This is a genomic window from Streptomyces sp. ME02-8801-2C (genome assembly GCF_033793965.1).
GTDB lineage: Bacteria > Actinomycetota > Actinomycetes > Streptomycetales > Streptomycetaceae > Streptomyces.
Genome location: NZ_JARAXP010000003.1, coordinates 378,726 through 435,994 on the forward strand (window position 1 = coordinate 378,726; position 57,269 = coordinate 435,994).

The window sequence follows — 57,269 nt, forward strand, 5'->3', positions numbered from 1 at the left end:
AGTAGCGGTACAGCGCGGAGGAGACCATGCCCAGTTCGCGGGCGACGGCCCGCAGCGAGAGTTTCGCGGCGCCTTCAGCCACTAGTTGTCTGCGCGCCTCGTCCTTGATCGACGAGGTGACTTCGATCCGGGCGCGGGCGCGGGCTCCTTGTGCGGTGGTCATGGATTTGAGTGTGCCACGCGTTCAGAGCAGTGCACACAAACGAGAGCATGGAACTAAAAAGAGAGCAGTGCTCTTGATTTAGAGCACCGATCTCCTGCACACTTCCCTCAAGCGAGAGCAAAGCGCGCTCGCCGGCCAGAACTCCAGGAGGACACCATGACGACGTCGTCAGCCCACTACATGAGGCCCAAGGCGTTCGAACAGGCCATGAACGGACTGGTCGGCTGGCTCGCACGTCACGGCGTGAGCCTCATGGGCACCGCCGAACTCTCCGTCCTCGGTCGCAAGAGCGGCGAATGGCGCCAGGTGCCCGTCAACCCGCTTCCGTACCCGGGCGGCCCGTACCTCGTGTCGGCGCGCGGCCACTCCGAATGGGTGCGGAACATGCGCGCCGCCGGCGGCGGCCGGCTGAAAGTCGGCCGCCGGGTACAGGAGTTCACCGCCGTCGAGCTCACCGACGCGGAGAAGCCGGTCGTGCTGCGCACCTACCTCAAGAAGTGGGGCTGGGAGGTGGGGCGCTTCTTCGGCGACGTCGACGTCAACTCCACCGACGAGGAACTCCTCGCCGCCGCGCCCAAGCACCCCGTCTTCCGGATCACCGTCACGTCGTGAACGCCCCGCGGGACCTGCCCGCCGTGCCTCAGGGCCTGTCGAGCGCAGTCAGGGCGCGCCCGGCCAGCGGATGGGTACGCACCAGCTCGCCCAGTGAGGTGGAGCCGCGGGTGATGTCCCGGAAGGCGTTCCACGCGGGGCGGAAGCCGGTCAGGGCGGCGTGAAAGACGCCGGGGCGCCGCTCGAACGCCTTCAGCATGCTCCGGCCGACAGCCATCTCCACGCCCAGCCCCGCCTTGATGGCGAACGCGTAGTTCAGGGCCTGGCGTCGCGTGTCCACAGCGTCGTGGGCCTCCGCGATCCGGACCGCCCACTCCCCCGCGAGCCGCCCCGAGCGCAGCGCGAACGAGATGCCCTCCCGGGTCCAGGGCTCCAGCAGGCCCGCCGCGTCACCGCAGACAAGTACCCGGCCACGGGAGAGCGGCGAGTCGTCGGCCCGGCAGCGGGTCAGATGGCCGGAGGAGATGCTCGGCTCGAAGCCGGCCAGCCCCAACCGGGCGACGAAGTCCTCGAGATACCGCTTGGTGGCCGCGCCCTCTCCGCGCGCGGAGATCACACCGACCGTCAGCGTGTCCCCCTTGGGGAACACCCAGCCGTAACTGCCGGGCATCGGGCCCCAGTCGATGAGCACCCGCCCCTGCCAGTCCTCGGCGACGGTCGGCGGCACCGGGATCTCGGCCTCCAGCCCCAGATCCACCTGGTCGAGTTTCACTCCGACGTGTGCTCCTATGCGGCTGGCGCTGCCGTCCGCGCCCACCACCGCGCGGGCCAGCACCGTCTCACCGCCCTGCGTGACGACGGCGACCGTCCGCCGGTCCGGCACCGCCGAGCCGTGCTGCTCGACCCGGGACACCGCGACGCCCGTACGCAGCTCGGCGCCCGCCTTCTGGGCGTGCTCGACGAGTTGCTGGTCGAACTCGGGCCGGTTGATCAGCCCGAACAGCATCTGCTTGGAGCGGCGGGTGCGGGTGAAACGGCCGTTGTTGGAGAAGGTGACCGCGTGCACCTTGTCCTGGAAGGGGAGTTCGAAGCCGGGCGGCAGGGAGTCCCGGGAGGGGCCGATGATTCCGCCGCCGCACGTCTTGTAGCGCGGCAGTTCCGCCTTCTCCAGCAACAGCACGCTGCGGCCGGCGACCGCCGCCGCGTACGCGGCCGAAGCCCCCGCCGGTCCCGCACCCACCACGACGACGTCCCACACCTGCGCCACGTCGTCCGACGAAGAGTTCTCGCTGCTCACGATGGTCTGCTGCTCCTGGTCCATCCGTCTGCCGCACCTGTTCCTCCGCATCCTACGGCGGGCGTCGCCACAGTCCGCTGTGGGAGGATCACAGGACTTCTCTCGTACAACGTCGCACCCACAAGGAGCGTGCCCATGTCCTCGAATCCGGTCGCCGAGACCGTCGCCTCCCTGATGCCGAGGGCACGGGCGGAACTCACCGAACTGGTGGCGTTCAAGTCGGTGGCGGACTTCGAGCAGTTCCCGAAGAGCGAGAGCGAGGCCGCCGCGAACTGGGTCGCGGATGCGCTGCGCGCCGACGGCTTCCAGGACGTGGCCCTGCTCGACACCCCGGACGGCACCCAGTCGGTGTACGGCTTCCTGCCCGGCCCCGAGGGCGCGAAGACCGTCCTCCTCTACGCCCACTACGACGTACAGCCGCCGCTCGACGAGGCCGGCTGGGTCAGCCCGCCGTTCGAGCTGACCGAGCGCGACGGCCGCTGGTACGGGCGTGGCGCCGCCGACTGCAAGGGCGGGCTCATCATGCACCTGCTCGCGCTGCGCGCCCTCAGGGCGAACGGCGGGGTTCCGGTCAACGTGAAGGTGATCGCCGAGGGTTCGGAGGAAATGGGCACGGGCGGTCTGGAGCGGTACGCCGAGGAACACCCCGAACTGCTCGCCGCCGACGCGATCGTGATCGGCGACGCGGGCAACTTCCGTGTCGGTCTGCCGACGGTCACCTCGACGCTGCGCGGGATGACCATGCTGCGGGTCAAGGTCGACACCCTGGAGGGCAACCTCCACTCGGGCCAGTTCGGCGGGGCCGCGCCGGACGCCCTGGGCGCGCTGATCCGCGTACTCGACTCACTGCGCGCCGAGGACGGTTCGACGACGGTCGACGGGCTCACGGACGACGCGGTGTGGGACGGCCTCCAGTACGACGAGGAGCAGTTCCGTACGGACGCCAAGGTGCTCGACGGGGTGGAGCTGATCGGTTCCGGCCCGGTCGCCGACCGGATCTGGGCGCGCCCTGCGGTCACCGTCCTCGGCATCGACTGCCCGCCGGTGGTCGGCGCGACCCCGTCCGTTCAGGCGAGCGCCCGCGCCCTGGTCAGCCTGCGGGTGCCGCCGGGCGTGGACGCGGCGGCGGCGACCAAGCTCCTGGAGGCGCATCTGACGGCGCACACGCCGTGGGGTGCGCGGGTGAGCATGGAGCAGATCGGCCAGGGCCAGCCGTTCCGCGCCGACACCGCGAGCCCGGCGTACGAGGCGATGGCAGAGGCCATGGCGGTCGCGTATCCGGGCCAGGAGATGCAGTACGCGGGCCAGGGCGGCTCGATCCCCCTGTGCAACACGCTCGCGTCGCTCTACCCGCAAGCCGAGATCCTGCTGATCGGCCTGAGTGAGCCGGAGGCCCAGATCCACGCGGTGAACGAGAGCGTGTCCCCGGAGGAACTGGAGAGCCTGTCGGTGACAGAGGCCCTGTTCCTCCGGAACTACGCCGCGTCCTGAGTCCGCCGGGAGGCCTGCCCTACTCCACCTCGGCCTGTCCCACCGCCACCCCCGCCTCCAGATAGAGCGCGGCGCCCCGCTCGCGCGCCCGCAGCGCCCCGCGCAGGCGCTCGTAGCGGACGGGCGGCAACAGGCCGGCGGCCTCCTCCTCGGTGACGAAGCGCCAGTCGCGCAGTTCGGGGCCGGGCAGCAGAAGCTGCCCGGCGACGGCGCTGTCGAGCCGCCCCCCGTCGAAGAGGAGGCGCAGCCCGCCGTGGCCGGGCGGCGCGGGCGACTCCCAGTCGATGACGAGGAGCCGGGGTACGTCGGTGAGGTGGATGCCCGTCTCCTCGGCGACCTCCCGCATGCCCGCGCGCGCGGGTGCCTCGCCCCGCTCGACGACTCCGCCGGGGAACTCCCAGCCCGCCTTGTAGGTGGGGTCGACGAGCAGGACCCGGTCCTGTTCGTCGAAGAGCAGAACCCCGGAGGCCACGGTCTCGCCGGTGGGTTCCGGGGTCTGCACGATGTCGCACACGGGCGCGGTCCCGCTGCTGACGGCTTCGGCGATCCGTACCGCCGTCTCGTACGGGGTGAGGGCGCTGGTGTCGACCGGGTGCGCGTCGGCGGTGAGCCAGGAGGCGAGCGCCGTCCGGTAGGGCTCGATCTGGTCGTACGACCACTGCCGTACGCGTATTTCCGCGTCCGGGAGGTCCGGTGGGACCTCCCGGGTGGCTATTCGCTCGCGCAGGATCGTTTCCGCCGGGGCGAGGAGCACATGCCGGACCGTGATCCGGCGGGCGGCGAGACCGCCGAAGATCTCGTCGCGGTACTCCTGGCGGAGGAGTGTCATGGGCACCACGAGGGTGCCGCCGAGCTCCGCGAGCAGGGCGGCGGCGGTGTCCACCACGAGCCGCCGCCAGATCGGCAGATCCTGGAAGTCACCGACCTCCGCGAGGCGCTTGGGCGGCAGCAGTTGTGCGAGTGCCCCGCCGATGACCTCGGGGTCGAAGAGCGTGCTGTTCGGGATCAGTTCGATCAGTTCGCGTGCGGTGGTGGTCTTACCCGCACCGAACGCGCCGTTGACCCAGACGATCACGTTTCCCCCTCTTCTGTTGGACCCCTGAGGCTTGCCCGCTCCACCCTGCCACGGAAACCAGATCCAGTTGAGGCCGCCGACACAGTGGCGCCGGTGCCCCGCCACACGGGACACCGGCGCCACTCGGACCACTTTCGGCTCGTCAGCCGTTCGTGCTTCCGCCTCCCAGCGCGTTCTCGTCCACGGCCAGGCTGTCGCTGGCGACGGTGTGGTCGAGGGTGCTGAGCGTGTCGTCCACGCTCAGATCGCCCAGGGCGTCGGCCCCGAGACCGTGGGAGGGGGTGATCGCCGCGACGACGAACCCGGTGGCGAGGGAGGCGATGGCGAGCATGCTGCGCTTCTTCATGCCCGGTTCAACTGCCGAACGGGGCCGGGGGTCACGGTGTTCGCGCACCGTGTCACATTCCCGGCTCCTGTGCCGTCCTCCTTTTCGAAGACACCGTCCACCGACCACAGGAGAGATCTCGATGTCGTCGACAGCCGGCACTACGGACAACGCAGCGACCCTCGACCGCCTCCACTCCGCCGTGAACAGCGGCGACCTGGACATCGTCTCGAAGGCCATCGACGAGCTCGTCGCACCGGACGTGCTCTTCCACGCGCCGGTACCGATGGGCGCCACGGGCGCCGAGGCCATGAAACGGGTGTGGGAGGTGCTGCTGCGCGCGTTCCCCGACATCCGCGTCACCGTCGAGGAGACGATCGCGGAGGGCGACAAGGTCGTCTCCAGGAACACCGTGACCGGTACCCACCGAGGTGAGTACCAGGGTCTGGCGCCCACCGGCAGGACCGTCACCTACGGCGAGATCTTCATCTGCCGGTTCGCCGAGGGGCGGATCACCGAGATCCGGGGAGTCGTCGACGTCCTCACGCAACTGCGCCAGCTCGGCGCCCTGCCCGCTCCGTCCTGACGCACCCAGGCACGGCAGGCCGGAGCCTCCTGGCGAGGCCGGGTCCCCCACCCGACCCCTTCCAAGAGGTCCTGCCGTGCACGTCACTTCACCGGATTTCGCCCCGGCGCGGTGACCACCCGGTCCCCGCAGGGCCTCACACGCTCGCCTGAGCCGGGTCGTCCGCCCTGCGGGTCAGCGCCGCCGCTGCCGCGCCGACCAGGCCCGCGTCCGTGCCCATCTGCGCCGGTACGACCTCCAGGCGGTGGACGAACGACAGGGTCGCGTAGGTCTTCAAGGCCGCGCGCAGGGGCGTGAACAGGATGTCGCCGGCCTTGCCCACGCCGCCGCCGATCACGGCGACGTCGATCTCCACGAGGGTCGCGGTGGCGGCGATGCCCGCCGCCAGCGCCTGGGCCGCGCGCTCGAAGGAGGCGACAGCGACCGGGTCGCCGGACCGCGCCGCCTCCGCGACGGCGGCCGCCGAGGTGTCGCCACCGGGGCCCGGCTGCCAGCCGTTCGCCAGTGCCCGGCGCGCGATGTTGGGGCCGCTGGCGATGCGCTCCACGCAGCCGCGGGAGCCGCAGGCACAGGGGTCGCCGTCGAGTTCGACGCTGATGTGCCCGATGTGGCCCGCGTTGCCGGTGGGGCCCGGGTGCAGTCGCCCGTTGAGGACCAGACCTCCGCCGACACCGGTCGAGACGACCATGCACAGCGCGTTGTCGTGACCGCGGGCGGCGCCCTGCCAGTGTTCGGCCGCGGTGATGGCCACGCCGTCCCCGATCAGTTCGACGGGCAGGCCACCGGTCACGGCGCGGACCCGCTCGACGAGCGGATAGGCGCGCCAGCCGGGCACGTTCACCGGGCTCACCGTACCCGCGGAGGCGTCCACCGGCCCCGCGCTGCCGATGCCGACGGCTGTCGCCCGTCGCCACAGCGACGACCCGGTCAGCTCTGCGAGGACCTCCTCCACGGCCCGCATGACGGTTTCCCCGTCCTCACGAGCGGGCGTAGGGCGCTGTGCGCGCTGCAGGATCCGGCCGTGGCCGTCCACCAGCGCTCCGGCGATCTTGGTTCCGCCGATGTCGAGCGCGGCCACGAGGTCGGTGTGCATCAGTGTCGGATCTCCCTGTCAACCTGGCGAAATGCGGGGGCAGACCGGTCTGATGGTGGGGGCGCAGGCCGGAGTTGGTGATGGACAGTGTCCCCCGCATCTGACAACGTTGTCCAGGCTCTATGCTCGATGCCACATCCTCATACACAACAAGGGACGACGCATCCCCCGGACGCACCACACGGTCCGGAGCCTCGCAGTGGATCGGTCCTGGGCCTCGGAGTGGGTCGGTCCGGAGCCCCGGCGGATCCGTCCGGAGGCTCAGGCGTATCGCTCCGGAGGCTCAGGCGGATCGCCGTGGACCGCCGTCATCCCGTCGACGACAGGACAGGACTGCGCATCGTGGCCGACACCGCCCGCCGCCCGGAGAACCGCTACGGCAATCGTCCGACCATGAAGGACGTGGCCGCGCGTGCCGGGGTCGGTCTGAAGACGGTCTCGCGTGTCGTCAACAGCGAACCCGGGGTCACCCCGGAGACCGAGCGGCGCGTCCAGGAGGCCATCGACGCGCTGGGTTTCCGCCGCAACGACAGCGCGCGGGTGCTGCGCAAGGGCAGTACGGCGTCCATCGGCCTCGTTCTGGAGGACCTCGCCGACCCGTTCTACGGCCCCCTGAGCCGGGCGGTCGAGGAGATCGCCCGGGCGCACGGTGCGCTGCTGATCAACGGGTCGAGCGCCGAGGACCCGGACCGCGAGCAGGAGCTGGTGCTGGCGCTGTGCGCACGACGCGTGGACGGGCTGGTGATCATTCCGGCCGGTGACGACCACCGCTATCTGGAGCCCGAGTTGAAGGCGGGCGTCGCCACCGTGTTCGTGGACCGGCCGGCCGGGCGGATCGACGCCGATGTCGTCCTGTCGGACAGTTTCGGCGGCGCACGCGACGGTGTGGCCCATCTGATCGCGCACGGACACCGCCGGATCGGTTTCATCGGCGACATGCCCCGCATCCACACCGCCGCCGAGCGGCTTCGCGGCTACCGCGCGGCGATGGAGGACGCCGGCATACCGGTCGAGGACGAGTGGATGTCGCTCGGCGTCACCGACCCGGAGCGGGTGCGGCACGCGGCCGAGGAGATGCTCGCCGGGCCGTCCCCGGTCACGGCGATCTTCGCGGGCAACAACCGGGTTACGGTGACGGTCGTCCGGGTCCTCGCCGAGCACCGCCGTGCCGTCGCCCTCGTGGGCTTCGACGACTTCGAACTCGCCGACCTGCTCCGGCCGGGCGTCACCGTCGTCGCCCAGGACTCGGCCCAGCTCGGCCGTACGGCCGCCGAACGCCTCTTCCGCCAGCTGGACGGCACTCTGCTCACGCCGGAGCGCATCGAACTCCCGACCCGTCTGATCACCCGGGGGTCGGGAGAACTGCCCCCGGCGGACTGACCGGCGGATGCCCACACTCGAGTCCCTCGGCCTCGCCGGGGCCCCGCGCGAGCACCCGCTCACCTACCCGGGCGCATGGCCGAGCGAGTCCGGGATCCTGGACGGCGACCGGTTCCTCCCTCTCCCCGTCGGCCCGCCGCCAGGCCTCTCCAGCGTTTTTCCCGACCGGGTGCCCGTCCTCGCCGTCGGCTCCAACGCGTGCCCGGGTCAACTGCGGCACAAGATGGCGGAGTTCGACATCCGCGAGCCGCTCCCGATGACCCGGTCCCCGGTCACCGGGCTCGAGGTCGGCGTCTCGGCCCATGTGAGCCGACTGGGATATGTGTCCGCCTCGCCCTTCAACGCCCCGGGCAACATACGGGAGTTGTTCGTCACCTGGCTCGACGCGGACCAGTTGGCCGTCGTCGACGCCAGCGAGGGCGTGCCGGTGCCGACGGGCCCGTACGACCGTGCCTGGCTCCCCTCCCCCGAGGTGGACGTCGAGTTGGAGTCCGGCGAGCGGCTTTCGGGCGTGTACGCGTACGTCAATCGGCGGGGGGTGCTGCACGACGGGGCGGAAGTCCGCGCCGGCACCCGGGAGAACGCCGACTGCTCACCGAACTCCTCGACGAATCAACGGGGTTGAGAGACCTGTTCGGCGACACACCGGAGGAGTTCTGCGCCCGGTCCCGTTTCGACGGGGAGCGGTGCGACCGGGGCACCCTGCTGTTCGCGGAGGAGGGGCTGGTGGTCCCGTCCGGCCTGGAGCCGTATGTACGGGCTCAGCACAGCGGGAGTCCGGGCACCGGGCTGTCGTTGTCGCCGCCCTTGAGATAGACGTCGCTGACATAGACACCGGCGTTGCCGCTGTCGTCGTCGGTCTTCGCCCACCAGACGTTCGTCCACTGGCCGTAGGTCTCGCGTCGGCCCAGGTTCTGCTGACAGTAGAAGTAGTTGATACCGGCGTTGAGGACACCGGCCTCGGCACCGGACGCGGTGTAGGACTTCGCGGTGCGCCAGACCGAGCAGTTGTACTTGCCGTCACCTTTCGACTCGCACGCGGAGGCGGGGCTGGGGGTCGGGGTGGCGACGGGGGCGGGGGTCGCGTCCGCCCCCGTACCGCTCCCGCCGGTTGTGCCGGTCGCGCCCGTTCCGGCGGTCGGTGCGGTACCGGCACCGCCGGAGGTGCCGCCGGAGGTGCCACCGCCCGTCGTGCCGCTTCCCGAGGTCTGTGCCGGGGTCGGAGCGGCGCCGGAGTCGCGGTTCGTCGGCGGGGACTCGGTCTTCGCGGTGCCCTTACCGGCACGCGTGGGCTCGGCGGAGGGGTCCTCACCGGCCTTGCCATTGCCCTCGGAGGGCTCGGCGGCGCTGCTGCCGTCCGACGCCGAGGGTCGGCGGTTCGCCTGGCTCTCGACCTCGTCGCCGAGCAGCACCAGGGTGACTCCGGCGGCGGCGAGAACCACGGTGACGGCTGCGGCGGCGAGCAACGCGTGTCTCTTGTGCCGGGGTTGGGCGGAGGCGGGCACCGAGACGTAGAACGCGGTCGGCCCCGCGAGATGGCCGGGTTCCGCGCCGGGGGCGGGCAGTGGGCCGGCGGGGCCGAAGCCCGGCGTCCCGGATGTCACCGGCTCGGGCGGGCCGAAGCCGAGGGGCGCCTGCGGCGCGGTTTCAGAGGGGGGCGACGCGGGCTGCGGGGCTCCGGAGGGAGGCGATGCAGGCTGCGGAACTCCAGAGGCGGGCGGCGCCGAATGCGTGGCTCCGGAGGCAGACGACGTCTGCTCGGCAACTCCGGAAACGCGCAACGCCTGCCCGGCGACCCCCGAAGCTGGCGGCACAGGCTGCGCGGCATCGATAGCGGGTCGTGTCGACTGTGCGGCTCCGGAGGGGGACGACGTCTGCTCGGCGCCCCCGGTAGCAGACAACGCAGGCTGCACGGCCCCGGAAGCGGGCGGCGTCGGCTGCGCGGCTCGGGCGGAGGGCGACGCCTGATCGGCGGCTTCGGAGGCGAGCGGCGCCAGACCGGCGGCTCCAGAAGCGGGCGGCCCCCCGGCGCGCCCGGGCCTCGGCGGGGGCGGCGCGTTCACCGGGGGCGGGGTCGTTTCGGGCTCAGTCGCCTCACTCTCCGCTGCCTCGGGCACGTTGACGCCGGCCCTCCCGGACAACCGCAGCCCCGTCGTGGGCGTGTCAGTGGCGCCGCTCGGGGGCAACGCCGGAGCACCGCTCGTGGGCGTGCCCGGAACACCGCTCGGAGGCGTGCTCGGAGCGCCGCCCGGAGGGGTGCTCGTGGCGTCGCCCGGAGGGGTGCTCGTGGCCGACGCCACTGCCTCGAGCAGGCTCCGCGCCGTTTCCGCGGCCGGGCGGTCTTCCGGTCCCTTGGCCATCAGTTGCCGTAGGACCGGGCCCAAGGCGCCGGCCTTGCGGGGCTCCGGGAGGGGTTCCGCCACGATCGCGGTGAGGGTGGACCAGGTCGACGTCCGGCGGAAGGGTGAGGTGCCCTCGACCGCCGCGTACAGCGTGGCGCCCAGGGCCCAGATGTCCGAGGCGGGGCCGGGAGCGTTGCCCTGGGCCCGCTCGGGGGCCAAATAGTCCAGGGAGCCCACCAGTTCGCCGCTGCGGGTGAGGTTCGTGGCCGAGCCGTCGCCGGGGTCCTCCATCGTGGCGATGCCGAAGTCGGTGAGAACGACCCGGCCGGAGGTCTCCAGCAGGATGTTGCCCGGCTTCACGTCCCGGTGCAGCACGCCGACCCGGTGCGCGGCGGCCAGCGCGTCCATGACCTGGGCGCCGATCCCGGCGACCTCGCGCGGGTCCAGGGTGCCGCGTTCGCTCAGCACGTCGTCCAGGGAGCGGCCGTCGACCAGTTCCATGACGATCAGGGGGCGCCCGTCGATCTCCGCGACATCATGGACGGCGACCACTCCGCGGTGGCGGATCCGGGCCGCGGCGCGGGCCTCGCGCTGCATCCGCAGCCGCAGGGCGGCCAGTTCGGGTGCGGCGGCGTCCGTGAAGGTGCGCAGTTCCTTGACCGCGACCTCACGGCCGAGGACCTCGTCGACCGCACGCCAGACGACTCCCATGCCGCCGCGCCCGAGCCGGTCGACGACCCGGTAGCGGCCGGCCAGCAGACGGCCGGCCCCGGTCGTCCCGTCCGCCGCCCGCTCCTCCGGCTGTCCGGCCGTCTGTCCGTGCTCCGGCGAAGACACCACTGCCCCGTTCGTGTGACCCACTCATGCGTTCGTACAGATTACGTCGGTGTCAGGTGCCCTTCAGCACAGGCCGCCGAGCCGTGGGTATCCGCCGTGCGGGGCAATCGGAGGGGGCCGGTCTCCCCCGGCTCACATGCAACTGCCGGGGGGGCCACGGCGTCCAGACGTCCCGGATCGTGGCGTTCTAGCGTGTCGTCGGAGCGTGTCCAGGCCGGGCGAAGCCCTCCAGGTCGGATCGGGTGAGGCCGTTCGTCGCCCGGGTCACCTCCGCCGTGTCGAGGGCGCCGCAGTCCAGGCCGCGCAGCAGATAGCCGCTGAGGGCCTTGGCGGTGGCGGGCTCGTCCATGACGTCGCCGCCGGTGCGGTTGGCGTAGCGGGACAGACGGGCCGCGGCCTGTTCGTAGCCCTCGCGGTAGAAGGCGAAGACGGCCGCGTACCGGGTCGGGATGTGCCGGGGGTGCATGTCCCAGCCCTGGTAGTAGGCGCGGGCGAGGGCGCGGCGGGTGAGGCCGTAGTGCAGAAGCCAGGCCGCGTGGACGTGCTCGGTCGGGCCGACGGGCAGGACGTTGGTGGAGCCGTCCGAGACGCGTACGCCCGTTCCCGCCGCCGCGACCTGCATGATCGCCTTGGCGTGGTCGGCGGCCGGGTGGTCGCTGGCCTGGTGGGCGGCGGAGACGCCCAGGCAGGCGCTGTAGTCGAAGGTGCCGTAGTGCAGGCCGGTGGCGCGGCCCTCGGCGGCCTGGATCATCCGGGCGACCGTGGCCGTGCCGTCGGTGGCGAGGATGGCCTGGCTGGTCTCGATCTGGATCTCGAAGCCGAGTCGGCCGGGCGCGAGCCCGCGCGCCTGCTCGAACTCCTCCACGAGCCTGACCATCGCGGTGACCTGCTCGGCGTACGTCACCTTGGGCAGGGTGAGGACCAGCCCGTCGGGGAGTCCGCCGGCCTCCATCAGACCGGTGAGGAAAATGTCGAGGGTGCGGATGCCCCGGTCGCGCACCGGCGCCTCCATGCACTTCATCCGGATGCCCATGTAGGGGGCGGCCGTGCCCTTCGCGTACGCCTCGGCGATCAGACGTGCCGCGCGGGCCGCCGTCTCGTCCTCCTCGGCGTCCGGGCGGGGGCCGTAGCCGTCCTCGAAGTCGACGCGCAGGTCCTCGATCGGTTCGCGCTCCAGTTTGGCGCGGACGCGGTCGTGGACGGGTTCGGCGAGGTCGTCGGAGAGGCCGAGGACCGCGGCGAAGGAGGCGGCGTCCGGGGCGTGTTCGTCGAGGGCGGCGAGGGCCTGGTCGCCCCAGGAGCGGACGGTGTCGGCCGCGAAGACGTCCCCGGGGACGTACACCGTGTGGACGGGCTGGCGGGTGCCGGGGTCTCCGGGGTAGCGGCGCGCCAGCTCCGCGTCGACCGGGGCGAGGGAGGCGCTGATCCCCTCGCTGACGGTGCCCGCGAGGCTCGTCGTCACGTTTTCCTGCCGGCCCTGCACCATCGAGATCCCTCCATATTCCGCAGTGCGGAATCATTGATCCGCATAACGAAGCTAGCCGTCGATCTTCGCCCGGGTCAACACCGTCTCGCGGTGTGATTCCCGATCCTCTTCCCTGGTCACTGCTGATCCGGGCGCCCTCTTCCGTATTCAGTGGGCAAGGATCATTCTGACTCCGAAGGGGAGGGGATCGCGTGCCGAGAGAGATCGGAGTGACGCGTCGTCACGGACTCAAGTCCGTTGCGGCCGCCGCCATCGCCATGCCGCTGCTGACCACGGCGGGTTCGTCGATACCGGCGGTCGCCGGCGAGCACGCGGACCCGTTGAACGTCATGACGTTCAACGTGCGTTTCGCGACCGTGATCGACAAGACGCCGCGCTGGTCCGTGCGTCGCCCGGTGATGCGGGAGCTGTTGCGTCGCGAGCGCCCCCACGTCATCGGGACCCAGGAAGGGCTCTACCAGCAGGTGCGCGCGATCGAGAAGGACCTGGGCGAGCACTACGACTGGATCGGCACCGGCCGGGGCGGTGGCAGCAAGGACGAGTTCATGGCGGTCTTCTACGACACCCGGAGACTGGAACCGCTCGAGTTCGATCACTTCTGGCTGTCCGACACCCCGTACACCATCGCCTCCAACACCTGGCACGCGGACTGGCTGCGGATGGTGACCTGGGTGAGGTTCGCCGATCTCGCCGACGGGAGGCGGGAGTTCTACGTCCTCAACACCCATCTGGACAACGTCAGCCAGTACGCCCGGGAGCGTTCCGCGAAGCTGATCGGCAAGACGATCGCCGGGTGGGACGCTTCGAAGCCGGTCATCGTGACCGGCGACTTCAACTCGGCCGCCCACGACAACCAGGTGTACGACCTGATGCTGGGGAACGGGCTCGTGGACACCTGGGACACGGCGGCCTCGCGCAGCCCGGCGTACGGGACGCTCAACGCCTACCGCCCACCCGTACTGGGCGGCCGGCGCATCGACTGGATCCTGACCTCACCCGGGGTGACCACGCACCGGGCGGCGGTCAACACCTTCTCCGTCGACGGGATGTACGCGAGCGACCATCTGCCGGTGCAGGCCTCGCTGACCCTGGGATGAGCTGAGGCCCCCGTGACCGGTCGTACGGTCGCGGGGGCCTCGACGGCTCAGGAGGCTGCTCAGCCCTTGCGGGCGTTGATCTCCTCGGTGAGCTGCGGGACGACGTCGAAGAGGTCGCCGACCACGCCGTAGTCGACGAGGTCGAAGATCGGGGCCTCGGCGTCCTTGTTGACGGCGACGATGGTCTTCGAGGTCTGCATGCCGGCGCGGTGCTGGATGGCGCCGGAGATGCCGTTGGCGATGTACAGCTGGGGCGAGACGGACTTGCCGGTCTGGCCGACCTGGTTGGTGTGCGGGTACCAGCCGGCGTCCACCGCGGCGCGGGAGGCGCCGACGGCCGCGCCGAGGGAGTCGGCGAGCGCCTCGATGAGGGGGAAGTTCTCGGCGCCGTTGACGCCACGGCCGCCGGAGACGACGATCGCGGCCTCGGTCAGCTCCGGACGGCCGGTCGACTCGCGCGGGGTGCGCCCGGTGACCTTGGTGCCCGTGGCCTGCGCGGAGAAGGTGACCTCCAGTGCCTCGACGGCACCGGCGGCCGGGGCGGCCTCGACGGCGGCCGAGTTCGGCTTGACCGTGATGACCGGGGTGCCCTTGGCGACACGGGACTTGGTGGTGAAGGACGCGGCGAACGCGGACTGCGTGGCGACCGGGCCCTCGTCACCGGCCTCGAGGTCGACGGCGTCGGTGATGATGCCGGAGCCGATGCGCAGCGCGAGGCGGGCGGCGATCTCCTTGCCCTCGGCGGAGGAGGGGACGAGCACGGCGGCCGGGGACACGGCCTCGTAGGCGGCCTGGAGGGCGTCGACCTTCGGGACGACGAGGTAGTCGGCGTACTCGGCGGCCTCGTGGGTGAGGACCTTGACGGCGCCGTGCTCGGCGAGGACGGCGGCGGTGTCGGCGGCACCGGTACCCAGCGCCACCGCGACCGGCGAACCGATGCGGCGGGCGAGCGTCAGCAGCTCCAGGGTGGGCTTGCGGACGGCACCGTCCACGTGATCGACGTAGACGAGAACTTCAGCCATGGGACTTCTACTCTCCTGCTTGCGGAAGATGAGGGGCGGTCGGCGAGTCGGGGCTCACGGGGATGAGCTCCGGACGGGGCCTAGATGAACTTCTGGCCCGCGAGGAACTCGGCGAGCTGCTTGCCGCCCTCGCCCTCGTCCTTGACGATCGTGCCGGCCGTGCGCGCCGGGCGCTGGGTCGCGGAGTCGACCACCGAGTAGGCGCCCTCCAGACCGACTTCCTCGGCCTCCAGGTCGAGGTCGGACAGGTCCCAGGCCTCCACCGGCTTCTTCTTGGCGGCCATGATGCCCTTGAAGGACGGGTAACGCGCCTCACCCGACTGGTCGGTGACCGACACGACGGCCGGGAGGGAGGCCTCCAGCTGCTCGGAGGCGGAGTCGCCGTCACGGCGGCCCTTGACGACACCGTCCTCGACGGAGACCTCGGAGAGCAGGGTGACCTGCGGAACACCCAGACGCTCGGCGAGCAGCGCCGGTACGACACCCATGGTGCCGTCGGTGGAGGCCATGCCGGAGATGACCAGGTCGAAGCCTGCCTTCTCGATGGCCTTGGCCAGCACGAGGGAGGTGCCGATGGCGTCGGTGCCGTGCAGGTCGTCGTCCTCGACGTGGATCGCCTTGTCGGCGCCCATCGAAAGGGCCTTGCGGAGCGCGTCCTTGGCATCCTCGGGGCCGACGGTCAGGACCGTGATCTCCGCGTCGTCGGCCTCGTCGGCGATCTGCAGCGCCTGCTCGACGGCGTACTCGTCGAGCTCCGAGAGCAGACCGTCCACGTCGTCACGGTCGACGGTCAGGTCATCGGCGAAGTGCCGGTCGCCAGTGGCGTCGGGCACGTACTTCACAGTGACAACGATCCTCAAGCTCACGCCGGCTCTCCTACTGCATCGTCTGTTCCGGGCTGCCTTCCTGCAGGCAGCATAGGCGCCTCAAAGCGGCAGATCCCGATGGGGGCGACCCACGCTCCGAACTAAATATTACTCGCCAGTACACCCACTCTGCGTCCACTGAGCAAGCGCTTTGACGTGTGACCTTCGCGACGCAGCGTAACCGGAACCGGGCGCGCCTGCTCCGTCGCCAAAATCACACCGCAACCATGGGGCGGTCGGTCACTGACGGTCAGTCCCGAAGCCCGTTGAACCGGCCCTGGTGATAGAGCAGCGGACGTCCGGAGCCTGCGGGATCGCCCGCCACGACCTCGGCCAGCACGACCCGGTGATCCCCGGCCGGTACGCGCGCCAGAGGCCGGCACACCAGCCAGGCCAGGACGCCGTCGAGAACGGGCACCCCGTGGGGACCCTCGCGCCAGGCCGTGGGCGCGCCGAACCGGTCGGCGCCGCTGCGGGCGAAGGTCGCGGCGAGCTCGTGCTGGTGCTCGCCGAGTATGTGCACGCCGACATGGTCGGCCCCGGCGACAGCGGGCCAACTGGAGGCGCCGGTGCTGATGCCGAAGGAGACGATCGGGGGTTCCGCGGAGACCGAGGCGAGGGAGGTCGCGGTGAAGCCGACGGGACCGGCGCTCCCCCGGGCGGTGATCACGGCGACACCGGCGGCGTGCTGCCGGAAGACCGAACGCAGCAGGTCGGGAGAGGCGGGAACGATGGACAGGGGGGAACCGAGGGCGGGCGTGGCCGTCATGGACTTGTCCTTCTGCGGGAGGCGGTGAGCTGGGCGGTGGCTGCTCAACGGCCCGGACAGCGCGCGCTCGCGGTGCGCACGAGGTCCACGTGGACGCGCGCGTGGAGAAGGAGTTCCGGAGGCATAAGGTCAGGCTGACGATAGTTGGCGTGCGCAGTCAAGTGGCTTCCGACATCTGGGAGATGCGTCACCGAACGCATCATCAGCGGAAGTACCGGAAACCCGGGCGCCCTCAAACGGCCTCCCCCAGCGCCGCGACGACCTCTTCCTTGCGCGGCTGCCCGGTCGCCCGCCGCACGATCCGCCCGTCGGCGTCGAGCACCAGGACGGTGGGCGTCTTGAGGATGTCGAGCCTGCGTACGAGGTCCAGGTGCTCCTCGGCGTCGATCTCGACGTGGGTGACGCCGGGGACGACACCGGCCACCTCCCCGAGGACGCGGCGGGTGGCCCGGCAGGGCGCGCAGAACGCGCTGGAGAACTGGACGAGCGTCGCCCGCTCGCCGAGGGCCCGGCCCAACTCGGCGGCGCCGAGCCGCTTTCCGTCGTCGCGCACGCGCACGCGTACTCTCCCGCTCCGCCGCCGATGCAGCACTCCGAACGCGCTCGCCGCCACGAGCACCGCCGCGCAGATCACGATTCCGGTCATCCCCGACTCCAGCGTTCATCAGACTGCAAAGATTCCCGACTGCTCAGAAAGGTTTCCGCTGCGGAATGATCGCTTCATGGACATTGATGTGAGGGGGCCACGCTTCGGGGCGGCCGTGACGACCGTCGTTCTCGCGGTCGTACTGATCACCGGGAGTGCCTGGCTGCTGGCCTGGCAGACGCTGGCGTTCGCGCTGGGCGCGGCGGGCGGGGTCGGACGCTCCCCGTACGGCTGGCTGTTCCGCAAGGTTGTTCGCCCCCGGCTCGGGCCGCCGACGGAGTTCGAGGCACCCGAGCCGCCGCGGTTCGCACAGGCGGTCGGACTCGGCTTCGCGGTCGCGGGGCTCGCCGGTTACGTACTGGGCGTGGAGTGGCTGGGGCTCGCGGCGACCGGGGCGGCGCTTGCCGCCGCTTTCCTGAACGCGGCCTTCGGATACTGCCTCGGGTGTGAGATGTACCTGGTCGTACGACGGGTGACGGTACGTACGGAGTAAAGGCTGCTTAAAAGCGGGAGGTCGATCCGGGGGTGACGTGACGATTATCTCGCGCCTGGCAGGCACGAGGGCTGGCCACTTGTCCGTTCTTGGGGCACGATCTGCGCATCGCTGTAAAACCTACGGCTGCGTAACTTCCCCGCCGGGAACCGCCTTCCCAGGCAGAGCAGAGAGAAGGGTCATCCCCGTCCATGGCTGAGCTTGTCTACCGTCCCGCCATCGGTCTCGCCCGGACATTGTTCAAGGCCTGGGACCTGAAGATCGACTTGAAGGGGACGGAGAACATCCCGCGCTCGGGTGGGGCGGTGCTGGTGAGCAACCACATCGGCTACCTGGACTTCATCTTCGACGGTCTCGCGGCGCTCCCGCAGAAGCGGCTGGTGCGCTTCATGGCGAAGGAGTCGGTGTTCCGGCACAAGGTCTCCGGTCCCCTGATGCGCAACATGAAGCACATCCCCGTGGACCGCAAGAACGGTGAGCAGGCGTACGCGCACGCGCTGGACTCGCTCCGCTCCGGCGAGATCGTCGGGGTCTTCCCCGAGGCCACGATCTCGCAGTCGTTCACGCTGAAGAGCTTCAAGTCCGGCGCCGCGCGCATGGCCCAGGAGGCGGGCGTCCCCCTGATCCCGATGGCCGTGTGGGGTACGCAGCGGCTGTGGACCAAGGGCCACCCGCGCAACTTCAAGCGCAGCCACATCCCGATCACGATCCGGGTGGGCGAGGCGATCGAGGCTTCGCGCGACAAGTACGCGGGGGCCATCACGCGGCAACTGCGTGAGCGTGTGAACGAGTTGCTCGAGGCGGCCCAGCGGGCGTACCCCGTTCACCCCTCGGGGCCGGACGACACATGGTGGATGCCGGCGCACCTGGGGGGCACGGCGCCCACCCCGGAGGAGGTCCGGGAAACCGAGGCCCGCTGAGCGCCCCTCAGGGGCGCGGGGAACCGCGCGACCAGCCCCCACCGGGCTCGCGGCGAAAGACTACTGAACACCCCGGACAGTGATCCGTGCTCCGGGGCTGAACTTCTCCAGGAGCTCCGCAAGTTCAGCTCCGGCCGCCTCCGCCTCGGCTCCCGTCATCGGGGGCAAGCACTCCAACAAGAAAATCGCGGACGCGGTCTCCTCCGTAAGCCTCGTGCGCGGGCCCTGGCGCCAGTTCCAGCGGCGGCAGGTCACGCCCGCCTCGTCGCACCACACCACCTCACCGGCGTCGGGGTGCTCGACGACCTCCTCGCCGCCAGCCACAGTCACGAAGTCCTCGGTGCCGGTGGCGCGCACGAGCCGCATCCCGCCGCGGATGTGGTCGAGGTCCTCGCCGCCGACCGGGACCAGGTGCGCCACGCTGATCGCGTTGTAGAGGTCGACCAGGACGTTGATCCGGGGCAGGCCGGCATCCGTCAGCGCGCGCTTGGCTAGCGCCTCGGCCGAGTTGCGGGTGCGCGACGGCTTGGAGCCGAACGCCGTGTACGTGTCCCTCCAGGCGACCATGTGCGGGTCCTCGTGCGGGGCCCGGCCGTCCAGACGTACGGCGAGCCGGCGGGCCGCGTCGTCGAGGAGCGCCGAACTCGGGTCGGTGCTGGGCCCGTTGACAAGTCCGTGCGCCTCGATCGCGACATGGGTGAAGCCGGGCGCGAGCGCGCGCACCTCGTCGGACACGGTCAGGGTGAGAGTCATCGCCTGCCTCAGAGTGCGGTGGGGAGCGTCTTCCAGAGATACGGCCTGTCGGGCGCGGCCTTCAGCACGCCCAGCACAACCGGATGAGGTTCAGCATACAGTACTGAATAGTCCACCTCATTGGACTTCGGGTCCGGGATCCACGCCAGCCGCTCACCGTCGAGGGAGAACTGCGCGTCCACGCCGGCCTTGTTGCCCCTCGGGTCCTGCCGATGCCAGGCACCGTTGAACCGCACGGCGACCAGACCGTGCACGGCGTGACCGCTCCCGTCGTCGTGCGCGAGCCGTTGGTAGCACAGCGCCGTGGGGATGTCCTCGGCGCGCAGGAGCGCGGCCAGGGCGTGCGCCTTGGCGTAGCAGATGCCGGTGCGCTGCTCCAGGACGGTCGAGGCCCGCCAGGTGACCCTCAGGTCACCGCTGTCCGCGGAGTGCGGGATGGTGTCGCGCACGAATTCGTACGCCGCCCGCGCATAGGCATACGAGTCGGCCACACCCTTGGCCAGCCGCGCGGCAGTCTCGCGCACCAGCGGGTGATGATGGTCGACGACCCCGTCAGCGGCCAGATATGCGGACAGGTCAGAGGTGTTCTGGATCAGCTCCATGAGACCGGAGCATAGGAAAGCGATCACCGATCAGTCAATTACTTTTCAGGTAACCGCATATCTATGCACAGAGGGAGAGGCGCGTCAGCGAGCCATTTCCTCCTTCAGCGCCGCCAGGAAGGCGTCCACGTCGTCCTCGGTGGTGTCGAACGCGCACATCCAGCGGACGTCGCCCGCTGGCTCGTCCCAGAAGTAGAAGCGGAAGCGCTTCTGCAGGCGTTCGCTCACGTCGTGCGGCAGGCGGGCGAACACCGCGTTCGCCTGGACGGGGTAGAGGATCTCCACCCCGTGGACGGCCCGTACGCCCTCCGCCAGCCGCTGCGCCATCGCGTTGGAGTGGCGGGCGTTGCGCAGCCACAGGTCCTTGGCGAGCAGCGCCTCCAGTTGCACCGAGACGAAGCGCATCTTTGAGGCGAGCTGCATGGACAGCTTGCGCAGGTGCTTCATATGGCTCACGGCGTCCTGGTTGATCACCACGACCGCCTCACCGAACAGCGCGCCGTTCTTCGTCCCGCCGAGGGAGAGGACGTCGACGCCGACCGCGTTGGTGAACGTCCGCATAGGGACGTCGAGCGAGGCCGCCGCGTTGGCTATACGGGAGCCGTCCAGGTGGACCTTCATGCCGTGGGCGTGGGCGTGGTCGCAGATCGCGCGGATCTCGTCCGGGGTGTAGAGGGTGCCCAGTTCCGTGCTCTGGGTGATGGAGACGACCTGCGGCATCGCACGGTGCTCGTCGTCCCAGCCGTACGCCTGTCGGTCGATCAGGTCGGGGGTCAGCTTGCCGTCCGGTGTGGCCACCGTGAGGAGCTTGAGTCCGCCCATGCGTTCGGGGGCGCCGCCCTCGTCGACGTTGATGTGCGCGCTCTCGGCGCAGATCACGGCGCCCCAGCGGTCGGTGACCGCCTGGAGCGCCACGACGTTGGCCCCGGTGCCGTTGAAGACGGGGAACGCCTCCGCCGTGGCACCGAAGTGGCTGCGGATGATCCGCTGGAGGTTCTCCGTGTAGTCGTCCTCGCCGTACGCGACCTGGTGCCCGCCGTTGGCCAGGGACAGGGCGGCGAGCACCTCGGGGTGGGCCCCCGCGTAGTTGTCGCTGGCGAAGCCTCGGCTCTCCGGGTCGTGATGACGGTGAGCCTGCGTAAAGGAGGCCTTCGGAGGGTTCACGGCTTCTCGGTCAGCCACAGACGTTTCCCGTTCACTTCGGCGGCGGGCCGCTCCCAGACGCCTGCGATGGCCTCGGCCAGCTCCTTGACGTCGGTGAAGCCCGCGAACTTCGCGTTGGGTCGCTCGGCGCGCATCGCCTCGTGCACCAACGCCTTCACGACCAGGATCGCAGCAGCCGACGTCGGCCCCTCGGCGCCCTCCGACGCCCCGGCCTTGCGGAAGAAGTCGGCCATGGCCAGCGTCCACGCCTCGGCGGCGGCCTTGGCGGCGGCGTACGCGGCGTTGCCCGCGGTGGGGTTGCTCGCGCCGGCGGCGCTGGTCAGGACGTACCGGCCGCGGTCGCTGCGCTGGAGGGCCTCGTGGAAGGCGAGGGAGGTGTGCTGCACGGTGCGGATGAGCAGGAGTTCCAGCAGGTCCCAGTCGTCGAGGACGGTCTTGGTGAACGTCTCGCTGCCGCGCCAGCCGCCGACGAGATGGACCAGGCCGTCGACGCGCCCGAAGTCCTTCTCGATGCGGGTGGCCCACTCCCGGGTCGACTTCAGGTCGAGGAGGTCCACGGTGTCGCCGACGACGGTGGCGCCGCCGTGCGCGTAGCTCGCCGCGTCCACGGCCTCCGCGAGCCGCTCGGGGTCGTTGTCCGAGCCGACGACGGTGGCGCCGGCCTCGGCGAGCCTGAGCAGCGTCGCCCGGCCGGCCGGTCCGCCGGCGCCGGCGACCGCGATCACCGCACCGCTGAGAGCCCCATTCCCCATGTCCATCGCCTCCTGAGCAGTGTTTTCGGTGGCGCGGTCGCTCATGCGGCGACCCGCTCGGCGCTCTCCGCGGTGATTCCCCTGGTGGAGGCGATCACGTTCTTCAGCTTCTTGGAGAGGGCCTCATAGAACATGCTCAGCGGAAACTCGTCCGGAAGCACGTCGTCGACGAGTTTGCGCGGCGGCTGGCTCAGGTCGAGGGCGTCGGGGCCCTTGGCCCAGCGGGAGCCAGGGTGCGGGGCGAGATGGGTGGAGACCAGCTCGTACGCCTTGAACCAGTGGACGAGCTTGGGCCGGTCGATGCCCTCGCGGTAGAGGGTCTCGATCTCGGCGCAGAGCTGGTTGGTGACCTGCGGGGCGCGCTGCCAGTCGATGTGCAGCTTGTTGTCGGTCCAGCGGATCACGTCGTGCTGGTGCAGGTACGCGAAGAGGAGCTGGCCGCCGAGCCCGTCGTAGTTGCGGACGCGTTCGCCGGTGACGGGGAAGCGGAACATCCGGTCGAACAGCACCGCGAACTGCACGTCACGGGCTTGTGCGATGCCCTCCGCCTCCAGCTTCACGGCCTCCTTGAAGGCGGTGAGGTCGCAGCGCAGCTCCTCCAGGCCGTACATCCAGAACGGCTGGCGCTGCTTGATCATGAACGGGTCGAAGGGCAGGTCGCCGTGGCTGTGGGTGCGGTCGTGGACCATGTCCCACAGGACGAAGGCCTCCTCGCAGCGCTTCTGGTCGTGGACCATCGCGGCGACGTCCTCGGGCAGTTCGAGGCCGAGGATGTCGACGGCGGCGTCGGTGACCCGGCGGAAGCGGGCGGCCTCGCGGTCGCAGAAGATACCGCCCCAGCTGAACCGTTCCGGTGCCTCGCGCACGGCGATGGTCTCCGGGAAGAGAACGGCCGAGTTGGTGTCGTACCCGGCTGTGAAGTCCTCGAAGGTGATGCCGCAGAACAGCGGGTTGTCGTAGCGGGTGCGCTCCAGCTCGGCCAGCCAGTCGGGCCACACCATGCGCAGGACGACCGCCTCGAGGTTGCGGTCCGGGTTGCCGTTCTGCGTGTACATCGGGAAGACGACCAGGTGCTGGAGGCCGTCCGCGCGGTTCGCGGCGGGCTGGAAGGCCAGCAGCGAGTCGAGGAAGTCCGGCACCCGGAAACCGCTGTCGGACCAGCGGCGCAGGTCCTTGGCGAGGGCCTGGTGGTAGCCGGTGTCGTGCGGCAGCAGCGGGGAGAGTTCCGCGACGGCGTCCACGATCCGGCGCACGGCGAGATCGACGTCCGCGGGGTCCGGGGCGTCCTCCCGGTCGAAGTCGATCGATCCGTCCTTGGCCTGCCATGGCCGGATCTGCTCCACGGCATCCTTGAGCACAGGCCATGCCGGGTGCTCCACCACCCTGCCGAGCGCGAAAAGCCGCTCGTCCGAAACCGCCTGCTCAAGAATTTCCGTCATGTCCCATCCTCCACGGGAGAACCTCTCGTATGACCACCGTATGGGTACGAGGTTCCCGACCACAAGGCGGGACAGGAGAAATCGTCCTGCCCACCTCCATGGTCACCGAATTTTTTCCTGCCGGAAACCACAGGGACAGTGACTTCCACTACCCGGCCGTGGCCGGTTCACACCCCTTGCCGGACCGCCACTTCCGGCCAGCCCTTCTGGCGCGTCCGTATGGGTCCGACGCGGGGACCGGCGGTTAGGCTGCGGCAGCCGAGCCGCCGTCGACGGAAGCGAGTTGACCTTGAACTTCCTGACCATCGGGCACCGAGGAATCATGGGCGTGGAACCCGAGAACACCCTGCGTTCGTTCGTCGCCGCCGACCGGGCGGGCCTCGACATGATCGAACTCGATCTGCGCCTCAGCAAGGACGGCGCCCTTGTCGTCATGCACGACGCCGACGTGGACCGCACCACGGACGGCACCGGACCCGTCGCCGAGATGACCCTCGCCGAACTGCGCGCCCTCGACGCGGGCCGCGACGAGCGCGTCCCGGTCTTCGAGGAGGTCCTCGACGCAGTCGGCGCGCCGCTCCAGGCCGAGATCAAGGACACGGCGGCGGCGCGGGCGCTGGCCGAGGTCATGGAGCGCCGGGAGCTGGCCGGGCGCGTCGAGGTGTCCTCGTTCCACCCGGACGCGCTCTGCGAGATCACCCGCCTGGTGCCAGGGGCACGCACCGCGCTCATCGCGAGCCTCTACGGCCCCGACGTGGTGGTCAGCGCCACCCGGGCCGGCGCCTCGACCGTCTGCCTCAACATCCGCCGCCTCACCCTGGAGATCGTCGAACGGGCGAGAAAGGCCGACCTGCGGATCATCGGCTGGGTGGTGAACACCCAGGACCAGCTGCGCCTCGTACGCGCCCTGCAACTGGACGGCGCGACCACCGACCACCCGCAGATCAAGCACACGGGCCGCTTCACCGCGTAGCGGGGCCGCCGCAGCTCACACCAGTTGGCACGGCAGTTGTCACACCAGTTCCTTGACCAGCAGCTCGAACCGCAGATCGTCGCGCAGCGGAATGCCGAACCGCTCGTCGCCGTACGGGAAGGGGCTCATCTCTCCCGTACGGCGGTAGCCGCGCCGCTCGTACCAGGCGATCAGGTCGTTCCGTACGGAGATCACGGTCATGTGCATCGCCCGCGCGCCCCAGGTCTCGCGCGCCGTGCGTTCCGCCTCGGCGATGACCACCTTGCCGAGACCCGCTCCCTGGACGGTGGGGCTGACCGCGAACATGCCGAAGTAGGCGTGGTCGCCGCGGTGTTCGAGCTGGCAGCAGGCGACCACGCGGCCGTCCTGCTCGACGGTCAGCAGTCGGCTGTCGGGTGACTTGATGACGTCGAGCACGCCCTGAGGATCGGTCCGCTGCCCGTCGAGGATGTCCGCCTCGGTGGTCCAGCCGGCCCGGCTGGCGTCGCCCCGGTAGGCCGACTCGATCAGCGCGACCAGCGCGTCGATGTCGGCCTCGGTGGCGTCACGGAAGGTCGGTCCGTGGGCAGCGGTCTCCATGCGGCGGTTCTCCGGTTCTTCTGCGGCGCGGGCACCGGAGAGCCTAACGCCGATCGCGAACGACCCCCTAGGCTCCGGTCGCATGGTGCATGTACTGAGCAGCCGCGTCCTTGTCCATCCCCTGGACCCGGAGCGTTCCCGGATCTTCTACGGCGAGCACCTGGGGCTCGCCGTCCACCGCGAGTTCGGGACGGGACCGGAGCGGGGCACGGTCTACTTTCTCGGCGGAGGGTTCCTGGAGCTCTCGGGACGGGCCGAGGAGCCCCCGTCGCCGTCCGTGCGGCTGTGGCTCCAGGTGGCCGACGTGACGGCCACGCACGACGAGCTGGTGTCCCGGGGCGTCGAGATCCTGCGGGCGCCGGTGAAGGAGCCGTGGGGGCTCGTCGAGATGTGGATCGCCGATCCGGACGGCACGCGGATCGTGCTGGTGGAGGTACCGGCCGACCATCCGCTGCGGTACCGGCCCGGTATCTGACGCCGGGCAGTCAGAAGCGCGGCGCGCCCAGCCGGCCCTCCAGACGGCCGAGCAACTCGCCGAGGAGCACCGCGAGTTCCTCCTGGGCGGCGCTGTCCACGCCGGACAACACCGCTGTCTCGTATGTGAGTTGCTCGGGCAGCACACCGTCGACCAGGTCGCGTCCGGCGTCGGTGAGACGCACATGGGCGACCCGTCTGTCCCGGGTGTCGCCGCGCCGCTCGACCAGGGCCCGCTCGGTGAGCTGCTTGAGGCGCTTGGTGACGGCGGCCCCGGAGGAGAACGTCTCGCGGGCGACCTCGCTCGGGGTCAGTTCACGGCCGGTGCGCCGCAGCGCGCAGAGCAGCTCGAACTCGGGGCGGGTGAGCCCCACCCGGCGCAGCGGGGCGTCCTCGGCCTGCTGGAACAGGGCGGCGCAGCGGTTGATACGGCCGATGATCTCGATGGGGCCGGTGTCGAGGCCGGGATGAACGGAATGCCACTGCCGCACCACCCCGGCCACGGTGTCGTCCGCCCGGCCGCGGGGGGTCGATGACCTGGTGTCCACCCCATCGGCCGCGGCCCCTCCCCCGGGCGCCGCACCCCCGTTCACTGCCGTCATGGCCGTACGTCCTCCGTCGTGCTGTCGTCGTGCGTCTGCCGGTGCCCGCCGGGGCATGACCGTCACGTTCCCGTCGTCCGCCGGGAGGGCGGGCGTCGCGAGGCGGGCGGGAAGGTGACGACAGGCCCTTAGGGGCGCAGCCCCGGGCCGTGTGCCGTCGCCGCGAGCGTACGGTGTCCGGACCGTTCGGCGAGCACGACCCGCTCTTGGGGGCGGGTGCGCTGCCGCCACTCGCCGGCCGCCGTGTCGGCGGCGGTGCGCAGGTCGGCGAGGGCGGCGGCAAGGCCGCGGCGGGCGGCGTCCAGGGATCCGGGTACGGGATGTACGTCCGTCAGAGCGCGTTCGGCGTGGGTGCGGGCGTGTTCGACCGCCGTGAGCGCGTGCTCGACGCGGTCGCCCGCGCGGTGGTTGGTGACGGCGACGGCCGCGACGAAGCCGAACAGGGCGCCGACGAGCGTGTCCAGGATCCGCTCGGTCATCAGGCGGCCGGGTTCCTGGAGCCCCGAGAACTCGGTGACGAGCAGCGCCACCGGGGTCACACACACGCTGCCGAGCCAGTAGTTGCGGCTCATCAGCGCCTCGATGGCGAAGTTGAGGGTGAGGCAGCACAGGACGAGGGCGACCGGGCCGAGGTGCGCCAACGGCAGGACGGCGGCGAAGAGCAGTACGCCGGCGAGGTTGCCGACGGTCCGCTGCACCGCCCGGTTCCAGGTGAGCGTGACGTTGGCCTGGTAGAGGGAGGCCGCCGTGACGAGGGCCCAGTAGGGGCGCCCGACACCGAGAGCGAGGGAGGCGTAGCCGGCGAGGGCGCAGCCGAGGGCGGTACGGGCGGCGAGGGGCACGAGCGGGCCGAGCCTGGTCCGCAACGGCCGGGGCGGGACAGGGGGTTCGGGGTCGAACGGGTTCGCGTCGAGGGGTTCGTCGCGGGTCGGGGGGTGTCCACTGGCCCGCAACTCCCGTGCGTGAGCCCGCAGTTCACCGGCGCTGCTGGCGGTGGGCGCGCTGAGCGCGAACTCGGCCCGCCCGAGCAGTCGTCCGAGGGCGCGCCGGGTGCGGGCGCGAGCGGTGCCCGGGCGCCCACCGGCCGAGGCCAGCGCCTGCCGGGCCGCCTCCACGGCGGCATCGGCAGTGACCCGCGAGCGGATGTAGCCGTGGCCGCCGATGCCGTCGCCGGTGCCGTACGCCTCGGCGTGAGCGGCGACGGCGTCCAGGGCGTGGACCGTCGCCCGGCGCTCCGGCCCGTACGGGCGAACAAGGCCGGGCGCCATCCCGACGAGCCAGGCCCACACGCCGGCCCCGGCGGCCAGCGCCATATGACCGGGCACCTGGCCGAGCGTCTGCGGGGCGAACAGCGCGGCGGACGACACGAAGGTGAGCACCACGTTCGCCGGCGGCCCGATCCGCGTGGCGTCGCACAGGGTCTTCTGCCCGGCGGCCAGCAGCGCGCCCACGGTGACCAGGACGACGGCGTTCCCGGTGAGCGAGGCGGCGAGGAGGGCGACGGCCAGTCCGGCGAGCATGCCGAGGACGACGCCCGCCAGGACGCGGGCCCGGGCGGCGTACGGGCGGTTGTGGGCGTAGAGCGCGCACAGGGCCCCGGCCATCGTGTACATCGCCAGGTGGAGGTGGCCGAGCGCCGCCAGGGTCAGACAGGGGGGAGCGGCGGCGACGAGGACGCTCAGCGCCGGCTTGAACCAGATGTCGGACAGCCGGCCGACCCGCAGGACACCGGACAGCGAGAGGCGCCGTGCGGGCCGCGAGGCGGCGGGATCAAGGCTCAGGTCAGAGCTCACCGTCAGATGTTAGCAAGTGTTTTACCTGTAAAACATAGGTGCTGACCTGTAGTGCTCCGGCATACGCTCCCCCGCGTACACCCTTGCGCTCGTATGCGCACCGCCCGGCGCGGGCAGCCCTTCAACGGAGTCTCGTGGGCTCGGGATCGAGGGGGAGATTCGTGTGCACGGTCCGGCTTCGCCCGGGTGGCTGCTGGTCGCGCTGTGCGCGGCGACCGGCGCGTACTGCCTGCTGCGCATGCGCAGCACCGTCGGGGAACAGCGCCGGGCCGCCGGCGGCGAGGCGCTGATGGGCTTCGGCATGGCCGCGATGGCCGTGCCCGCAGCCGTTCTCACCCCGCCACGCTGGACCTGGCTGGTGTACACGGCCGTGTTCGGCACGGCCGCGCTGCGCGCTCTGTGGGCGGCCCGCACCGGGCGGCACCATCTGCACCATCTGATGGGGGCGTTCGCCATGGCCTACATGGCGTCCGCGATGGCCGCCGCCCCCGCCCACCACCACGGGTCGAGCGGCTCCGGGGTGCCTCTGCTGACGACGGCGCTGCTCCTCTACTTCACCGGGTACGTGCTGCTGTCCGGCGTCCGCCTCGTCTCCGTACCGGCCCTGGCCACCGGGAGCGGGGTCCGGACGGGTTCGCCCGCGTGGGGCGACCGGCCCGAACTGGCGCGCGCCTGCCGACTGTCCATGGGCATCGCGACGCTCGCCATGCTGATCACGCTCTGACTGTACGAAACCGTGGTCTGCGTCACTTTGCCCTCACGGACCGTAGGTCTGAGCGCCACCGCGCTCATAGGGTGAACGCATGATGGTCCCCGCGGCACTGCTGCTGCTCGGCGCGCTGACCGCCGTCGTCGCCCCGCGGCTGCTCGCCCGCGCCGACTGGCCGGACCGCGAACCGGTGGTCGCCCTGTGGGTCTGGCAGTGCGTGGTGGCGGCCGTGCTGATGTGCTGCGTGCTGTCGATGACGTTGAGCGCGGCGGCGGCCTGGCAGGCCGTACGCGGCCATGTGTTCGCCCCCGCGCCGCACGGGGTCATGGAGGCCTACGGCCTCGGTGCCGCCCGCCCATGGGCCGCGACGACGGCCGTGCTGCTCGCCTGCGGCGGGCTGTGGACCGCGGCGATGCTCGTGCGCGAGGTCGTACGGGCGCGCCGTCGGCGCCGACTGCGGCGGGCCGAACTTGCCGTCCGCGCCCCGCTGTTGCCCGGTGAGGAGCCGCGTCCCGACCGGCTCGTGGTGTTGGAGGGCGAGCACGCCGACGCCTGGTGGCTGGACGGCACCGCACCTGGACTGGTCGTCACCACGGCCGCGATGCGCCGCCTCAAGGGGCGTCAGCTGGACGCCGTACTCGCGCACGAGCAGGGGCACGCCCGGGCCCGCCACGACTGGCTGCTGCACTGCTCGGGCGCGTTGGCCAACGGGTTTCCCCAGGTACCCGTCTTCGCGTCGTTCCGGGACGAGATGCACCGGCTGGTGGAACTCGCCGCCGACGACATGGCCTCCCGTCGCTTCGGCCGCCTCACGACCGCCCTCGCGCTGGTCGAACTCAACGAGGACCGGGGCGTGTTCGGCCCGTCGCCGACCCCGCAGGCCCATCTCCCGCTGCGCGTGCGCCGGTTGCTGACCGCGCCGGACCGGCTGACGGGGGGCCGAAGGCTGCGGCTGGCGGCCGCCGCGTCCCTGGTGCCGGTGATCCCGGTGCTGGTGGCCTTCGTACCCGGGCTGCGGGCGCTCGGGTAACACGGCCCTGTGCACCTCGGTTGGCCTCCGGCCCGGCGCGTCGGCGAGGATCGCACCATGCACTCCCCCCACCTCGCACCCCGGCTTCGACACCCCGCCCGCCACCAGGCCGCCCGCGTGGCCGGCGCCCTGGCCCTCGCGTCCGTGCTGCTGCTGACCCTGGTATGGGTGGACTGGCACCCGTTGATCGCCCTCGACGGTGACATCGCGCGCGCCACCCATCGCTGGGCGGTCGACGAACCCGGGCTCACGCACACCTTCCGGATCCTCACCGACTGGGTGTGGGATCCGCTGACGATGCGTCTGCTGTGCGCGGCCGTGGCGGTGTGGCTGGTGTGGCGGCACTCGGCGTGGTGGCTCGCCCTGTGGCTGGTGGTCACCTGCGCGCTGGGCACGCTGCTCCAGCAGGGGCTGAAGGCGGCGGTCGGCCGCGCCCGCCCGGTCTGGCCCGACCCGGTCGACTCCGCCCACTACGCGGCCTTTCCCTCCGGTCACGCCATGACCGCCACGGTGGTGTGCGGCCTGCTGCTGTGGCTGCTGCGCCGCTACGACGCCGGGCGTGCCGTGTGGCGTACGGCGGTGTCCGTGGCAGTGGTCTCGGTCGCGGGCGTCGGTCTGACGCGGGTCTGGCTCGGCGTCCACTGGCCGTCGGACGTGCTCGGCGGCTGGCTCCTCGGGGCGCTCATGGTGGCGCTGGCCGTGGTGTCGTACGCGTGGTTCGAGCGGGCGAAGGAGCGGGCCTGACCCGGCCGTGAGGCGGTTGGCCGGGGTCAGCCTTCGCGGAGCGACCGGTTGATCTCGCCCAGGGAGCCGGTCAGGCGTCCGTAGTCGGCCGGGTCCAGTGGTGCGACGAAGTGCCGCTCGACGACCTGCCCGTGCGCCTGAACGGCCCGGAGAAAGACGGCGCGACCGTGCTCGGTCGCTTCGACCAGGACGCTCCTGCGGTCCTCCGGCGACGGAACGCGACGGACCAGCGCGGCCTCTTCCATCCGGTCGATCAGCCGGGTGATACCGCTGCTCGTGAGCGTGAGGTCGTCGGCGAGGACACGCTGGGAGACCTCTTCGTCCGGCTGCCGGCAGAGCCTGATGAGGACCTCGAACATCGTGTGACTGATGCCGCACTCCCGCCTCAGGACGCTGTCGATCCGTTGTTCCAGCAGCGTCGCCGCCTTGATCAGCAGCCCGAAGTCGTGGATCAGCGGGCTGTTGGCGGCGCGGGCGGTCTCGTCGCCCCGCCGCGTCTCGGCTTCCACCTGTGCGTGTCCTCTCGGTCCGGAGGACCGCGTTCGAGCCTCCGTCCCCCGATTTTACTTCTCGGTCACCTACCGACGTCTCAATTACTGAGCAATCAATTGCTGAGCAGTCAACAAAACTCTAGGGTGTGCCTACCACCGGGGGAATCCGAGGAAGGGGACAACTGTGGACCTGCAGCACTGGCTCGGCCGGGCCGACGACGCGATCCAGAAGTGGGCCGGCACCTTCGGCCCGTATCAGCCGCACTCGTCCCTGCATGTCGACGAGGACAGGTTCGCCGCCGTCTTCGAGGAGTTCACCGGCCGGCTGAGGGACAACTATCCCTTCTTCCACCCGCGCTACGCGGGCCAGATGCTCAAGCCGCCGCACCCCGCCGCGGTGGTCGGCTATCTCACCGCCATGCTGATCAACCCGAACAACCACGCCCTGGACGGCGGACCCGCCACCGCCGCGATGGAACGCGAGGTGGTCGCCCAGCTCGCCACGATGTTCGGCTACGACACCCACCTCGGCCACCTCACCACCAGCGGCACGATCGCCAACCTCGAAGCCCTGTTCGTCGCCCGGGAAAGCCACCCCGGCCGGGGCGTCGCCTACAGCGCCGAGGCCCACTACACCCACGGCCGCATGTGCCATGTCCTGGGCATGAAGGGACACCCGATACCCACCGACGGGCAGGGCCGTATCGACATGGACGCGCTGGAGGAGGTCCTGCGCACCGGCGACGTGGGCACGGTCGTCCTCACCGCCGGGACGACCGGGCTCGGTGCCGTCGATCCGATACACAGCGCGCTCGCCCTCAGGGAGCGCTACGACGTCCGCCTCCATGTCGACGCCGCCTACGGCGGCTTCTTCACCCTGCTCGCGGGCTCCGACGGCCCCGAGGAGCTTGTGCCCGAGCCCTGGCGGGCGATCGCCCGGTGCGACTCGGTCGTGGTCGACCCGCACAAGCACGGGCTCCAGCCGTACGGGTGCGGAGCCGTCGTCTTCCGCGATCCCGAGGTAGGTCGGTTCTTCCTGCACGACTCGCCCTACACCTACTTCACCTCCACCGAGCTCCACCTCGGCGAGATCAGCCTGGAGTGCTCCCGCGCGGGCGCCTCTGCCGCCGCCCTCTGGCTCACCTTCCAGCTCATCCCGCCCACACCCGCCGGGCTGGGCCGGGTCCTGGCGGCCGGCCGCCGCGCCGCGCTGCGCTGGGCCGACCTGATCGACGCGTCCGACGCCCTGGAGTTGTACCAGCGGCCGGAGCTGGACATCGTGAGCTACTTCCCGACTCTGGAGAACCCGACGCTGACCGGCGTCGACGCCGCTTCCGCACGTGTCCTGGCCGCCGGCATGGACCATCCCGATCCCGTGTTCCTGAGCACCTTGAGGGCCGCCGGCGGGGCCTTCACGGCCCGCCATCCCCAGGTCACCGCGGACTCCGACGGGGCGCGCATCCTCCGCAGCGTGCTGATGAAGCCGGAGTCCGAGCAGCACATCGAGAGCCTCCACGAACGGGTCGAACAGTTCGCCCGGTCGCTCTGACCACCACAGGCGAACGGGACCTTGGATAGGGTCCATCACATGGCTGCCGTGCTGTTCGACTTCTCCGGGACCCTCTTCCGCATCGAGTCCACCGACTCCTGGCTGCGCACCGTGCTCGCCGAACAGGGTGTCGTCCTGCCGGAGCCGGAGATGACCGTGGCCGTGCGGGCGCTGGAGGCGGCGGGAGCGCTGCCCGGTGGCGCCGCTCCGCAGCGGCTGCCGCAGGAGCTGGTCTCCGTCTGGGGGATCCGCGACCGGAGCGCCGAGCTGCACCGGGCCGCGTACACCGGCCTCGCGCGTCAGGTGCCGCTGCCCGAACCGGCGTTGTACGACGCGTTGTACGAGCGGCACATGGCGCCGGCCGCGTGGACCCCGTACGCCGATGCCGCCGAGGTGCTGGGCGCGCTGCGGGAGCGCGGGGTCTCCGTCGGGGTGGTCAGCAACATCGGCTGGGATCTGCGTCCCGTCTTCCGGGCGCACGGACTGGACCCGTACGTCGACGCGTACGTCCTGTCGTACGAGCACGGCGTGCAGAAGCCGGACCCGCGTCTGTTCAAGGTGGCATGCGAGGCGCTCGGCGTCGCCCCGCAGGACGTGCTCATGGTCGGCGACGACCGGCGGGCGGACGGGGGCGCGGCGGACCTGGGGTGCGCGGTGCACTTCGTGGACCATCTGCCGGTGTCCGAACGGCCGGACGGGCTGCGGCCGGTGCTGGAACTGGCCGGCTGAGACCTCGCCGGCGAGGAGGGCACGCCGGTCTGGGGTGATCCCCCGCGTCACCCCAGACAGGCGGCCGCCCGGAACCGCCCGTACGGGCTGCTCCGACTGCGTCGACCCCGGTCGGCCCGAGTCGGCTGACAAAAAGTCAACGCAGAAGTACCAGCATGTCCCGGCGCGGCGCCTTGGTCAATGAGGAATTGCTGTGTCATTGACGGGACATGGGCGTCCCGCCGGACACCGGGGTGCCCGACGGGACGCGTGGGAGCGATCCGCCGGTGACGGTCAGTCGAAGTAGTCCGGCTGCGTCTGGACGTTCAGCACGGGCACGCGGACCTTCTTGGCCGGATTCGTGCGCCGGTCGTCGAGCTTCAGGACGTCGAAGCCCTTGGCGATGTCGTTCGAGTAGATGTAGCCGTTGTAGTAGTACGCCGACCACGGACCGGCGGTGGTGACGCGGTCGGTGGTCACCGGGCCGCGCTCGAAGTAGGCGATCTCCTTGGGCTTCGCGGAGTTGGTGAAGTCCCAGACGGAGACACCGCCCTGATACCAGGCCTGGACCATTATGTCCTTGCCCTTGACCGGGATGAGCGAGCCGTTGTGGGCCACGCAGACCTCGGTGTCGGCCTGGTAGCGGGGGATCTTGAAGTAGCTCTTGAAGACGAGCTTGCGCTTGTCGCCCTTGCCAACGATGTCGTAGATGCCGTCGGCGCCTCGGTTCGGACCGATCTGCGCGTTGCAGGTGGCCGCGCCGCCGCCGCCCAACTCGTCGGTGAAGACGACCTTGTTGGCCTTCTGGTTGAAGGTCGCGGAGTGCCAGAACGCGAAGTTGACGTTGTCCTGGACGCGGTCGATGACCTTCGGGTGCTCCGGGTCCTTGATGGAGAACAGGATGCCGTCGCCCATGCAGGCGCCCGCCGCGAGGTCCTTGGAGGGCAGCACGGTGATGTCGTGGCAACCGGTGGTCTTGGAGACGCCCGGGTTGGTGGGCGATCCGGGGTTGCCGCCGCCGTCGGGACCCTCACCGGGGAAGAGGACGGGGAAGCCGACCACTGCCGCCTTCTCGGGGGCCTTTCGCGGCACCTTGATGACCGAGATGCCGTCGTGCGGCGGCTGGCAGTCGGGGAAGGTGGCGCTCGGCGAGTAGGAGGAGACGTAGATGTAGACGTTCTTGCGCTCGGGCACCAGCGTGTTGGTGTGCGAGCCGCAGGCGGTTTCCACGGCGGCGACGTACTTCGGGTTCGCCTTGTCCGTGATGTCGAAGATCTTCATTCCCTCCCACGACGACTTCTCGGTCGCGGGCTGCGAGACGCTGTTGCAACTGCTGTCGCTGCGCGAGGAGTCGGTCGACAGGAAGAGCAGGTTCCCGGAGACGGAGATGTCGTTCTGGCCGCCGGGGCACAGCACCTGGGAGACCGTCTTCGGGGCCTTCGGGTTGCTGATGTCGAAGACGCGGAAGCCGTCGTAGTTGCCGGAGAAGGCGTACTTCCCCTGGAAGGCGAGGTCCGAGTTGGTGCCGGGCAGCGCGTCCTTGGGGATGTTCGTGAGGTGCGTGATGTTGTCGGAGTGGACGATCTCGTCCACACCGGGTATCTCGCCCTCGGCCAGGGCCTTCTTGACCTGGGACTGCACGCTCTTGGAGATCTTCTCCGGCACCGTCGGTCCGTCCCCGGGGTCGGGGGTCGCGGCCGCGGGGCCCGCGGTCAGCAGCGCGGCCAGGAGTCCGGCCGCCGCGGCGCCGACTCCCAGGTGTCTGCGCCGCGTTCGGGGATTGTTTAACAGGGTCACTGCTTCCTCCCTGGTAGCCGTTCCGGTCAGAACGGTTCACGGTCCTCCGAAGTATCGTCTTCATCATGCACCGATCAACAGGGAGCAATGCGTTTGTAATGAAAGTTTCTGATCACGGGCGAATGGAAGCGTGCTAGGACGGACACAGCACTCACGAGGTGTCCCTCAACCCACCTGACCCAGGAGGCTGTTGTGCCCGTCCGTCGCGTGTCCCGTACCTGCCGCCCGGCCCTGGTCGCGCTCACGCTCGCCCTCGCGCTCGGCGCCTGCGACTCGGACTCGTCCTCGGACGCCGCCGGAAAGGCCAAGTCCGCTACGGCGACCGGGCCTTCGGTGATCGCGCCCGGACTGCCCGGTGAGGCGGCCCGCACGCTCTCCCCGGAGGAGGCGAAGGCCGCGCTGCCCGACGACTCTCCCAACTCGGCGGATATCTCGTACGCCCGCGGAATGATCGAGCACCACGCCCAGGCGATCGAGATCACCGAACTCGTCCCCGGACGCGCCGAGTCGACACCGGTGAAGCGGCTCGCCGAGCGCATCGCCGCCGCTCAGCGTCCCGAAATCGCCGCGATGCAGGGCTGGTTGAAGGACAACGGCGGCGACGAGAAGACCACCGGGCACTCCCATGAGGCGATGCCCGGCATGGCGACCGAGGCGCAGCTCGCCAACTTGCGCGCGGCGAAGGGGAAGGCGTTCGACGAGCTGTTCCTCACGCTGATGATCACGCACCACGAGGGGGCCGTCACCATGGCCACCGAGGTGAAGGGACAGGGCAACAACGTCCGGGTCGAGGAGATGGCCGACGACGTGATCGCCCAGCAGACGAGCGAGATCAACAGGATGCGCGGAATGTAACCGGACGAACCCCCGAGTGGGCCCGGCCCGCCCCCGAACGCCCTTACTCAGCGCCGGGCATGACGAGGCGTCAGGTATCCCGCGTCGCGGGCCTGCGAGATCAGCCTGAGGGACCGGCGCCGACTGTGCCCGGTCGCGCACATCACGGCGAGAACGGGGTCGGCGCCCTCTTCCTGGGCCGCCCGGTACTCCTCCGCGACCAGCCGGCGCCCCTCCATGCCGCGCGGCCAGGCGGGCCGGGCGCGACGAGGCCGCAGGGCCCCGGCGCTCTCCCAGCCCGTCCCGGGCCCGTCTCCGCACGCCTCGTGGAGCGGACCCTCGATCCAGTCCGCGAGAGCCGCCAGATCGTCGAGCGACAGCGCGGGCTGCGCCCGTACATCCTCGATGGACACGCCCGCCTCGCGGACCACGGCGAGTACGTCGACCTGGGCGCCGTCGGTGAAAGCGAGCCGTACGTCGAACCAAGCGGTCGTCGCCGAGCCCTCGTGCTCCTCCACTTCCCAGGCGGGCCGCACCGTCACCGCTCCCTGCGTCGGACAGCGACCGGAAAGATGAAGAAAGGATGCTTCTAGCACATACGGAACGTAACCGCATCATCACATTCCATACGAACGGACACGCGCGCCCACTCAGCCCGGCACCCTGTCAGCGCAGCTCGGACGGTGCGATCCTGAAGGTGTCAGCAACAGGGAGTTCCGCAGTATCCCGCAGTGAGGGGTTTTGCCGTGCTGCGTGTCGCCGTCGTGGGTTCGGGTCCGAGCGGGGTCTACACCGCCCAGAGCCTGGTCCAGCAGGATCCGGAAGTACTGGTCGACGTCCTCGACCGGCTGCCCGCTCCGTACGGTCTGGTGCGGTACGGGGTGGCGCCGGACCACGAGAAGATCAAGTCGCTGCAGAACAATCTGCGTACGGTCCTGGAACACGAACGGGTGCGTTTCCTGGGCGGCGTCAAGGTCGGTTCCGGGCCCGGTGAGCTGCCGGGAGCCCGGCTGCGGGAGCTGTATCACGCGGTGGTGTACTGCGTGGGCGCCGCCACCGACCGTCACCTGGGGATTCCCGGCGAGGAGCTGCCGGGCAGCTGGTCGGCGACCCAGTTCGTGTCCTGGTACAGCGCCCATCCGGACGCGGTCGACGACAGCTTCGTCCGCGAGGTGCGCTCCGCCGTGGTCATCGGCGTCGGGAACGTGGCGGTCGACGTGGCCCGGATTCTGGCGCGCGGTGCGGCCGAACTGAGCCCCACCGACATTCCGCAGGCGGCCCTCACCGCGCTGAGCGCGAGCCGCGTGACCGACATCCACATGGTGGGCCGGCGCGGCCCCTCGCAGGCCCGCTTCACCACCAAGGAGCTGCGCGAGCTGGGCGCCCTGCCGGACACCCGGGTCGTCGTGGACGAGGCCGAGTTGGCGCTCGACCCGGGCTACACGGACCCTGCCGCCCTGCCCGCCGTCCAGCGCCGCAACGTGGAGGCGCTGCGCGGCTGGGCGGCCCTGCCGCCGACGGACACGGCCCGCCGTATCCGGCTGCGCTTCTTCCACCGCCCGGTCGAACTGCTCGCCGACAGCGGCCGGGTGGGCGCGGTGCGTTTCGAACGGACGGCGCCGGACGGGACCGGCGGTGTGACGGGCACCGGGCAGTACGAGGACATCGAGGCACAGCTCGTACTCCGCTCGGTCGGCTATCGCGGGGTGCCGGTCGACGGACTGCCGTTCGACACGGCCACGGGCACCGTGCCGCATCTCGCGGGCCGCGTCCTGCGCGACGGCCGCCCCTCCCCCGGCGAGTACGTGGCCGGCTGGATCAAGCGCGGCCCCACGGGCGTCATCGGCACCAACCGTCCCTGCGCCAAGGAAACGGCGACCTCACTGCTCACGGACGCCGCCATGCTCGTACGGCAGGAGCACCCCGAAGACCCGCTGACGCTCCTGCGAGCGGACGGTTTCCGACCGATCGGCTGGACAGGCTGGCAGGCCATCGAACAAGCCGAGGCAAACCTGGGGGCCGCCCTGGGCCGTAGCACGGTGAAGCTCCCCGACTGGAACTCCCTGATGGCTGCGGCGCAGGGCACGGCCACCCCCTAGGGGCGCGGGGAACTGCGCGACAAGCCCCCACCGGCCCGCAGATCAGAACACCCGGTGGGGCATGACACACACCGGCAACAGGCAAGCAATCAACAAATTGTTCAATCCCCCTGTTCACAACACCCCGCTCCCCACCGCCGCTCCAGGAGTACCCATGGCCCCACCCCCGTCCCCACTGGTGCACCCCGTGGACGAAGTCCCTCCCGCCCGCCAACTCGCCGCCTTCGGCCTACAACACGTCCTCGCGATGTACGCCGGCGCCGTGGCCGTCCCCCTGATCGTCGGCGGAGCCATGAAGCTCTCGCCCGCCGATCTGGCGTACCTGATCACCGCAGACCTCCTGGTGTGCGGCATCGCGACACTCATCCAGTGCGTCGGCTTCTGGCGCTTCGGCGTCCGCCTGCCGATCATGCAGGGGTGCACCTTCGCCGCCGTGTCACCGATGGTCCTCATCGGTACGACGGGCGGTGGCCTCCCCGCGATCTACGGCTCGGTGATCGTCGCGGGGCTGGCGATCGTCCTGCTGGCGCCCGTCTTCGGGCGGCTGCTGCGCTTCTTCCCGCCCCTGGTGACCGGCACGGTGATCCTGATCATCGGTCTGTCGTTGCTGCCGGTGGCGGGCAACTGGGCGGCCGGCGGCGTGGGTTCGGCCGATTTCGGCGAGCCGAAGAACCTGGCGCTGGCCGCCTTCGTGCTGGCCGTGGTGCTCGGTGTGCAGCGGTTCGCGCCGGTGTTCCTGAGCCGGATCGCGGTACTGACCGGCATCGTGGTGGGGCTGGCCGTGGCCGTCCCCTTCGGGTTCACGGACTTCGACGGCGTCGGGGACGCCGACTGGGTCGGTATCAGTACGCCGTTCCACTTCGGGGCGCCCACCTTCGAGGCCTCGGCGATCATCTCCATGCTGGTGGTGGCGCTGGTGACGATGACCGAGACGACCGGTGACCTGATCGCCGTCGGTGAGATGACCGGCCGGAAGGTCGAGCCGCGCTCCCTCGCCGACGGACTCCGCGCCGACGGTTTCTCCACCGTCCTCGGCGGTGTCTTCAACACCTTCCCGTACACGGCGTACGCGCAGAACGTGGGCCTGGTCGGGATGACCAGGGTGCGCAGCCGCTGGGTCGTGGCGACCGCCGGCGGCATCCTCGTACTGCTCGGTCTGCTGCCCAAGCTGGGCGCCGTGGTCGCCGCCATACCGGCGCCGGTGCTGGGCGGTGCGGGGCTGGTGATGTTCGGGACGGTCGCCGCGAGCGGGCTGCGGACGCTCGCCGGGGTCGAGTTCAAGGACAACCACAACCTGACGGTGGTGGCGGTGTCGGTGGCTGTGGGCATGCTGCCGGTCGGCGTGCCCACGGTGTACGCGAAGTTCCCTGACTGGTTCCAGACGGTGATGAACAGCGGGATCAGCGCGGGCTGTCTCACGGCGATCGTGCTGAACCTGCTCTTCAACAACCTTGCGGGGAAGGGTGATTCAACCGGCGGTGGCCAGGACGCTGTCGAGGAGCCCAGGGATGAGCTTGTCTAGGTTTCTCAGAGAGTCGGCGGCAGCGCCTGTTCCGCCCAGATCGTCTTGCCCGTCCCCGACGGGCGGGTGCCCCAGCGGTCGGTGAGCTGGGCGACCAGCAGGAGGCCGCGTCCGCCCTCGTCGAAGGTGCGGGCCCGGCGCAGATGCGGGGAGGTGCTGCTGGCGTCGGAGACCTCGCAGATGAGGGTGCGGTCGCGGATCAGCCGGAGCTGGATGGGGTCGCCTCCGTAGCGGATGGCGTTGGTGACCAGTTCGCTCACCACCAGCTCCGTGACGAAGGCGGCCTCGTCGATACCCCAGCGGGTCAGCTGGTCGGTGACGTGTTTGCGGGCGGTGGCGACCACGGCCGGGTCGGCGGGCAGGTCCCACACCGCGACCTGTTCGGCGTCCAGGGCCCGGGTACGGGCGACCAGCAGGGCTACGTCGTCCCCCGGTGTCTCCGGCAGCAGGGCCGCGAGCACGGTGTCGCAGATCTCCTCCAGGCTGTCGGCCGGAGCGGCAAGGGCCGTGCACAGGGCGGCCGTTCCCGTGTCGAGGTCGAGATCGCGGGCCTCGACCAGACCGTCCGTGTAGAGGGCGAGCACCGTGCCCTCGGGCAGTTCCAGCTCGGTCGCCTCGAAGGGCAGCCCGCCGACGCCGAGCATGGGACCGGCGCTCACCTCGATCACCTCGACCCTGCCGTCCGGGTACAGGACGACGGGCGGCGGGTGCCCGGCGGCAGCGAGCGTGCAGTGCCGCGACACCGGGTCGTAGACCGCGTACAGACAGGTCGCGCCGATCTCGCCGGACTCACCGCTCTCGTCCGTGCCGAGGTGGCCGACCAGGTCGTCGAGGTGGGTGAGCAGTTCGTCGGGCGGCAGATCGACGTCCGCCAGCGTCCAGACCGCCGTACGGAGTCTGCCCATGGTCACCGAGGCGTGCAGGCCGTGGCCGACGACGTCCCCGACGACCAGCGCCACCCGGGTCCCGGACAGCGGGATCACATCGAACCAGTCGCCGCCGACGCCCGCCTGGGAGAGGGCGGGCAGATAGCGGGAGGCGGACTCGACGGCTGCCTGGCCGGCCACCGTCTGGGGCAGCAGGCTGCGCTGCAGGGCCAGGGCGGTCGTGCGCTCACGGGTGTAGCGGCGGGCATTGTCCACGCAGACGGCCGCGCGGCTGGCCAGCTCGCGGGCCAGTGACGCGTCGTCGTCGTCGAAGACGTCCGGTTTCTCGGCGGTCAGCAGCCGCACGAACACGGCCACGCCCAGCGTCGTACCGCGTGCCGTCAGCGGTACGGCCATCAGCGCGAGGTCGTAGGGGTCCGTGCCGTCGTCGGTGCGCAGTTTCGCGGAGCGGGCCGCGTGCCGGCCGAACCAGCGGTCCAGGTCCGGGTCGCCGGTGCGGGCGAGGACGGGCAGGCCGGTGGCGAGGGCGCGGGCGGGCGGCGAGTACGGCGGGTAGACGTCCGCGGCGCCGAGGCCGATCGCCGCCTCCGGTACCCCGGCCGTGAGCGAGTGGTGGGCGACCCGGCGCAGCTCGACCTCGGCGTCCACCTGTCCGGCCGCCGGTTCGTCGCCCTGGAGCACCGAGTCCAACAGGTCGACGCTGGCGAAGTCCGCGAGCCGGGGGACCACGAGTTCGGCCAGCTCCCGGGCGGTCCGGACGACATCGAGCCGGGTGCCGATGCCCGCGGCGGCCTCGTTCAGCATGGCCAGCCGCTGCCGGGCCCAGTGCTGCTCGCTGCTGTCGAAGGCGGCGAGCGCGACGCCGAGCAGTTCGTCGGCCGGGTCGCGCAGCGGCCACATCTCGATGTTCCAGGCGTGCATGCGCCGCCCCGAGGGCGACCGGGTCCAGCTCTCGTAATGGACCGGCTGCCCGGTCTCCGCGACGATCTCCAGATGACGCTGGAAACCCCGGCTGTGCTCGGCGTCCTCGACGGTGTCGGGGTAGCGGCGGTGCAGGAACGCGGCCTCGGGTCGGCCCATGACCGCGCAGGCCACGTCGTTCATCCGCAGGTAGCGCTGCCCGGTGTCGAAGACGGACATCGACATGGAGGCCTGCCGGAACGCCAGCTCGGCCAGGTCCCGTCCCGCGTCGTCGGGCGCCGCCGTGACGACGTACGCCCGCTGCTCCCCGGACAGCGGAGACAGGCGCAGCGCCAGCTCCAGGCGGCGCCCGTCCCGGTGCCGTACGGCCACGACGGCGGTGCCGGACGCGCGCAGCTCCCGCCAGGCCTTGCGCGGGTCGTCGGCCGCCAGCTGTGCCGCCGGGTGGCCGGTGATCTCCGCGGCGGTGTGTCCGGTGAGCCTGCGGGCGCCTTCGCTCCAGCCCGTGAGAGTGCCGTGCGCGTCGATCACCGCCAGTGCGTCACCGGCCGGGACCACCCGCTGTTTCCCGCGCGGCCCATTCACCATATGCCCAAGAATGAGGGCATTGGGGACGGTCAACAACCCGGGATCAGCTCTTCCTGAACCAGCGCGCGGGGACGGCGGCGGCCAGCGTCCGGTACCCCTCGGGGTTGAGATGCAGCCAGTCCCCGTCGTGGAGGTCCGGGCGCAGCCGTCCCGGGTCGGCCGGATCGCGGACCGCCCGGTCGAAGTCGACGACGGCGTCGAAGGCACTGGCGGTGCGGATCCAGTCGTTCACGGCCTGCCGGGTCGTCTCGCGCAGGCCGGCCGGATCGTCGTACGGCGTGTTGCCGCGGAAGGGCGTCAGGGTGGCGCCGTAGACGCGGATGCCCTGGGCGTGCGCGCGGACGACGATCTGCCGGTAGGCGGCGATGAGGTCGTCGGTGACGCGCTGCTGGGCGGCCGGGGTGGCCTCGGCGGTGCCGATGTCGTTGACGCCCTCGAAGACGATCAGCCAGGAGACACCGCTGTGCGCGAGGACGTCCCGGTCGAGCCGGGCGAGGGCATTGGGCCCGAGTCCGTCGTTGAGGATCCTGTTGCCGCCCGCGGCCTGGTTGAGTACGGCGATCCGATGGCCGCCCGGCAGGCCCCTGAGCCGGTCCAGGAGCTGGTCGGGCCACCGGTTGTTGCCGTTTGTCGTGGAGCCCCGGCCGTCGGACAGCGAGTCGCCCAGCACGGCGACGGCCCGCGTGTCAGGGCTCGAGAGCACCTCTATGTCGCTGAGCAGGTACCAGTGGTTGACCGGGGTGGCTCCGGTCAGATCCTGCTCGGCCGTGCCGTCGCCGGTACGCAGGTAGGAGGTGGTGCGCGAGCCCGGGTGCGAGGTGAGCGCGAGGGAGGCCTGGCCGCTCGCGAGGTACGTCGTCACGGTCAGGTTGGTCGCGGGGCGCAGCCGGAAGTCCAGCGGGTCGGAGACGACCTGGGCCCCGGCGGGGACGGTGGTGGACCGGCGTCCGGCGAACGTCACCTCGCGCAGGGTGCCGGGTTCGACCGCGCTGACCCCGGCCCGGCCGGCCAGGGGAAGGGCGACCGTCACGGCGGTCAGCGGCAGCGGGGTGGTGCCGAAGGCGTTGGAGAAGCGGAGCCGGACGCGCTCGCCGCCGGTGGAGACACGCACCGTCTGACGCAGGGTGGTGTCGACGAGGACGGAGCGCTCCCCGGTGAAGGGCGCGGGCGGCATGTTGCCGGGCTCGGTGAGCTGTGGCATCGACGTCCAGGTGTTGACCCAGTGCTGGGCGGACCGGCCCGGGCCGGCGGCCTCCTGCTGCGGGCTCCTGACCAGGGCCACCACGGCGGAGGACGCCACGGCGAGGGTCAGCACGAACACGCAGGTGGCGACCACGTGGGCGAGCACTGCTCTGCCGGACCGCCGCTGGGACCTGGACGACTGCGCGAGATGGGGCGACTTCACGGGCCGGGTGCCTTCCTCTGTCCGGGACGTTCTGTTCGGTTCCCTGGGCGTCTGGTTCGGTTCATCGGGCATCCGCTTCACGCCGCGGGTCGTCTCCTGCAGACCCCCCGGGCGTCATCTGCAAGCGATCGAGCATCTGATCGGGTCGAGCGCGAGCGATGACCGGGTGCGCGCTCGTGGCACGCACCCGGCGGTGCGGGGCTCAACCGGCCGTACAGGCCGTTCCGTTGAGCGTGAAGCCGGACGGCGCCGCGCTGTTGCCCGTATGGCTCGCCTGGAAGCCGATGCTGACGCTCGCGCCGGGCGCGATGGCCGCGTTGTACGAGACGTTGGTGGCCGTCACCGCACCCGAGGCGGGTGCGTAGGTGGCACTCCAGCCGGACGTGATGGTCTGGCCCGAGGGCAGGGTGAAGCCCAGTTTCCAGCCGTTCACGGCCGTCGTGCTGTTGTTGGTGATGGTCACCGAGGCGGTCAGCCCGGTGTTCCAGGCGTTGGTCGTGGCCGCGACCTTGCAGGGGCCGGCCGGCGGTTGGGGCACGGTGCCGCCGCTGTCCAGGCCGAAGAAGGTGATCACTCGGGCGGCCATACCCGTGGTGATCAGGTTGTGGCCGACACCCTGGAGGCTGATGGCCTCGACGGGAGCCTTGTCACCGGTGGCGCCGTACCGGGTGCGGGTCCAGCCGGACTGGGGCGAGTCGGTCGCGGCCGGCGTCTGCGTGAGCCCCTGCACATTGGTCCACTGCTTGATCATCTCCCCGAAGTTGGGGTAGCGCAGGGTGTCGTCCTCGGTGCCGTGCCAGAGCTGCATACGCGGCCGGGGCCCGGTGTAGCCGGGGTAGGCGTTGCGTACCAGGTCGCCCCACTCCTGCGGGGTGTGGATCACCGTCCCCTGGGCGCACTCGCTGTTCCACTCCGAGCCGTTGGTGGTGGCGAAGCAGCCGAACGGCACGCCCGCGAAGGCGGAGCCGCCCGCGAAGACGTCCGGGTAGTCGCCGAGCAGGACGTTGGTCATCATCGCGCCGGAGGAGACGCCGGTGGCGAAGACCCTGCTGGTGTCGGCGTTGTAGGTCCGGGTGACCCAGTCGACCATGGACTTGATGCCCACCGGGTCACTGCCGCCGCCCCGGGTGAGCGCCTGTGGCGAGGAGACGTCGAAGCACTTGCTGCTGCGGGTGACGGACGGGTAGATCACGATGAAGCCGTAGCGGTCGGCCAGCGAGGCGTACTCGGTGTTGGAGTAGAACACCGGCCCTGAGCCGGTGCACCAGTGCACGGCCACCAGAACCGCCGGGCGGGTGGTGACGGTGTCCGGCACGTACACGTACATCTGCAGGTTGCTCGGATTGGCCCCGAAGCCGGTTATCTCCGTGAGCGTGGCGGCCGCCGCCGAGGGGGTCTCCGCGGCCGTTTCGGTGCGGGCCGAAGCCACGGGCGCGGCGAGGAATGTCGCCGCGAGTAACGGCAGCAGGCCTGCGAGAAGCGCGACGAGCACCGAACGCAGCGGTCTTCTCGCGATGTTGCCGACAGTGGTGGACACGTCCTGGTCCCTTCCTGATCACGGCTCGTGGGGTGACGCGTGGCGGAAGTCGGAGTCCCGCTGAGCGGGGCTGCCCGTTCCGCATCGTGGCATGAGCATGGCCTTCATGGAAGCGCTCCCACCCTTCGAAAAAATTCGCTGACCAGCGGTTGCAGACCCGACCGGCACGCATTGCGCGCAAAGCGTTGACCAGAAAGCGCTTACCCCCTACCTTCCGTTCATCGATGTGACCCATCGATGTCGATTCACATTCGACGGAACGCCCCGGAAACGCACGCCCGCAGGGACTGCGCACTCCCTGAAGCCGTGCCGTCCCCCACTCCGGGCCCTCCGTCGCCGCTCCGCCGGTTCGCGCACAGCACACGCCATGGCGCACAACCCAGTGATCGATGTTCATGTGACTGATCACCCCCTCGGTCAGTCAGCCCTCCCGAAGGGACGCACCCGCATGCGCACACGCCCCCCACGTACACAGAAGCAAAGATCCTTGGCGGCGGCAGCCGTGGCCACCGCACTCGCGGCGGCAGCCGTTCTGGCCGCCCCCCAGCCGGCCGGTGCGGCCGAGAACGCACCCGTCGGATTCGGTGCCGGAACGACCGGCGGCGGCAGCGCCACCCCGGTCACCGTGACGACACTCGCCGCCTTCAGGACCGCTGTCACGGGCAACGCGGCGAAGGTGGTGCGGGTGAGCGGTCTGATCACGCTGAGCGGTCAGGTGGACCTGGGCTCCAACACCACGGTGCTGGGCGTCGGTTCGTCCTCCGGGTTCACCGGCGGCGGCCTCCGGATCAAGGAGGAGACCAACGTCGTCGTCCGCAACCTCAACATCAGCAAGCCGCTGGCACCTTCGGACGGGGTGACGGTCCAGGAGTCCACGAAGGTGTGGATCGACCACAACTCCTTCTCGGCTGACCGCACTCACGACAAGGACTACTACGACGGGCTGCTGGACATCAATCACGGCTCCGACAACGTGACGGTGTCCTGGAACACCTTCAAGGACCACTTCAAGGGCTCACTCGTCGGCCACAGCGACAACAACGCGTCCGAGGACACCGGCCATCTGAAGGTGACGTACCACCACAACCACTTCAGCAACGTGTACTCGCGCATCCCCAGCCTGCGGTTCGGCACCGGCCACTTCTACGACAACTACGTCCAGGGCGCCGACACCGCCGTGCACTCCCGGATGGGCGCCCAGATGCTCGTCGAGAACAACGTCTTCCGTTCGACGCTGGTCGCGGTCACCACGAACCGCAGCAGCGACATCGACGGATACGCCAACCTGCGCGGCAACGACCTCGGCGGAGCCGCCACGGAGGTCTCGCGGGTCGGCAGCTTCACCACCGCTCCGTACAGCTACACCGCGGAGCCGGCCTCGACCGTCGTCGCCTCGGTGACGTCCGGTGCGGGTGCCGGAAAGATCTGACAACTCCGTGTTTCCGGCGAATCGGCAACTTCGCCGGCTCCCCACACAGCACGACCGACTGGAAGAAGGCATCGGGACATGACTTCTGCGGTACAGCCACGCGCGCGCGGGCGCGCGCTCACGGGCACCCTGGCCACCCTCGGCCTTACGTTTGGCATGATCATGACTAGTGGGGCGCTCTCCCCCGCGAGCGCCGCGACCTGGCCGACCGCCAACGGCAGCCAGGGCGTCTCCTCGACCATCCCGATCTCCGGTACCAAGGACTACGGGATGAAGCGGCTCTACGGCACCGGCGACCTCGGCACCGGCGGCCAGGACGAGAACCAGAAACCGCTCCTGGAGCTGGCCGCGGGCGCCGTCCTCAAGAACGTCATCATCGGCGCCCCGGCGTCCGACGGCATCCACTGCAAGGGCAGCTGCACCCTGCAGAACGTGTGGTGGGAGGACGTCGGCGAGGACGCCGCCACCTTCCGCGGCAGCTCGTCGTCGAACGTGTACACCATCTCCGGCGGCGGCGCGAAGGAAGCCAGCGACAAGGTGTTCCAGTTCAACGGCGCCGGGACGCTCAACATCTCCAACTTCGCGGCGAAGAACTTCGGCACGTTCGTCCGGTCCTGCGGCAACTGCTCGACGCAGTACAAGCGGACGATCAACCTCACGAACATCGAGGCGACCTGGAAGGGCGGCAAGCTCGCCGGCATCAACACCAACTACGGCGACAGCGTGTCCCTGAGGGGCATCACGATCATCGGGGACACCAGCAAGAAGATCGTCCCCTGCCAGAAGTACATCGGTAACAACACGGGCAAGGAGCCGACCACCAACGGCTCCAGCGCGGACGGCACGTACTGCAAGTACTCGTCCGGCGACATCACGTACCGCTGAGCCATCCCCCCTCCGGCGGCTGTACGAGGCGGCCCGCACCCGCCTCGTACAGCCGCCGTCCTCCCGGGCCCGCAACCGCGCTGCTGCCCCCTCGACACGTGTCAGCGCGTGTTGCGGCCCCACATCGGGTCGAACCGTTCCCAGGCCTCGTCCCACTCCTCCATGCGCCGCCGCTCCAGCCGGCCGCGCAGCAGACGCCAGCCGACGTACGGCACGGTCGCCCCGCTCGCGCCCGCGAGGGCGCCGACCAGTGCGGCCCTGAGGCGGGCCTCGGACTCGGTGGCGGGCTTCGTCACCAGGCGGCCCTGCGGGTCGGTCCAGATCGTCGCCGGGCTGCCCGCGGTGCTGCCCGAGTCGACGCGGGCCTGGCCCGTGTGCCGGGTGCCGTCGGCGGCGGTCCAACGGATCTTCGCCCACACCTTCTCGCTGCCGACGGTGCCGGGCGCGTCCTCGACGACCAGGGCCGTCACCGCCCGCCACTCGGCGCGTTCCCTCGCGAGCCCCTGCGCGACGGAATGGGTCGCCACCAGGCCCACGAGGACTCCGGTGAGCACGATGAGTGCCCAGGTGGCCAGAACGGCCCATCCCTCCATGGCATCCACACGGCGTCTGAGCGGATTCCGCCGCCAACGCCACAGCCACACCCTCGGACCACGGAATGCCGCCATCGAAGGCATCCTCCTCACGCACACACGGACATGCCCTGCCGTCCTCCCATACGCGCGATGTCCCGCCGCTGCTCACGGCTCCGCGGAGTTGTCCGTCACATCCCGCCGACAAACCGCGCTGACCTGCGGTGACGCCGCTCCCAGAGGTGACTGTCAGTGGTGGGGTGCAGACTGGCCGATGACTGGACAAAGACGTCCCGGAGGTGATCGGCATGACCGAGGTACTGCTCACGGTCGGCACGCGCAAAGGCCTGTTCATCGGGCACCGGCGCGGTGGCACGTGGGAGTTCGACGACAGCCCTTCTTTCAACGCGCAGGCCGTGTACTCGATCGCGATCGACACCCGGCGGGAGATCCCGAGACTGCTGGTCGGCGGCGACAGCGCGCACTGGGGACCGTCGGTCTTCCACTCCGACGACCTGGGCCGGACCTGGACCGAACCGGAGCGGCCCGCGGTCAAGTTCCCCAAGGACACGGGCGCTTCACTGGAGCGCGTGTGGCAGCTCCATCCCTCCACGGCGGAGGCGGACGTGGTGTACGCGGGCACGGAACCGGCGGCGCTCTACCGCTCGGAGGACCGCGGTGAGTCCTTCGAGCTGGTCCGCCCCCTGTGGGAGCACCCCACCCGGTCCCGGTGGGTGCCGGGCGGGGGCGGTGAGGGCCTGCACACGATCGTCACCGATCAGCGCGACCCACGTGCGCTGACGGTCGCCGTCTCGACGGCCGGAGTGTTCCGTACGGCTGACGGCGGCACGAGCTGGGCCCCGTCCAACTCCGGTGTCTCCGCGGTGTTCCTGCCGGATCCGAACCCGGAGTTCGGCCAGTGCGTGCACAAGGTCGCGAAGGACTCGGCCAACCCGGACCGGCTGTACCTGCAGAACCACTGGGGTGTGTACCGGAGCGACGACGCGGGAGGGAACTGGACGGACATCGGGGCCGGCCTGCCCTCGACGTTCGGTTTCGCGGTGGCGGCCCATCCGCACCGGGGGGACACGGCGTATGTCTTCCCGATCAACGCCGACGCCGACCGCGTCCCCGCCGACCACCGCTGCCGCGTCTTCCGTACGGCGGACGCGGGCAACAGCTGGGAACCCCTGTCGGCGGGGCTGCCCCAGGCGGACCACTACGGCACGGTGCTGCGCGACGCGCTGTGCACCGACAACGCGGACCCGGCGGGCGTCTACTTCGGCAACCGCAACGGCGAGGTCTACGCGTCGGCGGACGACGGCGACAGCTGGCAGCAGTTGGCGTCCCATCTGCCGGACGTGCTGTGCGTGCGGGCCGCGGTGATCGACTGAGGACCGGTCGGAAGATCGGCCGACAGCCGTCGAACAAGGGTGAGCGGGTGGGTGCTCCGGGGCGGTGTGGCATGCCCCGGAGCACCCGGTGGCGTCACGCGATGCGGATCTCCCGCAGCACGGTTCCGCTCGCCTTGACCCTCAGCCGGGGCCGTTGTCCGGCCCGGAAGAGGACCACCCGCTGGTAGGTGCCGTCGGTGAACACCGGGGCGGGCTCCTTCTTCCAGACGTGCTCGAAGATGCCGTTCTCCAGCGCCCAGATCACCACACGGTCCTTGTCCGGGCCCAACAGCCCGCCGTGGGCGTCCTGGGGCGTCACGGTCACCCGCACCGCCCGCATCCCGCTCGGATGCGAGGGGACGCGGGTCTGTTCGACCTCGGTCTTCCTCACGTCCACCCGGATCCCGGCCAACGCGGCGACGGTCAACTGCCGGCTGAACGGCTGGCCGTTGGTGTCCACGCCCTCCGCGAAGAGCGTCCAGCTGAAGGCGCCCTCCTTGTTCACCCGAGCGAAGGTGTTGGTGTAGTTGCCGTCACCGTCCGGGTCGTGCAGTTCGTTCGTGCCGTCCACGAACAGACCCTTCGGGGGCTCCTCGCAGGGCAGGTGGTGCCACTTGTTGCGGCGCAGCAGTTCCTCGATCCTCGCCTCCCGCTGCGAGGGAGGGTCACGCCGGTCGGACAACGCCTCCATCCGGACGTTGGGGCCGAGGCCGGACAGGGCCGTGCCCATCCCGACGGCGGGCGCGACCAGTTCGGCCCTGATCGTGGCGCCCAGGATCGGTGCCGCGTCGTGCCGCAGCCGTACCGTGAGCTTCATGTCGTCGCCGGTGAGGTAGGCCGGCTTGTCGAGCAGGATGTCCGCCTTGACGTGCAGGTCCTCGAAGGGGAACACCTCCTCGACCGTGAGGGGCTTCGGCACGGGGTGCAGGGGGTCGGTGATGTCGAGATACGTCACCCGCCACTCGATCGCGGCGTCGGTCAGGTTGGGCAGGTCGGAGACCCACGCGACGTGGTGCGTCTCCGTGCTCTCCGGCGTGACGGGGTACGTGTCGTACTGTCCGGTGCTCGGGTCGAGCCGTTCCAGCCTGATGGAGGTGTTCGGGACCGGGGATTTCGGCACGATCGCGAAGATCAGGCGGTCGGCACCCGCGGTCGTGGTGAAGTGGGCCATTCCGGCGTCGACGGTCGGGATCGGCCGGTCGACATCCTGGTTGAGGTTGAGGATCTGGGCGAACGCGGATGCCAGGTCGGCCGGGGTGTTGACGGGCAGGAAGTGCCCGGTCCCGGCAGCGAGGTTGCCGAGCACCGTGGTCTCCACCTGCGAGCCGAGGCCGATGGCAAACAGCTGTTTGTGCTCCCTTATCCAGCTGAGGATCTCGCCACGCCGCGGATGCAGCGGGTCGAAGGGCAGGTTGGCGAACGACTTGACGGTCCCCGGCGGCAGACCGGCCGACACGCTGGGGTCGTCCGGGCCGACGTAGACGCACCCCGCGTTCTCCTCGCCGTCGGTGACCAGGAGCATGGTGAGCCGCCGGTCGCCGACCGGCCCGGCGTCGGCCAGCAGGTCGACACCCCGGACGAGTCCGTCGCCGATCGGGGTCAGGCTGAGGGGCTGCTCCAGGTTGAGCGTCTTGATGATGTCCTTCGCTTCGCTGATCTTGGTCAGCGGCATGATGGTCTTGACCAGGTTCGACGGACTGCCTCCGTGCCAGCCCTGCTCGTCGGTGAAGGTCACGATGGCGAGGCTGTCGTCGCCGTGCACGTGTTCCCTGGCACCCGCGTAGAGGTGGGTGAAGACCCGGGCTGCCGCCACGGCCCGGCTCCAGCGGCTCGGGGAGTCGAGGGCCATGCTGCCGGAACGGTCCAGGACCATGACGACGTGCTGGGGGCGGGCACTCACCGTGAGTTCGTTCGGGTCACTGGTGCTCGTCAGGAACGCCGTGTTGTTCGGCGTCGTGCCGCCGAAGGCGACGTCGGTGACGAGTCGGATCGTCTGCGGTTCGTAGACGCCCGGCAGTTTCATGTCGTAGTCGCGGGCGGTCAGCACCGGACTGGGCAGGTCGCTGATGGCTATGGGGTGCTCGTGGCGCCACCGGTAGGTGGGCGCGAGGCTCGCGGGCAGGGTGCCGATGACCGTGCCCTGGGTCGCGTCCGCCGAGTGCAGGGTGATCGGCTCCTGTTCCCGCATGGTGGCGGGCGTGCCCTGGAGTTCGGCGCGCGGGTCGCTCGCCAGGTAGTGCATGTTCGTGGTGCCGACGATCGCGTAGTTCAGGGTCCAGTCGATGGGTGCGGACACCTTGGCCCGCAGTTCCCACGTCTGGTTGAAGTCACCGGCGTTGTTGAAGATCTCCACGTTGAGGGCGGTGGGATCAGTGGCGGGCTCGCTGGAGACCGTGATGGTGTAGGCGCCCCTGACCACCGGGGAGTTGGGCACGGGCCACAGGGCTACGGGCGCCGGGTCCGGATTGTTGGTGAACGGCGGCGGCTTGAGCGTGACGGTCAGCCCTGCGGCCGGTGCCGTGTCCGGGAACGTGATGGTGAAACCCGTGGCGGTCCCGCCGTCGACGTCCAGGTCGAAGTTGGCGAGGAAGGCCTTGGAGTTGTCTATCCGATAGTGGTCGAGGGTCGGTTGGCTGACGCCGGGAAACGGCATGCTCTCTCCTTGGGAGAATCGTCCGGTCATGGAATTCGTGGACGCGCTGGACCGCGCGGCCGTCGGATGGTGCGGATTCGCGCCGGTTGCTCTCAGACCGTGGGCACGATGCACTTCGCGAAGATGTCGTTGTTGCCCAGGCGATTGGTCTGCCAGAACATCCAGATGCCCTGGCCCGGCACGAAGACGGGAAAAGGCTTGGCGTTGTCGGCGTTGTCGAGGGTCAGCCGCAGCGGGCCGCCCACGTCGGTCACGAGGTTGCGGCGTCTGCGGAGCACGATCTCGTTGCCGCCGCCCGTCGCCGGACGCTGCGAGAGCAGATAGAGCGTGTTCTCGGCATCGACGGTCGCGCTCGGCTGCTTCTCCCCGCCTGCCCCGGCGACCGCCACCGGATTGCTCCAGACGCCGTTGGTGCACACGTACTCCATCAGCGTGCTGCCACTGTCGAAGAACACCCGGGCGTTGGTGGCGTTGTGGGCCAGGACGAAGGCATTGGACGAGGCGGGCGCCGGCGTCGAACCGGTCATGTCGACCCCCTGGCCAGGGGAGGCAGCGGGGTTGAGCCGCAGTACCCGAAGGTTGGTCCCGTCCGTGTAGGCCGCCCACACCATGCCGTCCGCCACGGACGCGTGCAGGGGTTGCTGCGAGGCGGCGATGTCCTGCAACTGCACGGGCTGGAGGTCGACGAAGGTCTTGGCGACGTGGTCGAACCGACGGTAGAACCAGCGTCCCGCCGCCGACTGATGGGTGAAGAGGACCGCGAAGTCCCCGGCCACGACAGCGTGCGGAAGGGTGTCGGCGGAGCTCGTCGTGGTTCCGACGTCCTCCTGCTGCGCCGTGTCGAGCCGGCTGAACGGGCCCCGCTTCATGTGCACGTCGGCCCCCGTCCCGATGGACGACCCCGTCTGGTAGGCCACCAGCAGTTCACCGTCCGGCAGTGCCACCGCCGTGGGCTCCTGGTGGACGGCGGTACCGGTGGTGAGAATCGCCGCCTGGGTGAAGCCCGCGCTGGGCTGCGAGCGGTCGAGCCGGGAGGCGACCACCTGCAGGGTGGTTCCGCCGGCCCGCTGCGACTGCCAGACCACCACCAGCCCGCCCGCGGTGTCGGCGACGGCGGCCCTGCGGATGAAGTCCGGCTCCGGGGCCGGGGACACCGCCAGGTCCGGCGAGGCCGGGAGCTCGCCCTTGATCAGGGAGTTGATCGCGGAGCGCAGGCTGACCAGGGGTCGCCCCTCACCGCGGCGGTAGGCGGCGGGGTCGGCGACGTCGAGGACGTCGGTGAGCAGGTGCGCGGGCGGCGTCAGCAGCCGGCGCTCACGGCGGTCGGAGATCTCGGCGCCGGTGACGGCCGCCTGGCCACCCCGCCGGTTGAGGCGCGCCAGCGGGTAGTACAGGTGAGCGGGGATGTGATCGGTCGCCCCGGGCACGGGCAGGACCGACCCGGCCTTGACCCGTACGACCCATTCGCGGACGATCCGCGCGCAGGACTCCACACCCATGCCCGGGTGGATGAGGTCCGGTTCCTCCTCGGGAGTGAGCAGGCGTTCCCACATGTCCAGGTAGACGAGGAACTGGGTGGGCCCGGAGGGAGTGGTGAGCGCGGGCGTCACCGGGACGCCGAGCCGGCCGGCCAGGGCCGCGGCACCGGGACGGCCTGCGTGCAACGGCTGCTGGGAGTAGCGCAGATCGGCGGGGATGATCGCGTCGAGGCCGTCGACGAGGATCCGGCCGACATGGCGCAGCCCCTGGTCGGTGGGCGCGGTGTTCGCGGGCGCGATGGGCACGCCCGCGGAGATGGTGAAGTCGTTGTCCAGTCCGCCGACGATCCGGAACCCGTCGCTGCCCTCGGGCACGCCGTCGCCGACGTACCACCTGAGATGGGCGCGCAGCTCGAACTTGCGGACGTCGTCGAGTTCGTTGAGATCCGCGTCGACGAGAGGGACGCCCTGTTGGAGGCGTACGTTCGCGTAGCGGCGCAGGGGGTCGAAGGTGCTCGGTGTGATGATCGCCATGGAGCGCTCCTCAGAACGTCAGCCAGACGGTCCGCTCCAGCGTGCTGTCGCGGTCCTTGGCGATGACGGGATGGGTCACGTAGTTGATCAGGACGGCCGAGCCGCCCAGTTGGGCCACCAGGCCGAACTCGCGCAGGTTGCCGGTGACATGGCTTCCGTTGGGCCAGGGCGGGAAGCCCGGGCCGAAGGTCGCCAGGACCTGGAGGCGGTTGGTGGGTGTCGACGACACCGCGCCCGCGTTCAGGAAGTCGATCTGGAGGGTGGTCAGCCGGAACGGGTTGGGGTCCACCAGCGCGGTCTGGCCGCTGGTCGCGGGCGGCGGACCGGTGCTGTCCCACTGGCTCAGCCCGGCACCCACCTGGAGTCCGATCAGGCCGTTCGCCGCGGGGGTGCCGCGGATGAAGGACGCCAGCAGTTTGCGGCAGTCGCCGACGATGGCGTTGGACTGCCAGCCACGGTCCCAGCGCACCCGCCCGTCCGGGCCGCGCAGGACGTCCCGGTACTGTCCGCGCAGGGCGGCGGCCGGGTGTTCGGCGCCGTCGTGCCGAGGACCTGTCGTGGTCATCTTCGTTCGCGTCCTTCCGTTCGGGTCGTGCTGGTTCGGGTCGTGCGGATTCGGGTTTGGGGCCGTCGAGGCGCCGGTCAGGTGAACGGCGGCCACCACAGACGCCGGCGCAGGGTGACGGGGTTGTCGAGGTCGACCGCGACGCTGCCGCCGTCGCCGGCGAGGAAGACCTGCCAGCCGGGCAGGGCCACCGCGGTGGCCTCCTCCAGGGGCGGGAGCACCTCGGCGAAGGGGTAGTCGTCCTGGTAGGAGTCGGTGAGTTCGTTGCCCGGGGCGAAGACGATCTCCTCCAGCTCGGTGGACCGCAGGATGATCACGGCGCGCAGGTTCACGGGCAGGAACCGCTCGAGCAGTTGACGCAGCCGTTCGGCGTCCCGGCGGGCCAGCGGGCGCCCGGCCGGTCCCCGGTCGACGTACAGCCCGATGGTGGCCGGGGTGTAGACCTCGTCCGCCGACATCGGCCCCCCGCGGGGTTGTTGCGGGGTGTAGTCGCCGAGGTCCCCGAAGCGGGCCCGGCCGCGGTTGCGGTCCAGGTCGGCCGGGATCGCCGTCACGGATCCGGCGAACCGCCGCAGGGATGCCTCCTCCGGGGCACGGCGGCTGGTCCGGGTGTCGTCCGGGCCCGGGATGCCGCCGCCCAGCCTGCCCAGGGCCACGTTGCGGTCGCTGCGGAACAGCAGCCACTCGCTGCCGTCGGGCAGGGTGAACGGAGCGGGGTGGCCGTCGGACGCCGTTCCGGGCAGTCGCGGGGTGGGCGGCCCTGCCGTACCGGACGCGTCCAGGTCGGTCGACCAGAGACGGCGGCCCCCGCCTCGGTCGGAGCGGAAGTACACCCGCAGACCGCCGGACGGCAGGCGGGACAGAGCGGGTTCGCGGTCGGTGGCCCGGGCCGGGGGCGCCGGAGGACCGGTGACCTGGGTCGGGACGGACCAGCCGGACGTGAGTGTCCAGTGGCGCAGCCGGACGCACCAGTTCTCGCCGCTGCTCGTCTCGGGTTGCCGTTCCGCCCAGGTCAGCCACAGACGGGTGCCGTCGCCGACCACATGCGGCTCACGGTCGGCAAGCCCGGCGGGGACGAACCACTGTGGGGCGGACCACGGGCCGTGCAGGCCTCGTACCTGGTCGCCGACCAGTCCGTCCGCAGAGGTGACGCGCCGCCAGACACCGGCCGGGGTTCGGCGGCCGAGTCCCGTCGTGGTGCCCACCCGGACCTCGCCGTCCGGGGCGACCGACACGGCGTGGCAGTCGTTGCCCGGCAGTCCTTCGGCGGTGGTGTGCAGCACGGCTGTGCCCCCGGGGCGCAGTTCGGCGAGGCCGGCTCCGGTGGCGATCCACGCGGTTCCGGTCTGTCCGGGTTCAGGCCGGACGCCGACCGGGGCCGCGGCGAAGGCGACGGCGCGGATGTCGCGGACCTCGGCCGGTGGGGTCGTACCCCCGTCCGGGCCGGTCAGGGCCGTGGGCAGGTCGACGGGTGACACCGTGCCGCTGGGGGTGATCCGGGCGATGCCGAGACCGGTGGTGGCCCAGATCGAGCCGTCGGCGGCGGGGGCGATGTGCCGGACGTCGGCGGCCGGCAGTCCGTCGGCGGTGCCGAAGACGCGGTGCTCTCCGGCCGGGCCCAGGCGGACGAGGCCGTTGCCGGTCGCGAGCCACACCCGGCCCGCCGTGTCGACGGCGAGGTGCCGGCCGTCCTGCGGGGTGCTCGGAGTGGTCCAGGTGCCGTCCGGGCGGCGCCCGCTGGCCCCTTGGGCGTGGGCGAACCAGACGGTTCCGTCGCGGGCCACCATGACCGCCCGTACGTCGTTGTCGACGAGCCCGCCCCCGGTGGAGGCTGTGGTCAGGGCCGTCAGCGTGCCGCCGGTGCGCACGGCGGCGCCGGCGGCGGTGGCGTACCAGGTGGACCCGTCCGCGTCGGGGGCCGTGGCCCGTACGTCGTTGCTGGGCAGGCCGTCGGCGGCGGTGACGGACCGCCAACTGCCGTCGCCGTGCAGGACGCCCACTCCGGCGGCGGTGGCGACGAGCAGCGAGTCGTCCCAGCGTGCGCGGGCGATCTGCCAGGTTCCCTGCCGGTGCGTGCTCCAGAACAGCCGGACGGCCCCCTGCGGATCGAGTACGGCCGTGCAGTCGGCGAGACGCCCAGGGTCGACGGTGTCCACCTCTGCGGCCGGCTGCCAGTCGAGTTCGGGTTCCCAGCCTCCCCGGCCGATCATGCGCCGGTCGCCGAACCCGAGCGCGCGGGCCGCGGTGGACTCGGCCAGGTCCGCGCGGAGCACCACTCCAGGGCCGGTCGCGGTGGTGTGCAGGGCCAGCGAGCCGTCCGCCGCGGCGGCCGCGCTCACCCCGTCGAACTGGGCATTGACCGCGGCGACGACCTCCTGTGCGGTCGCGGCCCCCGGGTCGGCGTAGTCGGCCGGGTGCACGGTGAACACCTCGGTGGCTCCGTATCCGGTCAGGGTCATCCGGGTGCCGGGGACGAGCCGGAAGGGGGCGGCGGTCTCGCCGCGCAGCCGCGCCGGGGTCAGTGGCCTGCTCGTGCCGACCCGCCAGCGCAGCCGGGCCGCGGGCGTGTCGGGATGTTCCACCCAGGACAGCCAGAGCCGCCCGTCCGGCAGCGCGACCACCGCGGGGTCGGCCTGGGCGGCGACGGGCCGGTCCTCGACCTGCTGACCGTCGTACCAGCGCCCGCGCAGCCGGGCCTTGCAGGTCAGCCGGGGTTGTATGGTGCCGGGACCGATCGTGCCCGCGTGGGCGACCCACAGGCGTCCCAGCGGGTCCAGGTCGGTGGCGATCCGGCCGCGCGGCGCACCGTCGAGGGAGACCAGCCCCGCGGGGGAACCCTCCAGCACGATCCGCGAGTCGGGGCCCTGCAACGGTGAGCGCAGGCGCAGGACACCGCCCACCGCCTCGGCGCGCAGCCCGTCGGCCAACCGGTCCACCACGGCGGCGACTTCGCCGGCGGTGGCCGCGGACAGGTCGGCGAAGTCGCCGGGGCCGAAGGTGAGGGTGGCGGGAAGTCCCCCGTCCACGGCCACGGTCAGGGTCATACCGGGGTGCAGGGCGAACGGCTCGCGCAGGGTCCCGGTCAGCTCGGCGGCGTGGGCCTGCGTGCCCACCGCCCGGTCGTTCGGGGGCGCGAAGCCGAGAACGGGCGCCGCGTCGTCGGCTCCCGCCCAGACCGGTTCGGGGCCTCCCGCCGGGTCGGGCCGGCGTACGGCGGCGAAGACGTTGTACTGGGGCGGGTTCCCGGTTCGTGACAGGTGCTGGACGAACTCGGTGACCCGGGTGGACCAGCCGGTGTAGTGGTCGACGACGCTGCGCAGTCCCGGCATGGTGCCCACGGCCGCGTACAGGCGGGGAGCGGTGGCGA

Annotated in this window: 50 protein-coding genes and 1 pseudogene (2 of these 51 cut by a window edge); 21 read left to right on the forward strand and 30 right to left on the reverse strand. The window is 70.9% G+C overall.

The annotated features are described in order from the left end of the window. Positions 1–163, reverse strand: partial view of a TetR/AcrR family transcriptional regulator gene (locus PV396_RS10780; RefSeq protein ID WP_319202994.1) — the beginning only. It extends 578 nt beyond the left edge of the window; 163 of the gene's 741 nt are visible here — the first part of the coding sequence; its start codon is at positions 161–163; its stop codon lies beyond the left edge, outside the window. A 156-nt stretch (positions 164–319) separates the two neighbouring features. Between PV396_RS10780 and PV396_RS10785 the strand changes: the two genes are divergently transcribed. After that, positions 320–775: a nitroreductase family deazaflavin-dependent oxidoreductase gene (locus PV396_RS10785; protein ID WP_319202996.1), complete on the forward strand. Its 456-nt coding sequence runs from the start codon at positions 320–322 to the stop codon at positions 773–775. Positions 776–803: 28 nt separating this feature from the next. Here PV396_RS10785 and PV396_RS10790 read toward each other — a convergent pair whose 3' ends face one another. Beyond that, entirely contained in the window at positions 804–2,012 is a 1,209-nt protein-coding gene (locus PV396_RS10790) for a geranylgeranyl reductase family protein (protein ID WP_319204058.1), read from the reverse strand. 135 nt (positions 2,013–2,147) lie between these two features. Here PV396_RS10790 and PV396_RS10795 point away from each other — a divergent pair, with 135 nt between their 5' ends. After that, positions 2,148–3,503 (forward strand): dipeptidase, encoded by a 1,356-nt coding sequence (locus PV396_RS10795; RefSeq protein ID WP_319202997.1) that lies wholly within the window; start codon positions 2,148–2,150, stop codon positions 3,501–3,503. A gap of 19 nt (positions 3,504–3,522) precedes the next feature. Here the strand turns inward: PV396_RS10795 and PV396_RS10800 are convergent, their stop codons facing one another. Then, complete coding sequence (locus PV396_RS10800) at positions 3,523–4,578, reverse strand: NUDIX hydrolase (RefSeq protein ID WP_319202999.1); 1,056 nt, start codon at positions 4,576–4,578, stop codon at positions 3,523–3,525. Positions 4,579–4,720: 142 nt separating this feature from the next. Then, positions 4,721–4,924, reverse strand: coding sequence for a hypothetical protein (locus PV396_RS10805; protein WP_319203001.1), 204 nt, complete (start codon positions 4,922–4,924; stop codon positions 4,721–4,723). A gap of 121 nt (positions 4,925–5,045) precedes the next feature. Here PV396_RS10805 and PV396_RS10810 point away from each other — a divergent pair, with 121 nt between their 5' ends. Beyond that, entirely contained in the window at positions 5,046–5,489 is a 444-nt protein-coding gene (locus PV396_RS10810; protein WP_319203003.1) for an ester cyclase, read from the forward strand. A 136-nt stretch (positions 5,490–5,625) separates the two neighbouring features. Here the strand turns inward: PV396_RS10810 and PV396_RS10815 are convergent, their stop codons facing one another. Then, positions 5,626–6,582, reverse strand: a complete 957-nt coding sequence (locus tag PV396_RS10815; RefSeq protein ID WP_319203005.1) for an ROK family protein — start codon at positions 6,580–6,582, stop codon at positions 5,626–5,628. A 342-nt stretch (positions 6,583–6,924) separates the two neighbouring features. Here PV396_RS10815 and PV396_RS10820 point away from each other — a divergent pair, with 342 nt between their 5' ends. Then, positions 6,925–7,962, forward strand: coding sequence for a LacI family DNA-binding transcriptional regulator (locus PV396_RS10820; RefSeq protein ID WP_319204060.1), 1,038 nt, complete (start codon positions 6,925–6,927; stop codon positions 7,960–7,962). Positions 7,963–7,969: 7 nt separating this feature from the next. Next, positions 7,970–8,778, forward strand: a pseudogene (locus PV396_RS10825) (hypothetical protein). Here PV396_RS10825 and PV396_RS10830 read toward each other — a convergent pair. Next, positions 8,724–11,141: a protein kinase domain-containing protein gene (locus tag PV396_RS10830; protein ID WP_416071392.1), complete on the reverse strand. Its 2,418-nt coding sequence runs from the start codon at positions 11,139–11,141 to the stop codon at positions 8,724–8,726. The pseudogene PV396_RS10825 and the gene PV396_RS10830 overlap by 55 nt on opposite strands. Before the next feature lie 187 nt (positions 11,142–11,328). Next, on the reverse strand, positions 11,329–12,627 hold the full coding sequence (locus tag PV396_RS10835) for a DUF6986 family protein (RefSeq protein ID WP_319203007.1): 1,299 nt from the start codon (positions 12,625–12,627) through the stop codon (positions 11,329–11,331). Between the two features lie 191 nt (positions 12,628–12,818). On the opposite strand from PV396_RS10835, the gene PV396_RS10840 reads away from it, so the two are divergent. Continuing rightward, positions 12,819–13,724, forward strand: a complete 906-nt coding sequence (locus PV396_RS10840; RefSeq protein ID WP_319203009.1) for an endonuclease/exonuclease/phosphatase family protein — start codon at positions 12,819–12,821, stop codon at positions 13,722–13,724. 59 nt (positions 13,725–13,783) lie between these two features. Here PV396_RS10840 and PV396_RS10845 read toward each other — a convergent pair whose 3' ends face one another. The 4 genes from PV396_RS10845 to PV396_RS10860 form a co-directional block, all read right to left on the reverse strand. Then, a complete protein-coding gene (locus PV396_RS10845; protein WP_319203011.1) occupies positions 13,784–14,746 on the reverse strand; it encodes an electron transfer flavoprotein subunit alpha/FixB family protein in 963 nt (320 codons plus the stop codon). A gap of 80 nt (positions 14,747–14,826) precedes the next feature. After that, positions 14,827–15,612: an electron transfer flavoprotein subunit beta/FixA family protein gene (locus PV396_RS10850; protein WP_319203014.1), complete on the reverse strand. Its 786-nt coding sequence runs from the start codon at positions 15,610–15,612 to the stop codon at positions 14,827–14,829. Between the two features lie 250 nt (positions 15,613–15,862). Further along, positions 15,863–16,381: a flavin reductase family protein gene (locus PV396_RS10855; RefSeq protein ID WP_319203016.1), complete on the reverse strand. Its 519-nt coding sequence runs from the start codon at positions 16,379–16,381 to the stop codon at positions 15,863–15,865. A gap of 232 nt (positions 16,382–16,613) precedes the next feature. Beyond that, complete coding sequence (locus PV396_RS10860) at positions 16,614–17,027, reverse strand: thioredoxin family protein (protein ID WP_319203018.1); 414 nt, start codon at positions 17,025–17,027, stop codon at positions 16,614–16,616. 76 nt (positions 17,028–17,103) lie between these two features. Here PV396_RS10860 and PV396_RS10865 point away from each other — a divergent pair, with 76 nt between their 5' ends. Then, entirely contained in the window at positions 17,104–17,520 is a 417-nt protein-coding gene (locus tag PV396_RS10865; RefSeq protein WP_319203020.1) for a DUF4395 domain-containing protein, read from the forward strand. Between the two features lie 191 nt (positions 17,521–17,711). After that, positions 17,712–18,440 (forward strand): lysophospholipid acyltransferase family protein, encoded by a 729-nt coding sequence (locus PV396_RS10870; protein WP_319203022.1) that lies wholly within the window; start codon positions 17,712–17,714, stop codon positions 18,438–18,440. 60 nt (positions 18,441–18,500) lie between these two features. On the opposite strand, the gene PV396_RS10875 is transcribed toward PV396_RS10870, so the two are convergent. From PV396_RS10875 to PV396_RS10895, 5 genes are all read right to left on the reverse strand, one after another. Further along, positions 18,501–19,193 carry a B3/4 domain-containing protein gene (locus tag PV396_RS10875; protein WP_319203024.1) on the reverse strand — a complete coding sequence of 231 codons (693 nt, stop codon included), beginning with the start codon at positions 19,191–19,193 and terminating at the stop codon, positions 18,501–18,503. 8 nt (positions 19,194–19,201) lie between these two features. After that, positions 19,202–19,795, reverse strand: coding sequence for a transglutaminase domain-containing protein (locus PV396_RS10880; RefSeq protein WP_319203026.1), 594 nt, complete (start codon positions 19,793–19,795; stop codon positions 19,202–19,204). An 84-nt stretch (positions 19,796–19,879) separates the two neighbouring features. Further along, positions 19,880–20,959: a low specificity L-threonine aldolase gene (locus PV396_RS10885; RefSeq protein WP_319203028.1), complete on the reverse strand. Its 1,080-nt coding sequence runs from the start codon at positions 20,957–20,959 to the stop codon at positions 19,880–19,882. Continuing rightward, positions 20,956–21,756 carry an SDR family NAD(P)-dependent oxidoreductase gene (locus PV396_RS10890; protein ID WP_416071375.1) on the reverse strand — a complete coding sequence of 267 codons (801 nt, stop codon included), beginning with the start codon at positions 21,754–21,756 and terminating at the stop codon, positions 20,956–20,958. Before PV396_RS10890 ends, PV396_RS10885 begins: the two co-directional genes overlap by 4 nt. Further along, on the reverse strand, positions 21,753–23,150 hold the full coding sequence (locus PV396_RS10895) for a DUF6421 family protein (protein WP_319203033.1): 1,398 nt from the start codon (positions 23,148–23,150) through the stop codon (positions 21,753–21,755). Before PV396_RS10895 ends, PV396_RS10890 begins: the two co-directional genes overlap by 4 nt. A gap of 289 nt (positions 23,151–23,439) precedes the next feature. Here PV396_RS10895 and PV396_RS10900 point away from each other — a divergent pair, with 289 nt between their 5' ends. Next, positions 23,440–24,123, forward strand: a complete 684-nt coding sequence (locus PV396_RS10900; RefSeq protein WP_319204064.1) for a glycerophosphodiester phosphodiesterase — start codon at positions 23,440–23,442, stop codon at positions 24,121–24,123. A gap of 39 nt (positions 24,124–24,162) precedes the next feature. Here the strand turns inward: PV396_RS10900 and PV396_RS10905 are convergent, their stop codons facing one another. Then, positions 24,163–24,702 (reverse strand): GNAT family N-acetyltransferase, encoded by a 540-nt coding sequence (locus PV396_RS10905; protein WP_319203035.1) that lies wholly within the window; start codon positions 24,700–24,702, stop codon positions 24,163–24,165. An 82-nt stretch (positions 24,703–24,784) separates the two neighbouring features. Between PV396_RS10905 and PV396_RS10910 the strand changes: the two genes are divergently transcribed. Continuing rightward, positions 24,785–25,177 carry a VOC family protein gene (locus PV396_RS10910; protein ID WP_319203037.1) on the forward strand — a complete coding sequence of 131 codons (393 nt, stop codon included), beginning with the start codon at positions 24,785–24,787 and terminating at the stop codon, positions 25,175–25,177. Positions 25,178–25,187: 10 nt separating this feature from the next. Here the strand turns inward: PV396_RS10910 and PV396_RS10915 are convergent, their stop codons facing one another. After that, a complete protein-coding gene (locus PV396_RS10915) occupies positions 25,188–25,778 on the reverse strand; it encodes a MarR family transcriptional regulator (RefSeq protein ID WP_319203039.1) in 591 nt (196 codons plus the stop codon). Positions 25,779–25,906: 128 nt separating this feature from the next. Further along, on the reverse strand, positions 25,907–27,571 hold the full coding sequence (locus tag PV396_RS10920; protein WP_319203041.1) for an FUSC family protein: 1,665 nt from the start codon (positions 27,569–27,571) through the stop codon (positions 25,907–25,909). A 163-nt stretch (positions 27,572–27,734) separates the two neighbouring features. Between PV396_RS10920 and PV396_RS10925 the strand changes: the two genes are divergently transcribed. The 3 genes from PV396_RS10925 (at position 27,735) to PV396_RS10935 (ending at position 30,054) form a co-directional block, all read left to right on the forward strand. After that, positions 27,735–28,295: a DUF5134 domain-containing protein gene (locus PV396_RS10925; protein WP_319203043.1), complete on the forward strand. Its 561-nt coding sequence runs from the start codon at positions 27,735–27,737 to the stop codon at positions 28,293–28,295. 79 nt (positions 28,296–28,374) lie between these two features. After that, positions 28,375–29,310, forward strand: a complete 936-nt coding sequence (locus PV396_RS10930; RefSeq protein ID WP_319203045.1) for a M56 family metallopeptidase — start codon at positions 28,375–28,377, stop codon at positions 29,308–29,310. Positions 29,311–29,367: 57 nt separating this feature from the next. Beyond that, positions 29,368–30,054, forward strand: a complete 687-nt coding sequence (locus PV396_RS10935; RefSeq protein WP_319203047.1) for a phosphatase PAP2 family protein — start codon at positions 29,368–29,370, stop codon at positions 30,052–30,054. 26 nt (positions 30,055–30,080) lie between these two features. Here the strand turns inward: PV396_RS10935 and PV396_RS10940 are convergent, their stop codons facing one another. Continuing rightward, positions 30,081–30,563 (reverse strand): MarR family winged helix-turn-helix transcriptional regulator, encoded by a 483-nt coding sequence (locus PV396_RS10940; protein WP_319203049.1) that lies wholly within the window; start codon positions 30,561–30,563, stop codon positions 30,081–30,083. Between the two features lie 166 nt (positions 30,564–30,729). On the opposite strand from PV396_RS10940, the gene PV396_RS10945 reads away from it, so the two are divergent. Both PV396_RS10945 and PV396_RS10950 read left to right on the forward strand, forming a co-directional pair. Further along, positions 30,730–32,094 (forward strand): pyridoxal phosphate-dependent decarboxylase family protein, encoded by a 1,365-nt coding sequence (locus tag PV396_RS10945; protein ID WP_319203051.1) that lies wholly within the window; start codon positions 30,730–30,732, stop codon positions 32,092–32,094. 39 nt (positions 32,095–32,133) lie between these two features. Beyond that, positions 32,134–32,823 carry an HAD-IA family hydrolase gene (locus tag PV396_RS10950; RefSeq protein WP_319203054.1) on the forward strand — a complete coding sequence of 230 codons (690 nt, stop codon included), beginning with the start codon at positions 32,134–32,136 and terminating at the stop codon, positions 32,821–32,823. 273 nt (positions 32,824–33,096) lie between these two features. On the opposite strand, the gene PV396_RS10955 is transcribed toward PV396_RS10950, so the two are convergent. After that, positions 33,097–34,599 carry a hypothetical protein gene (locus tag PV396_RS10955; protein WP_319203056.1) on the reverse strand — a complete coding sequence of 501 codons (1,503 nt, stop codon included), beginning with the start codon at positions 34,597–34,599 and terminating at the stop codon, positions 33,097–33,099. Positions 34,600–34,791: 192 nt separating this feature from the next. Between PV396_RS10955 and PV396_RS10960 the strand changes: the two genes are divergently transcribed. Continuing rightward, positions 34,792–35,454 carry a DUF305 domain-containing protein gene (locus PV396_RS10960; protein ID WP_319203058.1) on the forward strand — a complete coding sequence of 221 codons (663 nt, stop codon included), beginning with the start codon at positions 34,792–34,794 and terminating at the stop codon, positions 35,452–35,454. Positions 35,455–35,501: 47 nt separating this feature from the next. On the opposite strand, the gene PV396_RS10965 is transcribed toward PV396_RS10960, so the two are convergent. Then, positions 35,502–35,975, reverse strand: coding sequence for a DUF6214 family protein (locus PV396_RS10965; protein ID WP_319203060.1), 474 nt, complete (start codon positions 35,973–35,975; stop codon positions 35,502–35,504). 204 nt (positions 35,976–36,179) lie between these two features. Between PV396_RS10965 and PV396_RS10970 the strand changes: the two genes are divergently transcribed. After that, entirely contained in the window at positions 36,180–37,532 is a 1,353-nt protein-coding gene (locus PV396_RS10970) for an FAD-dependent oxidoreductase (RefSeq protein ID WP_319203062.1), read from the forward strand. A 154-nt stretch (positions 37,533–37,686) separates the two neighbouring features. Then, on the forward strand, positions 37,687–39,054 hold the full coding sequence (locus PV396_RS10975; RefSeq protein WP_319203064.1) for a nucleobase:cation symporter-2 family protein: 1,368 nt from the start codon (positions 37,687–37,689) through the stop codon (positions 39,052–39,054). A 5-nt stretch (positions 39,055–39,059) separates the two neighbouring features. Here the strand turns inward: PV396_RS10975 and PV396_RS10980 are convergent, their stop codons facing one another. The 3 genes from PV396_RS10980 to PV396_RS10990 all read right to left on the reverse strand — a co-directional run bounded on the left by PV396_RS10980 (position 39,060) and on the right by PV396_RS10990 (position 44,392). Continuing rightward, on the reverse strand, positions 39,060–41,450 hold the full coding sequence (locus tag PV396_RS10980) for a SpoIIE family protein phosphatase (protein WP_319203066.1): 2,391 nt from the start codon (positions 41,448–41,450) through the stop codon (positions 39,060–39,062). A gap of 43 nt (positions 41,451–41,493) precedes the next feature. After that, positions 41,494–42,855 (reverse strand): SGNH/GDSL hydrolase family protein, encoded by a 1,362-nt coding sequence (locus PV396_RS10985; protein ID WP_416071376.1) that lies wholly within the window; start codon positions 42,853–42,855, stop codon positions 41,494–41,496. A gap of 202 nt (positions 42,856–43,057) precedes the next feature. After that, positions 43,058–44,392 carry a PHB depolymerase family esterase gene (locus PV396_RS10990; RefSeq protein WP_319203068.1) on the reverse strand — a complete coding sequence of 445 codons (1,335 nt, stop codon included), beginning with the start codon at positions 44,390–44,392 and terminating at the stop codon, positions 43,058–43,060. Positions 44,393–44,840: 448 nt separating this feature from the next. On the opposite strand from PV396_RS10990, the gene PV396_RS10995 reads away from it, so the two are divergent. Next, entirely contained in the window at positions 44,841–45,821 is a 981-nt protein-coding gene (locus tag PV396_RS10995; protein WP_319203070.1) for a polysaccharide lyase family 1 protein, read from the forward strand. Positions 45,822–45,899: 78 nt separating this feature from the next. Then, positions 45,900–46,706, forward strand: coding sequence for a pectate lyase (locus tag PV396_RS11000; protein WP_319203072.1), 807 nt, complete (start codon positions 45,900–45,902; stop codon positions 46,704–46,706). A gap of 101 nt (positions 46,707–46,807) precedes the next feature. Here the strand turns inward: PV396_RS11000 and PV396_RS11005 are convergent, their stop codons facing one another. Continuing rightward, the gene (locus PV396_RS11005) at positions 46,808–47,374 is read right to left on the reverse strand and encodes a hypothetical protein (RefSeq protein WP_319203074.1); all 567 of its coding nucleotides are present in this window, start codon (positions 47,372–47,374) and stop codon (positions 46,808–46,810) included. A gap of 212 nt (positions 47,375–47,586) precedes the next feature. On the opposite strand from PV396_RS11005, the gene PV396_RS11010 reads away from it, so the two are divergent. Further along, entirely contained in the window at positions 47,587–48,672 is a 1,086-nt protein-coding gene (locus PV396_RS11010; RefSeq protein WP_319203076.1) for an exo-alpha-sialidase, read from the forward strand. A 94-nt stretch (positions 48,673–48,766) separates the two neighbouring features. Here PV396_RS11010 and PV396_RS11015 read toward each other — a convergent pair whose 3' ends face one another. From PV396_RS11015 to PV396_RS11030, 4 genes are all read right to left on the reverse strand, one after another. Then, positions 48,767–51,325: a vWA domain-containing protein gene (locus PV396_RS11015; RefSeq protein ID WP_319203078.1), complete on the reverse strand. Its 2,559-nt coding sequence runs from the start codon at positions 51,323–51,325 to the stop codon at positions 48,767–48,769. Between the two features lie 92 nt (positions 51,326–51,417). Then, positions 51,418–53,337, reverse strand: a complete 1,920-nt coding sequence (locus PV396_RS11020) for a DUF6519 domain-containing protein (RefSeq protein WP_319203082.1) — start codon at positions 53,335–53,337, stop codon at positions 51,418–51,420. Positions 53,338–53,347: 10 nt separating this feature from the next. Continuing rightward, entirely contained in the window at positions 53,348–53,902 is a 555-nt protein-coding gene (locus tag PV396_RS11025) for a hypothetical protein (RefSeq protein ID WP_319203084.1), read from the reverse strand. A 77-nt stretch (positions 53,903–53,979) separates the two neighbouring features. Then, positions 53,980–57,269, reverse strand: partial view of a phage tail protein gene (locus tag PV396_RS11030; RefSeq protein ID WP_319203086.1) — the 3' portion only. The gene runs 817 nt beyond the window's last position; 3,290 of the gene's 4,107 nt are visible here — the last part of the coding sequence; its start codon lies beyond the right edge, outside the window; its stop codon occupies positions 53,980–53,982.

What these genes read in the sequence shown, in the direction of transcription:
- PV396_RS11005 (WP_319203074.1), bottom strand. Translation starts at nt 47,374, where the DNA reads ATGGCGGCATTCCGTGGTCCGAGGGTGTGGCTGTGGCGTTGGCGGCGG.
- PV396_RS10910 (WP_319203037.1), top strand. Translation starts at nt 24,785, where the DNA reads ATGGTGCATGTACTGAGCAGCCGCGTCCTTGTCCATCCCCTGGACCCG.
- PV396_RS10950 (WP_319203054.1), top strand. Translation starts at nt 32,134, where the DNA reads ATGGCTGCCGTGCTGTTCGACTTCTCCGGGACCCTCTTCCGCATCGAG.
- PV396_RS10930 (WP_319203045.1), top strand. Translation starts at nt 28,375, where the DNA reads ATGATGGTCCCCGCGGCACTGCTGCTGCTCGGCGCGCTGACCGCCGTC.
- PV396_RS11010 (WP_319203076.1), top strand. Translation starts at nt 47,587, where the DNA reads ATGACCGAGGTACTGCTCACGGTCGGCACGCGCAAAGGCCTGTTCATC.
- PV396_RS11025 (WP_319203084.1), bottom strand. Translation starts at nt 53,902, where the DNA reads ATGACCACGACAGGTCCTCGGCACGACGGCGCCGAACACCCGGCCGCC.
- PV396_RS10935 (WP_319203047.1), top strand. Translation starts at nt 29,368, where the DNA reads ATGCACTCCCCCCACCTCGCACCCCGGCTTCGACACCCCGCCCGCCAC.
- PV396_RS10845 (WP_319203011.1), bottom strand. Translation starts at nt 14,746, where the DNA reads ATGGCTGAAGTTCTCGTCTACGTCGATCACGTGGACGGTGCCGTCCGC.
- PV396_RS10890 (WP_416071375.1), bottom strand. Translation starts at nt 21,756, where the DNA reads ATGAGCGACCGCGCCACCGAAAACACTGCTCAGGAGGCGATGGACATG.
- PV396_RS10855 (WP_319203016.1), bottom strand. Translation starts at nt 16,381, where the DNA reads ATGACGGCCACGCCCGCCCTCGGTTCCCCCCTGTCCATCGTTCCCGCC.
- PV396_RS10870 (WP_319203022.1), top strand. Translation starts at nt 17,712, where the DNA reads ATGGCTGAGCTTGTCTACCGTCCCGCCATCGGTCTCGCCCGGACATTG.
- PV396_RS10785 (WP_319202996.1), top strand. Translation starts at nt 320, where the DNA reads ATGACGACGTCGTCAGCCCACTACATGAGGCCCAAGGCGTTCGAACAG.
- PV396_RS11020 (WP_319203082.1), bottom strand. Translation starts at nt 53,337, where the DNA reads ATGGCGATCATCACACCGAGCACCTTCGACCCCCTGCGCCGCTACGCG.
- PV396_RS10835 (WP_319203007.1), bottom strand. Translation starts at nt 12,627, where the DNA reads ATGGTGCAGGGCCGGCAGGAAAACGTGACGACGAGCCTCGCGGGCACC.
- PV396_RS11000 (WP_319203072.1), top strand. Translation starts at nt 45,900, where the DNA reads ATGACTTCTGCGGTACAGCCACGCGCGCGCGGGCGCGCGCTCACGGGC.
- PV396_RS10810 (WP_319203003.1), top strand. Translation starts at nt 5,046, where the DNA reads ATGTCGTCGACAGCCGGCACTACGGACAACGCAGCGACCCTCGACCGC.
- PV396_RS10905 (WP_319203035.1), bottom strand. Translation starts at nt 24,702, where the DNA reads ATGGAGACCGCTGCCCACGGACCGACCTTCCGTGACGCCACCGAGGCC.
- PV396_RS10805 (WP_319203001.1), bottom strand. Translation starts at nt 4,924, where the DNA reads ATGAAGAAGCGCAGCATGCTCGCCATCGCCTCCCTCGCCACCGGGTTC.
- PV396_RS10915 (WP_319203039.1), bottom strand. Translation starts at nt 25,778, where the DNA reads ATGACGGCAGTGAACGGGGGTGCGGCGCCCGGGGGAGGGGCCGCGGCC.
- PV396_RS10880 (WP_319203026.1), bottom strand. Translation starts at nt 19,795, where the DNA reads ATGGAGCTGATCCAGAACACCTCTGACCTGTCCGCATATCTGGCCGCT.
- PV396_RS10895 (WP_319203033.1), bottom strand. Translation starts at nt 23,150, where the DNA reads ATGACGGAAATTCTTGAGCAGGCGGTTTCGGACGAGCGGCTTTTCGCG.
- PV396_RS10865 (WP_319203020.1), top strand. Translation starts at nt 17,104, where the DNA reads ATGGACATTGATGTGAGGGGGCCACGCTTCGGGGCGGCCGTGACGACC.
- PV396_RS10795 (WP_319202997.1), top strand. Translation starts at nt 2,148, where the DNA reads ATGTCCTCGAATCCGGTCGCCGAGACCGTCGCCTCCCTGATGCCGAGG.
- PV396_RS10980 (WP_319203066.1), bottom strand. Translation starts at nt 41,450, where the DNA reads ATGGTGAATGGGCCGCGCGGGAAACAGCGGGTGGTCCCGGCCGGTGAC.
- PV396_RS10875 (WP_319203024.1), bottom strand. Translation starts at nt 19,193, where the DNA reads ATGACTCTCACCCTGACCGTGTCCGACGAGGTGCGCGCGCTCGCGCCC.
- PV396_RS10860 (WP_319203018.1), bottom strand. Translation starts at nt 17,027, where the DNA reads ATGACCGGAATCGTGATCTGCGCGGCGGTGCTCGTGGCGGCGAGCGCG.
- PV396_RS10975 (WP_319203064.1), top strand. Translation starts at nt 37,687, where the DNA reads ATGGCCCCACCCCCGTCCCCACTGGTGCACCCCGTGGACGAAGTCCCT.
- PV396_RS10815 (WP_319203005.1), bottom strand. Translation starts at nt 6,582, where the DNA reads ATGCACACCGACCTCGTGGCCGCGCTCGACATCGGCGGAACCAAGATC.
- PV396_RS10995 (WP_319203070.1), top strand. Translation starts at nt 44,841, where the DNA reads ATGCGCACACGCCCCCCACGTACACAGAAGCAAAGATCCTTGGCGGCG.
- PV396_RS11015 (WP_319203078.1), bottom strand. Translation starts at nt 51,325, where the DNA reads ATGCCGTTTCCCGGCGTCAGCCAACCGACCCTCGACCACTATCGGATA.